This window comes from Rhodopseudomonas rhenobacensis (assembly GCF_014203125.1).
GTDB classification, from domain to species: Bacteria; Pseudomonadota; Alphaproteobacteria; order Rhizobiales; family Xanthobacteraceae; genus Rhodopseudomonas_A; species Rhodopseudomonas_A rhenobacensis.
This window is the reverse complement of record NZ_JACHIH010000005.1, coordinates 57,672-113,671: the sequence shown is the minus strand read 5'-3', so window position 1 is coordinate 113,671 and position 56,000 is coordinate 57,672. Positions and strand designations below refer to the sequence as shown.

Sequence of the window (56,000 nt, the reverse complement as noted above, 5' to 3'; positions counted from 1 at the left end):
TACTCGATGTTCGCGAGCGTCACGAGATCGACCGCGAGCAGATCGAGGGCGCGGTCGCGGTGCCGCTGTCGCGCTTCGCCGAGGCCAACCTCGAACCGTTCCGCGGCCGCAAGGTGATCTTCTTCTGCCATTCCGGCGGCCGAACCAGGCTGTATGCCGCAAAGCTCGCCGCCAGGCTGCAGGGCATCGGCGGCCCAAGGCCGACGACATCGCCAAATGGCTCACGGCATAATCGCTGCGGGACTAACGCTCGGGCGACAGCCGGCCGATCCGGTATTTCGGCAGCAGCGCGTCGGCTTCCTTGGAATGCGGCCGGTTCTTGGTCTTGGTGGTATAGGCCTCGGTGGCGTCTTTGCCGCACCATGGTTCGATGATCTGCGGCCGTGACGGATGGTCCGGCAGATAGGCGGCGAGATCGTAGACGTCGCCGCGGATCGCCATCCAGCAGGTTTCGGGCGTGGCGTGCTTGGCCAGTTCGGCGGCGGCGATCGCGCGGTCAGGCGCTGCGGCGAGCGGCGGCTCGGCGTCGGGCGACCACAGGCTGCCGCCCCAGAATGCGAACACCATGGCCCAGAACGTCGCAGTCGTTGCGATGAACAGTTTGCGCATCATCTGAACTCGAAGTTTTCGTAATGGATATGGCGGGCGGTGACGCCCTTGGCGCGCAGCAACGGCTCCAGCGCCGCGATCAGTCCCGGCGGCCCGCAGAAATAGCAATCGCAGCCGGATAACTGCGAGGCATCGGGGAGCATCGGCGTCAGGTCCGGCAACGTGTCGCCGGTCGCTACCGCCTGCAGCGACAGCCGCGGGTCGGATGCCGCGATCGTGCGCAATTCCGACAGAAACACCGCGTCGGCTTCGCTGCGATACAGGTACAGCAGCGTCGTTGCGTCGCTGAGATGACCGGCCCGCAGCAGAGCGACGAACGGCGCCACGCCAATGCCACCCGCCACCCAAAATTGCGGAGCGGCTTTACGGTCAGCGAGAAAATTGCCGAACCCGCCCATCACCCGCGCCGCCACGCCCTGCTCAATCGACAGCATCCGCCGGGTGCAGTCGCCGAGGGCCTTCACGCCGACATGTAGCACCCGGTCAGGATCGATCGAACTGACCGTGAAGGGATGAAATTCGCCACAACCGCGGTAGGTCGGGCCGGCAAAAAACGCCACCAATACGAACTGTCCCGCGGCGATGGCGAGCGGATCGCCGAGCGGGCGTAAGCCGATCTCAACGGCGCCTGCTGCAATCGGCCGCACCGCGCTCACGATGTAGGGATGCGCCGCCAACCCGAGATCGCCGCGCAGCGCGCGCCAAGCCAGGATCAGCGCCACCACGGCGATGATCGGCAGCACTGGTTCGTCGATGCCGAGCAGCACAAGATGAGCCAGTCCGAGCAATACCCCGAGGGCAAGCGCAGCGTGCAGCCAGCGCCAGGTGCCGTATGACAGCCGTCTGTTCAACGTCGGACTGAACGTGACGATCAATCCCAGCATCAGCACCAGCAGCCCAAGCCAGCCAGACCAGACCGCCCATCCCTCGTCGAACGCCGATAACGTCTCCCAGGCGAATGCCGGCGACGTCGAGAGTCCATTCGCCGCCAGCGCCAGCGGATGCAGCAGCAGCGCCACATAGGCCAGGATGCCGGTGACGTGGTGCCAACGATACATGCGCTCCAACCCGCCGAGCCAGCGCGCCAGCCGGGGTTCGCGCAGCATCAACAGCAGGCTGACCAGCAGCAACCCGCAGCCGATCCAGCCGAAGACGATCCCGATCATCCGCGCCGGCGCCAGGTCCTCGGGAAAAGCCCACAGCACAAAGCCGAACGGCACGGCGACGGAGAGCAGCGGGATCGACAGCAACCGCAGCGTCGATGCCAAGCCGGTCATCGGCTCACTCCGAAGCCGGCGGCGAGGACGGCATCGACTTGAGACGGTCGCAGAAATCCCAGTGGGAGTCCGGCAACTCCAAGCCGCGTTGTTGGGCACGCTGCACCATCAGGTCGTGATGTCGGGTCCGGTAGGCCTGGCAGGTTTCATAATCGGTGAAACCACGCACTCGCGCCTGATGCTCGATGCGCTCTTGCGGGCTCATCAATTGCCAGCCCCGCGTATTGCCTTCACCGGCTCGCCACGGCCCCGCCGCTTCCGCGCCAACTACTCCGCCCAGCAAGGCGAGCGCGCCCAGCAGCCCGATCTGAGTTCTGCGCATCTTGCGTTTGACGACGATCATCATGGAGATCATCCAACTCGCGGGGCTGTTGCAGAGGCTATGCCAGGTGTGGCGCGGCAACAAGCTGGAGTTGCGGTAGCCGGTTTCCAGAAACCGGCTCTCATGCTGAAATTTGCGGTTCTCACACCAGGCGCAGACGGAGCGCGGGCCAGCCGCTAGCGATAGCCTGCGGCCTGCAGCTCGAACAGATCGGAATAACGGCCGCCCTGCGTCATCAGTTCGTCGTGCGTGCCGGCGGATTCCACCTTGCCATCGGCGAGAACGAGAATTCGATCGGCCATCCGGACGCTGGAAAAGCGGTGCGAGATCAGAATGCCGGTCTTGCCGGCGCTGAGCGCCTTGAAGCGCTGAAACACCTCGAATTCGGATCGCGCGTCCAGCGCCGCGGTCGGCTCGTCCAGGATCAGCACCGGCGCCTCGCGCATATAGGCCCGCGCGATCGCGATCTTCTGCCACTCCCCGCCGGACAATTCGACGCCGTTGCGAAACCGCTTGCCGATCATCTGCTCGTAGCGGTCCGGCAATCGCGCAATCACCTCGTCGGCCTGGCTGCTGCGGGCGGCCCGTTCGATGCGGTCGTGATCGTCGCGCGCGTCGATCTTGCCGACCGCGATATTGTCGGCGGCGGTGAGGTTGTAGCGGAAGAAGTCCTGAAAGATCACCCCCATATTGCCGCGCAACGAGTCGAGGTCATAGTCCCGCAGATCGTGGCCATCGAGCAGCACGCGGCCTTCGTCCGGGTCATAGAGCCGCGCCAGCAGTTTGACCAAGGTGGTCTTGCCGGCGCCGTTCTCGCCGACCAGGGCGAGCATCTCGCCGGCGCGTAGCGCGAAGCTGAGATGACGCACCGCCCAGCGTTCGGCGCCCGGATAGATGAACCCGACATCCTCGAACACAAAGCCCTCGCGGATCGGCTGCGGGAACGGCCGCGGATCGGACGGCGACAGGATCTCCGGCTCGACCTCGAAGAACGCAAACAGGTCGTTGAGATACAGCGCCTGGCTTGCGGTGCTCGAAAAGCTGGTCAAGAGCCCTTCGAGCAGCGTGCTGAGCCGGCGGAACGAGCCCGCCAGGAAGGTGAGATCGCCGACCGAAAATTCGCCGGCCAGCGTGCGCCAGACGATATAGCCATAGGCCAGATAATAGCCGGTGGTGCCGAGCGCGGTGAACAGGCTCCCCCAGCCGGCGCGGCGCAGCGCCAGGTTGCGATTGGCGGCGTAGAACTCGGTGGCGAGGCGCACATAGCGGTCGATCAGAAAGCCGCTGAGCCCGAAGATCTTTACTTCCTTGGCGGTCTCGACGCTGGCGGCGGTCTGCCGGACATAGTCCAACCCGCGCCGTTCCGGCGTGCGCACGAAATCCAGCGAATAGCTCTTGGCGCTGAAATGCGCCTCGCCGAGAAACGACGGCACCAGCGCCAGCAGCAACAGCGCGATCAGCCACGGCGCATAGAAGATCAGCCCGCCGGCGAAGCTGACCACGGTCACGATGTCCTGCGCCTGACCGAACAATTGCGCCATCAGCGTCATCCGGCCGCTGGTCTGCCGGCGCGCCCGCTCCAGCTGATCCTGAAAATCGGCGTCCTCGAAATCCTCCAGATCCAGCGTCGCGGCATGCTGCATCAGCCGCACGCTGGAGGCGTTGGTCACGCGCTCCGACAACAGGCTATCGACCAAAGCCACCACGCGCCCGAGCAGATCCGCCACGATCGCCAGCGCCAGCTCGGCGGCGAGCAACAGGCCAAGCCAATTCAACCGGCCGCTGTCCAGCCATTGCGCGAAGGTCGACGGCTTGTCCGGCAGCTGCACCAGCAGCACGACGTCGTCGATGATCAATTTGCCGACGAACAGCGTCGCCACCGGAAGCACGGCGCGCAACAGCCGCAGCAGCAGCGAGGTCAGGGTCAGCGACGGGCTGGTGCGCCAGACCATCGCGATAAACGGCTTCAGGTTCCGCAGCGCGCCGAGCCGTTCCCTGATCGATTGCTTGTCCGAGGTCTGCATCGATCCAGATAAACCTATCGCGCTGCGATTCACAGCACGGCAAAATCCTTCACCGTGCGGCTCGTGTAATCATACAGCTTGCCGCTTTCGGCAAAGTCGGCGGCACACAGCGGCACGATCTGCTCGGCAACCTGCTGCGGCGTCGGCAAGGTCTGCGGGTCTTCTCCGGGCATCACGCTGGCGCGCAGTTTGGTGCGGGTCGGGCCGGGGTCGAACAGGTTGATCTTGATCCTGGTGATCGCGGTCTCGTGCGCCCACACCCGCGCTTCCACCGGCATGACAACGCTCAACGCGGTCGGCACTTCGCTGCTGGCGGTGGGGACATTTGGACTGGCCACCGCACTCAATTATTCGCTGTCGGGCCTGATCGATTGGCGCATCGCCGGCGAATTTCTTGCCGGCGGCCTGGTCGGCGGGCTGGCCGGCACGTTGCTGGCAACCCGGCTCGGCGCCCGCAAGAACACGCTCAGCCGCATCTTCGCGATCGTCGTCTTCACCGTGGCCGGTTACGTGCTGTATCGTTCAGGCTATGCGATGTGGGGTCGGCCATCCCCAATCTAGCGGACGCCGTCACGCCTAGGATGATCGGCGTGCGACGATATAATGGCTGTGACGATTGCGCCCGAAGCTGCGCACCGTGTCGATTGCAAAGCCGGCGTCAACGATGGCTTGGCGAAGCTGCTGCAATGTCAGAACGGTGACCGGCGGCACCATGCCGAGGGTCTGAAGGGCGGGAAGCACGGCACGACGCATCACGATATTCATGTCACCGAAGCAGTACGTCTTGCTCAGCAAGAGACCGCCGGGTTTCAGCCGATCGCGTATCGCGGCCAGCGATGTGCGAAGATCCCTGACCAGATGCAGAATCAAAAAGGCGCAAATCGCGTCATAAGAATCGCCGTCAGCCGCCAACTCTGCGTCGGCCATGGCGAAGCTGAGATTGGCCGGCGCGGGTTTGCCGCGTGCAATCCGCAGCATCTCAGGTGACAGGTCGGTCGCCTTCCATTGCAGGACGCCGGGCGCGAGGCGAATCGCGGTGACGCCCGTGCCGCAGCCGATCTCCAACACCCGGTCCGCCTCCGAAAGCCGGGACGCGACATCCGCAAGCATGGCCTCGTAAGCCGCAACATCCTTGATCGGCCTTGCCGCATATTTGTCTGCGACCCGATCCCAGAATTGAACATCGCTGCGGTCAGTCATGTCTAAAATCTTTCAAAAGGTATTTCTGGAGACTCGCGGGCCCTCCCAACAACAGTCCTGCCTGCGGCAAAACGACCGATGCGCCGATTGGTTTGCTCTGTCTGTGACGATGTCACAGCCGGGTCGATTCGAATGCTCTAACTTTCTGGCGGGCAATCGAGCGCTGCCGTTGTCGATACTTCGACAGCAAATTCCGACTATCTTCCAGGAGTGACAGACGCGCGGTGTCGATGTTCGCCCGGTCGACTATCAACACGATTGAAAAATCGCTGGTCGATGTCTTACCAAACTGTAACCCGTCCACCGCTTGACGGAGATGGAGAGAGCTCGGGTATATGTCGCTTGCGCCGACTCCGACGCGTTTGACATCGCGAGCTGTCAAACTCCAACAGAATGAAATCAGAAAGTGAATCGATGAAGAAGAGACTCGGAATTGTCATCGCCCTTGCCGTGCTGGCAACCGGCGCCGCTATTGCGCAGAGCGATCCGATTGCCCAGCGCAAGGCGATCTTGAAGGACATTGGTGAGGCCACCAAGCCGATCGCGGCCATGGCCAAAGGCGAGGCTCGTTACGACAGCGCGGTGGTGCAGAAATCGCTCGCGACCATCGCCGACGGCTCGAAGAAGCTGCCGGATCTGTTCCCCGCCAACTCCAAGACCGGCGGCGACACCGCAGCGCTGCCGAAGATCTGGGACGAGAAGACAAAATTCGACGACCTTTTCGTCAAGCTTACCGCTGCCGCCTCGGCCGCGCAGGGCACCATCAAGGACGAAGCCACGCTGAAGGCCAACATCGGAGGCGTATTTGGCAATTGCAAATCGTGTCACGACGATTATCGCGCCAAGAAGAGCTGACGCATGAACGAAGCGAGCGTCATCGCCTGGGATGGACCAACGCGCGTCTTCAAGTGGGCGCTCGTCTTCGTCGTTCTCGATGGCTGGATCAGTAACAGATACGGCGGCAGCGTGCCGAACTGGCACAAATTCAACGGCTACGCGGCGCTGGTGCTGATCACTTTCCGTGTTCTGTGGGGCTTCGTCGGCGGCTCGACCGCGCGCTTTGCCAATTTCTTCGCCGCGCCCGGCAAGGTATTCGTCTATCTGCAGGCCAAGACGAAATTCCTCGGCCACAACCCGCTCGGCGGCTGGATGGTTGTCGCTTTGCTCGTGCTGGTCGCGGCGATGGCGACGACCGGCCTGTTCTCCGCCGACGAAGATCGCCTGATCATCGAAGGCCCGCTCGCCAAGACAATCTCGGACGCCATGGTCGATGTTGCCGCCCGATGGCATCGCTATATCTTCACGACGATCGAAGTCTTCGTCGCAGTGCACGTCGCGGCAAACGTCATTTATGCGGTCGCTCACCGCGAACCGCTGATCGAAGCCATGATCACCGGGCGCAAGCCTGCTGATCAGTACACCGACATGCCGGTCGCAACACCGGGCTCTTGGGGCCAGGCGGCGATCTGTCTCGGTGTTGCCGCTGCATTGGTGTTCGGCGCGATCTCAGCCGCCGGCGGACGGCCGTTCTGATCGGAGCGAGGCTGAAAGCCTGATCGCGAAAGCCGCATCGCGGTTTTCTGAAAGCTCGTGCGCAAGAGAAAAGCCAGAGCAAGTTGACATCCGAAGAGACGTCATCCTGCTCTGACTGCATCAGGCTGAAATGTCGCTCGGCGTCCGGTGTTATCCGATGCGCAGCTGGGTGTCGGACAGGAACTCGTAAGGCACCAGCGCGAGGTTCGCCGGCGCCGGTCCCTTCCGGACCCGACCGGAGGAGTCATATTGCGAGCCGTGGCAATGACACAGCCAACCGTCGTATTGGCCCTCGTGATAGTTCGGAATGCAGCCGAGATGGGTGCAGATGCCGTTCACGACCAGCCACTGCTCATGGCCGGCTTTGGTGCGGTCTTCGTCGGACTGCGGATCGGCCAAGGTCCTCCAATCGACGCTACGCGCCGACGCGATCTCTTCCGGCGAGCGATGATTGATGAAGATCGGAGCGCCGCGCCAAAACACCTTGATGGATTGTCCCTGCACAATCGGGGCGAGATCAACCTCGATCGGGGCGCCGCCGGCGACCGTGGAGGAGTCCGGATTGAGCTGGGAGATCAGCGGCCAGGTGGCGGCCGCGGCGCCGAAGGCGGCAACCGCTCCGGTGGCAACGAACAGAAAGTCGCGCCGCGTGGGCTCTGCGGGAAGCGTATTGTCCATGGCTGATGCCCTTCTCCGATCTGACCACAACGATGCGGTGCGATCCTTCAACTCATGCGCGTAACGAGACGGTTTGTCTGTGACTATGTCACTGAAGTCGCGGCGACAAGTTACGGTGGTTTTGTCATCGGAATGTCGGTGTTGACTTAAAGGCTCGGATTTACGATCGCAGTTTGGTGACAACTCCTCTGCACGAGGGGCCGCATTGACACGATTTGATCTGCATCCTCATCGCAGGTCGATCTGACTGGCCGTACGCGGGTACTCGCGCACGCAGTGTCACTTGGGTTCGTAGCCGCCTCCTCGCTCCGCTCGCCCCGCCAGAGCGCGCCGCCGCGAATGATCGACCGGACATTTGTGGAGCTGTCGCGTTGGCAATTCGCCGCGACGGCGCTCTGTCATTTCCTGTTCGTGCCGTTGACGCTCAGACTTTCCTGGCTCCTGATCATCATGGACACCGTCCATGTGATGTCGGGAAAGGAAATCGACAAGGGGCCGTGCGTCTTGATGTCGTGGAGCTTGGCCGCCTCGCAGAAGCCGGGCACGTCGGCATAGGCGCCGGCGTCCTCGGAGCGCGCCGCGCACGTCTATCGTGGCCCGCATCGCGCCCACCGCTTTTACCATGCCCGCAGGCATTAAGGCGACCGACCGGGTCAATGCGGCGCAGGAACGCGGCCCGCAGCGATGCGTCATTGGATGAAGGCAGAGGATGAAGGCAGAGAGCCCTGCGTCTGCCCCAAGAAACGCGGGCGATTTGCGCTGCCGCGGTCTCGGCCAGCCGTGGCGGAGCCTCAGTGCCTACGATATGAGTTCTGCCGCGCGCGCGCGGCGTTGATCCACCGCAAGGCGTCGAGACCAATTCAGGACAGAACTGCAGCGGGCTTTGAAGAGGATTCAGGCATGCTAGGCGCACGGAACGAACAATTCGCTGCGGCACGCGATCTGTTGGGGATGATCGACGAAATGATCGATGGGGCCCTCCTCATAGACCAGGACTCCCGCATCGTCTGGCTCAACGAGAAGCATGTCTGGTTCAGCCCAAAGCAGATGACCTTGCTGGGGCTCGGACCCGACGCCTGCGCCAAGGCGGTCGGCAAGCCTGTGGAGAGCCTCATCCCGCACAGCCGGATGCGCGAGGTTGTGGAAACCGGGCGCTCTATTCCACTCGACGTTATAAAGTACGGCGAGCACACGCTGTTGGTGAGCCGGCTGCCGTTACGGGATCAAACCGGGGCCGTCATCGGCGCGATCTCTTTTTCTCTCAAGAACAGCGTCACGCTGCTCCGGCCGATCGCGGATCGCTTCAACAAGCTGCATTCGCGTCTGGTGCATATGGAGAAAAAGCTCGCGGCCGTCCGCACATCGAAATACACGGTGGAGAACCTGGTGGGCTTCAGTCCCCCCATGCTGCGGCTGAAACGGCTGATCCGGAAAGGCGGCCAGATCAACTCGTCCGCGCTTCTATTGGGCGAAACCGGGAGCGGCAAGGAGCTGGTGGCCCATGCCATCCATGCGGCTTCGGATCGGGTGAACGGCCCCTTCGTCGGCCTCAATGTTGCTGCCATTCCCGAGAACCTGCTCGAGGCGGAATGCTTCGGCGTCGCGCCCGGAGCCTATACGGGTGCCAGCCATCAGCCGCGTCCCGGCAAATTCCAATTGGCCCATGGCGGCACGCTGTTCCTCGACGAGATCGGCGACATGCCGTTGTCCTTGCAGGTCAAGCTGCTGCGCGTGCTGCAGGAGCGCGAGGTCGAGCCGCTCGGGTCCAATCAGGTGGTGAAGGTCGACGTCCGTATTATCGCGGCGACAAGTCGGGCGCTCCCGGAAATGATCAAGGAAGGCAAATTCCGCGCCGATCTGTTCTACCGTCTCAACGTCTTCCCGGTTCAGCTGCCTCCGCTGCGCGACCGTAAGGAGGATCTGGAGATCCTCGCCTCGCTGTTTTCAGAACGGACCGCCGCCACTTTCGACCAGCCGATGCGCAATGTCACGCCGCAAGCGTTGGAGGTGCTGCACGCCCACGACTGGCCCGGAAACGTTCGCGAATTGGCCAATGTCATCGAGCAGGTCTATGCGCGCACCGATGGCGATCAGATTACGGCCGACGACTTCGCCGAGATCCTTCCGCAAATCGCGCCCCGTCTCACTGCGCCGAGCCGGAAACGCCCGCTGGCCGAGGCGGTCGATGAGTACGAGCGCTCGCTCATCCTGACCGCGCTCACCGAGGCGAAAGGCAACAAGCTGGAAACTGCGCGCAAGCTCGGACTGGCACGCACCAATCTGTATGCGAAGATGAGCAGGCACAACATCTCGCTCGATACGCAATATGGTGTTGCCGCGGAAGCTGAACAGCCGGAGCTGGGCGCCTGACTTCACCTGCTTAGTCAGAACTAGACGAGAGCATTTTCGGTTAGGATTGAATCATTCAACCAAGACGTCGTCGTCATTCCGGATTGCGAGTTCGCAAGAACGAGCAAGTCCGGAATCCATATCCCCTGCGGTGGTTATGGATTCCGGGCTCGCTCGCAGCTGACGCTGTTCGAGCCCCGGAATGACGGCCCGGGACCGGGACTCTTGAACCGCAGCAATCCTAACCGAAAACGCCCTGGTGCCGACCTCTCGCCGCGTCTTCAAGCCGGAAGCAGCGATAGGACGGCGGGCGATCCCGATCAGCTTCCCCATCGCAGGGTGAGACCCGCATCGCCGGGAAAGCCGTTGGGGAAGTCGAGGATCTGGGCGGTGAGCCCGAATCCCTGTGGCTTCAAGTCCTTCTGCCAGCGTTCGAACACGTCGGCCGCCTCCCCGATCAAGGTCTCGGGCCAGCTCGGATCCATCGCGTTGATGGCGCGCCCGCGGTCGCTGCACAGCTCGGACGGAAACCGGATCAGCAGGAATTCGCGCAGCCCGAGCTTGGCTGCACGCCGCGCGCCCTCGATCGCGGACTGCCAGGCTGCCTCGCTGAGCGTCTTCTGCTGCAGCGCCGAGACCAGCGCGCGCCGCGTTTCGCCCGCCTGTCGCTCGGCGGCGGCGCGTTGCGCGCGTTCGGTGTCCTCCGCGGCTGCGACCAGAAGCGCGAATTCGTGGGCACTGGCCCGCTCTGCAACTTCGGAGGCCGAAGGATTTGGCGCGGGCGGCAGCGCGGCGGCGCGGGCCGGCGGGGCGATCGAGGATGTCCGTTCGGACGGCACGCGCGGCGGCGGCGCGGACGGAACGGTCGCGGCGAAATACGCCCGCACCAGGTCGCTCCGCGACACCACGCCGACCAGGCGATCGTCACGGGTGACGAAGACCCGTTTGACGCGATGTTCGGTAATCAGGCGCGCGACTTCGGCGATGGGCGCCGCCTCCGGGACGGCGATCAGCGGCCGATGCATGATCTCGGCGGCGCTTCGGTTGACCGGATCGACCGATTGCAAGTACTCGGCCGCGAGAGGTTGTCCTTCCGCCAGTTGCGACAGCCATTGATCGCGTTTGGCGATGCGGTCGCCGGTGCGCTGGCCGACGAGATCCCATTCGCTGACGACGCCGATCGGGGCGCCGTCGCCGTCGACGACGGCCACGGCACTGACGCGCGACGCGAGCAGTACGCGCGCAACATCGGCTGAGGATGAACTTAGTCCCACGACGGAAACTCCGGTCGTCATAACATCGCGAGCAAGCATCTTCGTCACTCCATGCAGCGCCGCAACCGCGGGCGCGGATCACCTTTGGACGTGCAGCGCCATTTCGAGCGCTCGTCCATGTCGCTATCGGGCAAGTGCGGATCGCGCGCGCTGCGATGGAGCTTGGCATCTGCGTCCATCAACGAGCCGAGCTTGCCTTGACCTCGTCGCGTTTCAGCACCGCCGCGCATCGGCTCGCTCCTCACTCCGCCGCCGCGGCCAACTTGCCGCCGCCGGCATCCCCGGCCGCCGCCTGGATCGCGGTGAGCGCGATGGTGTAGACGATGTCGTCGACCAGGGCGCCGCGCGACAGGTCGTTGACGGGTTTGCGCAGCCCCTGCAGCATCGGGCCGACCGAGACCACGTTGGCCGAGCGCTGCACCGCCTTGTAGGTGGTGTTGCCGGTGTTGAGGTCGGGGAAGATGAAGACGTTGGCGCGGCCGTCGAGCGGGCCGCCCGGCGCCTTCTGCCGGCCGACGCTTTCCACGGTGGCGGCGTCGTATTGGATCGGGCCGTCGACGATCAGGTCGGGGCGCAACGCGCGCACCTTGTCGGTGGCGCGGCGCACCTTGTCGACGTCCTCGCCGGCGCCGGACGCGCCGGTCGAGTAGGAGATCATCGCCACCCGCGGCTCGATGCCGAAGGCAGCTGCGGAGTCGGCGGACTGGATCGCGATCTCGGCGAGTTCATCGGCGGTCGGATCCGGATTGATGGCGCAGTCGCCATAGACCAGCACCTGATCCGGCATCAGCATGAAGAACACGCTGGAGACGATGCTCGAGCCCGGCGCGGTCTTGATCAGCTGCAGCGCCGGACGCACCGTGGAGGCGGTGGTGTGAATGGCGCCGGACACCAACCCGTCGACCTCGTTCTGCGCCAACATCATGGTGCCGAGTACGACGGAGTCTTCCAGGGCAATTTCCGCCTGCAGCTTGGTGAGGCCCTTCGACTTGCGCAGCTCGACCAGCGGGTCGACGTAGCGGGCGCGTTGCTGCTCGGCATCGACGATCTCGACGTCGTCCGGCAGGTCGATGCCGTGGGCCGCGGCCACTTCGCGGATGCGGTCCGGCGCGCCAAGCAGGATGCAACGGGCGATGCGCTTCTCGGCGCAGATCGCAGCGGCGCGGATGGTGCGCGGCTCTTCGCCCTCGGGCAGCACGATGCGGCGGCTCGCCGCGCGCGCGCGCGCGACCAGGCGATGCCGGAACACCGGCGGCGGCATCAATCCGTCGACCGGCAGGTTGAGACGATGCACCAGCGGCGCAGTGTCCACCCGCTCGGCGATGAACGAGATCACCCGCTCCATGCGGTCGGCGTCGGCGCGGTTGACGTGCGCGGACAGGTTGGCGAGCTTCGAGGCGGTGACGAACGTATCGTCCTCGGTGCAGAGCAGCGCCAGGCGATCGAGCGGCGCCGCCGCCAGCGCCGCCGCGACCTCGGGCGCCGGACGCCCGCCGCAGGTGAAGACGAAGCCGGCCAGCGGCATGCCGCGTTGCGCCACCAGCGCGGTGGCGAGAATCGCGTCGCTGCGATCGGCCGGCGTCACCACCAGGGTTCCGGGCCGCAGATCGCCGAGCAGCTTCTCCGCCGAGCGCGCGGCGACCACCACGGTCTGCACCCGCGAGCTCTCGATGTCGCCGCGGTTGAGGATGCTCATGCCGAGATCATCGGCGATGTCGATCATCCGCGGCGCCAGCAGATGCGGCGCATTCGGCACCGCGGCGAGGATCGGCACCGGCGTCGCCGAGCCCTTCAGCGTCAGCGCGCCGAGCGCGGACAACGCCGACGCCGCCGCGGCATCGGCGCAGCGGTTGATCAAGAGGCCCGCGATCGGCCGGCGGCCGTCGTCGCCATATTGCTCCGCGGCCGCGGCAGCTTTCGCAGCTAACGTGGCCGGACTATGCGCGCCGCCGGCCAGCACCGGGATGAGGTCGGCGCCGAGCGAGCGGACGATCTCGATGTTGAGCCGTGTGGCGATCTGGAATTCGACGTTGGGGATCAGGCCCTCGACGATCACCACGTCGCAATCGGCCTGCACCGTGTCGACCATCGACACGACTTCTTCCATCAGCCCGCCGAGCTGACCGGAGCGCACCATCTCGGCGGCGTGATCGATCGAAATCGGATCGGGCGCGGAGGCCCCGCACAAGGTGCGGGCAAAATGCGCCGCAAGGTCCAGATCACCGGCGCGGACTTCGGGTTGCACGATCGGCTTGACGAAGCCGACCCGTAGGCCGGTGAGGTGCAGGGCCCTGACGAGACCGAGCGTCACGGAGGTGAGCCCCGCGTCGCGGGACACCGGAACGAGGTAGAAGGTGCGATGGCGGGGGAGCGTGTTCATGGCAGTCATCCGATCGATCGACGAGTCACAAGTAACTGGGCGCCTGAGCGATCAGGCGAAGTGAAGGTCGCGGGGCTGCGCCGGAACTCCGGTCGCGGGAAAAATCCCGACCACGGTCGCCGCGTCATTGGCGATCAGTCCCTCTTCATCGGTGGGGATGACGACCGCGGTCGGCCGCCGGCTGCGGCTGATCCGGCCGGAACGACCGCCGACCATCCGCTCATTGGCCTCGCGGTTCAGGGTGAAGCCGAACACCCGCAGGCTCTCGATGGTCTTGGCGCGGATCAGCGCCGAGTTCTCGCCGATGCCGCCGGTGAACACCAAGGCGTCGAAATTATCCAGCGAGGCGGCGAGCCCGCCGATGTGGCGCGCCAGCCGATGCACGAACACGTCGAGCGCCAGGATGGCGCCGGCGTGGCCGGATTTGGCGGCCTGCTCCAGCGTGCGGCAGTCGCTGGACAGTTCGGAAACGCCGAGCAGACCGCTCTCTTTGTTCAGCATGGCGTCGACCTCGTCGAGGTTCAGCCGCGCGGTGCGGGCGATATGCGCCACCGCGCCGAAGTCGATGTCGCCGGAGCGGGTGCCCATCACCAGACCCTCGATCGGCGTCATGCCCATCGTGGTGTCGACGCTCTCGCCGTTGCTGACCGCGGTGGCGGAGGCGCCGTTGCCGAGATGCGCGATGACGATGCCATGATCCTGCGGATCGAGCCGTAGTAGCTCGACCGTCTGGCGCGCGACGTAGCGATGCGAGGTGCCGTGGAAGCCGTAACGCCGCACGCCGTAATCGCGATAGAGGTGCTGCGGGATCGCGTAAGTATAGGCCGCGCACGGCATGGTCTGGTGGAACGCGGTGTCGAACACCACGACCTGGGGCACCGACGGCAGGCCTTGCGAGCAGGCCTGGATGCCGAGCAGATTGGCCGGGCCGTGCAGCGGCGCCAGCGCCGACACCGCCTCGATGTCGGCGAGAACTTCCGGCGTCACCAAGGCAGAGGCGGTGAAGCGCTCGCCGCCGTGCACGACGCGGTGCCCGACGACGACGATGCGATCGAGCAGGCTCTGCTCGTCGAGATAGCGCAGGATCGCCGCCATCGCCGCGTCATGGGCGCCGGCGTGCAGCGCATTCGTGGTCTTGGTCTCGCCGGACTTGATCACCAGCCTCGCCTCGGCAAGCCCGAGACATTCCGCCAGACCGCTCGCCAGCGGCGCGCCGCCGAGCGCGGGAATCACCGCGAATTTGATCGACGACGACCCGCAATTGATCACCAGGACGAGTTGCGATGTATAGGACATGTGGATTCCATGTTGCTGATAGCGACAAACGACGTCGGCCGACGGCCGAAACAAGGCGCGACAAAGCGATCGCGGACTCGTGGTCCGTTCCGCGTAACGACTCGATCCAGACTCCCGCGATTTGAGCGTCCGCAGGCGGCGACGCGGAGCCGGTCTGTTACCGGCCCGGGCGGAGCAACTCCTCGAGAGACCACGGCCTCCCGAGGAGTTGCGGCCGCGCTAGCGTTCGACGCAGAGCGCGACGCCCATGCCGCCGCCGATGCAAAGCGTGGCGAGACCCTTCTTGGCCTCGCGCTTCTGCATTTCGTGCAGCAGCGTGACGAGGATGCGCGCGCCGGATGCGCCGATCGGATGGCCGAGCGCGATCGCGCCGCCATTGACGTTGACCCGCTCCGGATCCCAGCCCATCTCCTTGTTCACCGCCAACGCCTGAGCGGCGAAGGCCTCGTTGGCTTCGATGAGATCGAGCGCATCGACGCTCCAGCCGGCTTTGCGCAGCGCGAGGCGGCTGGCCGGGATCGGGCCGGTGCCCATGATGGTGGGATCGACGCCGGCGGTGGCCCAGGACGCGATCCGCGCCAGCGGCACCAGACCGCGGCGGACCGCATCCTCTTCACGCATCAGCACCAGTGCGGCGGCGCCATCATTGAGACCGGAGGCGTTGCCGGCGGTCACCGTGCCGTCCTTGGCGAAAGCCGGGCGCAGTTTGGCCAGGGTCTCCGCCGTGGTACCAGGCTTCGGATGTTCGTCGCACTCGACCACCACGTCGCCCTTGCGGGTCTTGACGGTGATGGCAACGAGTTCATCGCGGAAACGACCGCTCTGCTGGGCGGCTGCCGCCTTCTGCTGCGACTTCAAGGCGAACGCGTCCTGCGCCTCGCGGGTGATGCCAAAGGCCCGCGCGACGTTCTCTGCGGTGGTTCCCATATGGTAGTTGTTGAAGGCTTCCCACAATCCGTCCTTGATCATGGTGTCCTGCAGTTCGGCATTGCCCATCTTGATGCCGCCGCGCAGGTGTACGAAGTGCGGCGACAGGCTCATGCTTTCCTGGCCGCCGACCACCATGATCTCGGCGTCGCCGGCCTGGATCGCCTGGGCGCCGAGCGCGACGCTGCGCAACCCGGAGCCGCAGACCTGGTTGATGCAGAACGCGCTGGATTCGGCGGGAATCCCGGCGGCGATCGCCGCCTGTCGCGCCGGGTTCTGACCCTGCCCCGCGGTGAGCACGTGGCCGAGGATGACCTCGCTCACGTCGGCCGGTTCGGTGTTGGCGCGAAGCAGCACCTCGCGGATCACGGCGGCGCCGAGATCATGAGCGGGAATGCTGGCGAGGCTGCCATTGAAGGATCCGACCGCGGTGCGAGCGGCAGCGGCGATGACGATGTTACTCATGATGTGGTCCTTGAGGGCGATTCAGAAGAAGCAGTGGCCGATGAAGACAACCGGCAACGTCGCGGCCGTGCCCGGCCGCCATTGCCACCCGCGCCGGCCGTCCGGTCGGCACCGGCAACAATGATATCAACGGTCAACGGACTTGCTCTGGCAGTGGGCTCGATGGCACGACGTCGGCAACCTTGCCGCCGGTCTCCACATCGATCGGCATCGTTGGGACATAGACCGGAATGATCAGCTCGGCCTCGGTGGCAACGATCACCTGTTCGACGGTGACGCCGGGGGCGACCTCGCGCAGCAGCAGGCCGTCGGCCGTCGGCTCGATGACGGCGAGGTCGGTGACGATCAGGTCGACCCGACGCACCGACGTGACCGGCAGCGTGCAGCGCTTCAGGATCTTCGACTGACCCTTGGCGGAATGCTGCATGGCGACGATCACCCGCTTGGCTCCCGACACCAGATCCATCGCGCCGCCCATGCCCGGCACCATCTTGCCCGGCACCATCCAGTTGGCGAGTTGGCCCTGCTGATCCACCTGCAGGCCGCCGAGGACGGTGACATCCAGATGCCCGCCGCGGACCAGCCCGAACGACATCGCGCTGTCGAAGGCCGCAGCCCCCGGCACCGCGCCGATCGGGCCGCCGCCGGCGTCGGTCAAGTCATCGTCCTCCAGTCCTTCCTCCGGCAATGCCTGGACGCCGATCAGGCCATTCTCCGACTGCAGGAACACCTCGATGCCGTCCGGCAGATAGCGCGTCACGAGCGTGGGCAGGCCGATCCCCAGATTAACGAGTTCGCCGTCGTGTAGTTCGAGCGCCACACGCTTGGCGATGATGGTTTTCTCATCCATGACGACGCTCCTTGGCTACCAGGTGATCCACGACGACGTTGGGCGTGACGACCGCGTCGGGCGGGATGACCCCGACCGGCACGATCTCATCGGCCTCGGCAATGACGGTCGTGGCCGCCATCGCCATCAGCGGGTTGAAGTTGCGCGCGGTGAAGGCGTATTCGAGGTTGCCGCCGTAGTCCGCGCGCTTGGCCGCCACCAGGGCGAAGTCGGCCCGCAGCGGCTTCTCCAGCAGGAAGGTCTGGCCGTCGACATCGACGGTCGCCTTGCCCTCCTCGACCAAGGTGCCGAGGCCGGTGAGGGTGAGGATGCCGCCGAGGCCGAAGCCCCCAGCGCGAATCCGTTCGGCCAGCGTTCCCTGCGGCACCAGCTCGACCTGGATCTCGCCGGCGATCATCTGCTTCTGAGTGTCGGCGTTGAGGCCGATGTGGCTGGTGATGACACGGTAGACCAATCGCTCGCTGATCAGCCTGCCGAGACCGACATTGGGGCGTCCGGTGTCGTTGGTGATGATGGTCAGCTCACTCTTGCGCTGTCGCACCAACTCGTCGATCAGCCGCAGTGGTGCGCCGATTCCGGTGAAGCCGCCGATCATCAGAACGGCGCCTTCCGGAATGAGCTCGACCGCGTCGGATAGCGCGATCACCTTTTTCATAGCTGCCCCCCTTTGCCGCCGGCGACCTTGCGCCCCGCGTTGGAGCGGGCCGCCCAGCCCACTTCCGCCTGCCCCTTCAGACCAAGGATCTGACGGGCTTCCGCGGGGCTGGCGATCTCGAAGTTCAATTCCTTGGCGATGCGGATGATCTTCTCGACCTGCTCGGCGCTGCTCTTCGCCAGTTGGCCGGGTCCGATGTAGAGATTGTCCTCCAGCCCGACACGGACGTTGCCGCCCAGGGTCATGGCCAAAGTGAGCAGCGGCATTTGAGTCCTGCCGGCGGCGCAGCACGACCAGACGAAGTTTTCCGCACCGATCAGCTTCTGCGCGGTATCGACCAGGAACAGCAGATTCGCAGGCGTCGCCGGCATGCCGCCCAGGATGCCCATCACGAACTGCAGATAGACCGGAGTCTTCAGCGCGCCGGTGTCGATCAGGTACTTAATGTTGTTGATCATGCCGACGTCATAGACTTCGAGCTCCGGTTTGGTGCCGACTGCCTGCATGCCGGCAGAGAACACCTTGAGGCTCTTGAACGTGTTCGGAAACACCAGGTCTTCCGTGGATTTCAGGTACGGAATCTCCCAGTCGAATTTCGGCTGCTTGACCTTGTCGGCGAGCGGGTGGATCGCGAAGTTCATCGAGCCCGCATTGAGCGAGGCCAATTCCGGTTTCAGGATATTGACCGGCTTGAGCCTTTCCTCGGACGTCATGCCGAGGCCGCCGCCGGTGGTGATGCAGATCGCAGCATCGCATTGCTGATCGATGGCGCTGACGATGTCCTCGAACACATTGACGTCGCTGCTGGGACGACTGTCCTTGGGATCGCGGGCGTGGATGTGGACGACCGCGGCTCCGGCGGCGGCGGCGCCGACCGCCTGCTCGACGACCATGTCCGGGGTGTGGGGGAAATAAGGCGACAGGCTGGGGACGTGGACGCCGCCCGTGATCGCTGCCGTGATGACCAGCTTACTCATAGTCTTTCTCCAATGGTTGATTTGCAGATGAAGGCTCAGACCCATCCGGTCAGGTAGTAGATCCCGATCACCGCGAAAGCGGCGAACGTCTTGCAGATGACGATTCCGAAAATGTAGGGGTAGGCTTCCCGGTGGTTGAGGCCGCAGACCGCCATGATGGTGATGACCGCGCCGTTGTGCGGAAGCGAGTCCATGCCGCCGCTCGCCATGGCGGCGACACGGTGCAACACCTCGAGCGGGATGCCGGCGGCGTTGGCGCTGGCCACGAAGCTGTCGGCCATCGCCGCGAGCGCAATGCTCATGCCGCCCGACGCCGAGCCGACGATTCCGGCCAGCGCATTGATGGTGATGGCCTCGTTCAGCAAGGGATTGGGGATCGATGTCAAAGCGTCGCGAATGACGAGGAAACCCGGCAGCGCGGCGATCACCGAACCGTAGCCGTACTCGGTCGCGGTGTTCATGGTCGCCAGCATGGCGCCACCCACAGCGGTTTGACTGGCCCCTGCAAACTTCGCCTTCAATGTCTTGAAGGAGGTGCAGACCACGAACAGACAGGCGATCGCCAGCGAGATCTCGACCGCCCAGATGCCCTGAAGTGCGGGCAGATTGACCGTGATCGGCTTGGTAATCGCGTTCATCTCCACCACGATCTTGGCCGGGTACCAAACCGGCAGCATCTTGGTGAAAAACAGGTTGAGCACGCCGACCATGACCAAGGGGCTGATCGCCACCCAGGGATTCGGCAGGCTTGCGTCAGCGAGGATTTCGGGTTCCGAGCGCAGTTCGCAGGTCGCCGCATAGCCGCCGCCCTTCGCCATCATGCGGCGGCGAGACCACTCGAGGTAAGCGTAGCCGCTGCAGAAGATCAAAGTCGCACCGATCATCCCAAGCACCGGCGCTGCGTAGATGCTGGTGTGGAAGAACGACGTCGGAATGATGTTGACGATCGCCGGCGTCCCCGGCAGGCAGTCCATCGTGAAGGTCGCGCCACCGAAAATGATGGTGGCGGGAATCAGATTCTTGGGAACGTCAGTGGATCGGCACATTTCCGCTGCGAACGGATAGACGGCGAACGCGACGACGAACAGCGATACTCCGCCGTAGGTCAGCACGGCCGATACGATGCAGATCGCCAGAAGGGTTTGATTGCGGCCGATCATGCGCAGCACCGTGGTCACGATCGACTGCGCAAAGCCCGACATCTCGATGAGCTTGCCGAACAAGGCGCCCAGCAAGAACAGCGGGAAGTAGTTCTCGATGAACGTCACCATCTTGCTCATGAACAGGCCGCTGTAGACCGGCAGAATGTTGCCGGGGTCGGTCAGCATGACGGCGCCGATGGCGGCGATCGGTGCGAATAGGATGACGCTGAAGCCCCGATAAGCCACGAACATCAGGAAGGCGAGTGAAAGGAGGCAGATTAGAAAGTCCATGACTTCCTCCATGAAAGGGGGGGACGGCAGATCCCTCGACCTGCCGTTGGCTGCGCGTCAGTGGGCGGTGTAGCCGCCGTCCACGGCGATGGCGGCGCCGGTGATGGAGCCGGCCTCCTCCGAGCACAGGAAGGCGATGGTGGCGGCGAGGTGTTCGGGCGGGATCATCTTCTTCGTCGGGATTTCGCGGAGGAAGACTTCCTTCATCACCTGATCCTCACGCAGCCCGGTGGCCACCGCCTGCTGCGCGATCTGCTTTTCGATGATCGCGGTCAGCACCGTGCCCGGACACACCGCGTTGCAGGTGACGCCGTGCTCGGCGACTTCGATCGCGATCGATTTGGTCAGGCCGATCAGGCCGTGCTTCGAGGCGACGTAGGCCGGCTTGTGCGGCGCGCCCACCATCCCGAGCACCGACGAGGTGTTGACGATCCGTCCCCAGCCGCGCTCCATCATGCCGGGCACCACGGCCTTGATGATGTGGAACGCAGCGCTCAGATTCACCGCGAGCAACAGATCCCATTTCTCGTCGGGAAAGTTCTGCACCGGCGAGACATGCTGCGTGCCGGCATTGTTCACCACGATGTCGAGCGGACCGAAAGCTTCGACCGCCTGCGCCAGCATGGCGGGGATCTGTTCCGGCCGACTGAGGTCGGCTCCGGAATGGATCACCTTGGTCCCGCTGCGCGCGGCGATCTCGGCGCACAGCCGATCGATCTCGGCGGCGTCACCGAAGCCGTTGAGCATGACGTGGCAGCCGCGATTGGCCAGTTCGCGAGCGGTCGCCAAACCGATTCCACTCGTGGAGCCGGTGACAAGTGCATTTCTGTTCTTCATGATTTGTCCTAGCAACGTCTTCCAGTGGTGAGCGCAACCGCGCCAAGACGCAGGGGATGCGTCGATGATGCCGGTGCTTGGCAAGCCGCGCCTTGTGCTGTCCGTCAGCCCGACCGACCTGTCTTCGACTGCTATCTCCGCGATAGTCCCGAAGGCCGACGTTGAGGTCCGCTCTGCATTCCGCACGTTTCTTGCTGCCAACTACTCAGCAAGCGTCATGCCAACGATGAATCGTCATGTAACTCGATCCGGCAGAGCGGATTTCTGCGCAAATTGCGGATTCCAACGATCCCGGCGGCATCGCCGTGCAGTAATTCTTGACGCGGCTTTGTCCTGAATTCTGACTCGGAACGAGCGGCGGCCTCGACTAACTAAAGCCGGCACCGGAGCCGCAACGACCGACGATCAGCATGCCGCCGGCGGCAACGCATCGCTGCGAGGCGGACCGACGGCTGTCGCGCCCGGTCAAGAAGTCAGTTCGGAGGAAGGCGGGCACGGCCGGCCCTGCTGCGTGAATGCAACTCGGGCCACGTAGCCGGCACCGGCCACAATTCGCCGGCCTGTGCGGCCAGAAACGCGCTGCGCTTCGTCGACGGGAGCCGGGCTCCCGCGCGAAAAACCAGCCACGGAAAAACCCGCTTGACCGGCCGCGGTTATCGCGGCCGATCAAACGGTGTTCAACTTCTAATGGTATGGTTTGGGCTGGAGTTATCGCGCCTTCCAACCCGCTCCTTGCTCGGTTCAGCCGACGGTGTTGTAGCCGCCATCAATGTAGTGAAGTTCGCCGGTGACCGAGCGCGCCTGCTCTGTCATGAGAAAGCCGGAATACGCGCCGACCTCCTCGATCGTGGTGAGCTGATGCGTCAGCGCGCGTTCCGTCGCTTTGGCGATCAACTCGTCGAAGTGACCGATGCCGCTGGCGGCGCGGGTCTTCAGCGGGCCCGGCGAGAGCGTGTTGACCCGAATGCCCTTCAGACCAAGTTCAGACGCCAAATATCGCGTCACGCTTTCCAGCGCGGCCTTCACCGGCCCCATGATGTTGTAGTGATCGACCACCTTGTCGGCGCCGAGATAACTCAGGGTTTGGATCGATCCTCCTTCGGGCATCAGCGGTTCGGCCAGCTTGCTCATGCGGATGAAGGAATGGCACGACACGTCCATTGCCGTCATGAAGCCTTCGCGGGAGCAATCGACGACGCGCCCGTGCAGATCCGCCATCGGCGCAAAGGCAATCGAATGCAGCAGGCCATCCAGCCGACCCCATTTGCTGTTGATCGTGTCGAAGACGGCCTCGAGTTCACCTTCCCGCGTCACGTCGGCCTTCACAATGATCGAGGCATCGAGCTGCTCGGCCAATGGACGGACGAACCGCTCGGATTTGTCGTTCAAATACGTGATCGCAAGGTCAGCACCCATGGCGCGGTAAGCCTTGGCACATCCCCATGCGATCGAGTTTTCGTTGGCGATGCCGACGACAAGGATTTTCTTGCCGGACAGGCTAAACAGCCCCTGGTCAGGGGACAGGGTGGAAAAAGAATTGTCGTCCATTGTGGTAGCTCCGGTTCTCAACTGAGGTCCATTAGGTGGAAGGATCGCGATCGCACCGATCAAAGGTTGTCGGGCGAGCGGTCGTTTTGGGTCTGACGCTGCGTAGCAACGCGACGGCAGTCAGGCCGGAACGGTGTGCGACTGCCGAGGCAGCGCCTGGTGTCTCTCTTGGTGGAGCACCTGCAGTTCCGGCAAATCGGGGCGCTGCCGCACAATCCGTTCGACCGGCGCGATCACAAGAGCGGTTCCGACAACCACATCCGTGCCGTCCTGGTTCAAGCAGCGGCAGTCCAGCGTAACCCGCTTCTTCTCGTCGTCCTTGGCGGTCACCGTCACCGTGACGGTGATCCGGTCGCCGGGCTTGACCGGGCAACAGAACCGCAGGCTCTGGCTCAAATAGATCGCGCCAGGCCCAGGCAGCATGGTTCCGAGGATCGTCGAGATGAACCCCGCGGTGATCATGCCGTGGGCTACGACGCCGTTGAACATCGAGGCGGCGGCGAATTCGTCGTCGAGATGCGCCGGGTTCACGTCACCGGAGAGCGCCGCGAAAATGGCGATGTCTTTTCGAGTCACCGTGCGGATGAAGCCCGCCGAACTACCAATTTGCAACTCGTCATACGTGACGTTCTCGATCAGCGTCGGCGTGATGGTGTCATTGAGGAGAGTGTCCATGATAGTCGTTCCTAAAGTGCAAGTATTTGAGCGGGAGCGCGACGGTGGCCAGATCAACGGCAAAGCGCGCTCCACTTCCGCAGGCAAAGTGCACTCGGGCAGATCCCTCGACCTGCCGTTGGCTGCGCGTCAGTGGGCGGTGTAGCCGCCGTCCACGGCGATGGCGGCGCCGGTGATGGAGCCGGCCTCCTCCGAGCACAGGAAGGCGATGGTGGCGGCGAGGTGTTCGGGCGGGATCATCTTTTTGGTGGGGATTTCCCGGAGGAAGACTTCCTTCATCACCTGATCCTCACGCAGCCCGGTGGCCACCGCCTGCTGAGCGATCTGCTTTTCGATGATCGCGGTCAGCACCGTGCCCGGACACACCGCGTTGCAGGTGACGCCATGCTCGGCGACTTCGATCGCGATCGATTTGGTCAGGCCGATCAGGCCGTGCTTCGAGGCGACGTAGGCCGGCTTGTGCGGCGCGCCCACCATCCCGAGCACCGACGAGGTGTTGACGATCCGTCCCCAGCCCCGCTCCATCATCCCGGGCACCACGGCCTTGATGATGTGGAACGCAGCGCTCAGATTCACCGCGAGCAACAGATCCCATTTCTCGTCGGGAAAGTTCTGCACCGGCGAGACATGCTGCGTGCCGGCGTTGTTCACCACGATGTCGAGCGGGCCGAAAGCTTCGACCGCCTGCGCCAGCATGGCGGGGATCTGTTCCGGCCGACTGAGGTCGGCTCCGGAATGGATCACCTTGGTCCCGCTGCGCGCGGCGATCTCGGCGCACAGCCGATCGATCTCGGCGGCGTCACCGAAGCCGTTGAGCATGACGTGGCAGCCGCGATTGGCCAGTTCGCGAGCGGTCGCCAAACCGATTCCACTCGTGGAGCCGGTGACAAGTGCATTTCTGTTCTTCATGATTTGTCCTAGCAACGTCTTCCAGTGGTGAGCGCAACCGCTCAGGGATTGCGCACAGCCGTTCCTGCGGACAGATCAGCAAGCGCCGTGCCAGACGAACTAATCGATGTATAACAATGGATTAGTCGGCCACGGCGACGCCGGAGCGGCATCGGTGTCCGCGATCCCGCACAGTGGTGTCGCCGCGCGGCGCCGATATCGCAGAATCTGCAGCCAACGCGGTGCGCCGATTGTTGACAGCCGCCTGTCTCGAATTCTGACGTTGGGCTGCTGCGGCGCTTCGGCATACCCGGACTGCAAACGTGACCAATGCAACCAGGGGTAAGAGAGGTGGTCCCGGAAATCTGCATCGACGATGAGTGGAATCTCCGCCTGACGGCGGCGATGACCGCCGCGACCAGGAGAGACCATGAGCAGACGACCGTGCCGGAACCACACGTCGGCTTTCAAAGGTTGCGTTGGCGGCCATCAAGGGCGACCGAACGCACGATCGCGCAGATTGGCGTCGTACGCTGCGCTACGCGCGAGCGACCCAATGCATAGCAAGTTGCGATATCACTCGCTGCGCACGCCGCAAACCAGATCGCTGCTGCATCTGGTATTGCGCAGCCGATCGAGCCCGCGCTCAAGAGCCGATTGTACTTCGCTTTTGCGATGTCCCGGTCCGATCCATCATCGGCGCGACGGAAGACCTATTGGCTCGATCGGTCGGCATCCTTCGAGGCGTTCATCTGGTGAGAGCTGCATCCGATCTGCAATCTGCGCGAGGCCGCCGGGTTTTCCGGCTTTTTGATGCGTCGGCGCCGCAGATCGCACGACGCGACCGCAGGCAACCGCGGTCATCCGGCCGCGGGCTCGACGGTGACGGGCTCGTCCTCGGCGGCGAGCGTCCCGCCGCTGCCGTGCTGGACCAGCGGCTTGGAGCCGCTGACGGTGCGCAGCAGCACATAGAACACCGGAGTCAGGAACAGCCCGAACAGCGTCACCCCGATCATCCCGGAGAACACCGCGACGCCCATGGCGCGGCGCATCTCCGCGCCGGCGCCGGTCGACAGCACCAGCGGCAGCACGCCCATGATGAACGCCATCGACGTCATCAGGATCGGCCGCAATCGCAACCGGCTGGCCTCGATCGCCGCCTTGATCGGCGAGCGGCCGGCGAACTCCAATTCGCGGGCGAATTCGACGATCAGGATGGCGTTCTTCGCCGACAGCCCGACCAGCACGATCAGCCCGATCTGGGTGAACACGTTGTTGTCGCCCTTCGACAGCCAGACGCCGAACATCGCGGCCAGAAGCCCCATCGGCACGATCATGATGATCGACAATGGCAGCGCCAGGCTCTCGTACAGCGCGGCCAGCACCAGGAACACCAACAGGATCGCCAGCGGAAACACCCACAGCCCGGAATTGCCGGCGATGAACTGCTGATAGGTGAGATCGGTCCATTCGAAGGCGAAGCCCGGCGGCAGCGTCTCCGCCGCGATCCGGGTCGCCGCGTCCTGCGCCTGGCCTGAGGAATAGCCCGGCGCCGCCGCGGCGTTGACGTCCGACGACAGAAACCCGTTGTAGCGGATCGCGCGCTCGGGGCCGGCGCTCTGGAGAATCTTCAACAGCGCGGCGAGCGGCACCATGTCGCCCGAGGCCGAGCGCACCTTGAGCTGGCGGATGTCGTCGGCCCGCGCCCGGAACGGCGCGTCGGCCTGCACATAGACCGAATAGGTGCGGCCGAATTTGTTGAAGTCGTTGACGTAGTACGAGCCGAGATAGATCTGCAGGGTGTTGAACACCTCGGTCACCGGCACGCCGAGCTGCAACGCCTTGGTGCGGTCGATGTCGGCGAACAATTGCGGCACGTTGACCTGGAAGCTGGAGAACGTCCCGGCGATCTCCGGCGCCTTCGCCATCGCCGCGAGGAACGCCTTGGTGGCCTCGTTCAGCGCGTCGTAGCCGAGCCCGGCGCGGTCCTCGATCTGCAGCTTGAAGCCGCCGATGGTGCCGAGCCCGTTGACCGGCGGCGGCGGAAACATCGCGATGAACGCCTCCTGGATGCCGGCATATTTCTTGTTCAGCTCCATGGCGACCGCGGCGCCGCTGAGCGAGGCGTCCTTGCGCTCCTCGAACGGCTTCAGCGTCGAGAACACGATGCCGGCGTTCGACGAGTTGGTGAATCCGCTGATCGACAGCCCGGGAAACGCCACCGAGCTTTCGACGCCGGGCTGGGTCGCCGCGACGTCGCTCATGGTGCGGATCACCTGCTCGGTGCGGTCGAGCGTGGCGCCGTCGGGTAGCCGCGCGAAGCCGACCAGATACTGCTTGTCCTGGCCCGGCACGAAGCCGCCCGGCACCAGGTTGAACAGCCAGACGGTGGCGCCGACCAGCACCACATAGACGCCCATCACCAGCGCCTTGTTGGAGATCACGCCGCCGACGCCGCGGCTGTAGCCCTGCGCCGAGCGCGCGAACACACGGTTGAAGCCGCGGAAGAACCAGCCCAGCGCGCGGTCGAGGATCCGGGTCAGCCGGTCCTTCGGATCGTTGTGCCCCTTCAGCAGCAGCGCCGCCAGCGCCGGCGACAGCGTCAGCGAATTGATCGCCGAGATCACCGTGGAGATCGCAATGGTCAGCGCGAACTGCTTGTAGAATTGCCCGGTCAGGCCGCTGATGAAGGCCAGCGGCACGAACACCGCGATCAGCACCAAGGCGATGGCGATGATCGGCCCCGACACTTCCTTCATCGCCTGGTAGGTGGCGTCGCGCGGCGAGCGGCCGCCCTCGATGTTGCGCTCGACGTTCTCCACCACCACGATGGCGTCGTCGACCACGATGCCGATTGCCAGCACCAAGCCGAACAGGCTGAGCGCGTTGATCGAAAATCCGAACAAGTGCATCACCGCAAAGGTGCCGACGATCGACACCGGCACCGCGAGCAACGGAATGATCGACGCCCGCCAGGTCTGCAGGAACAGGATCACCACCACCACCACTAGCGCGATGGCTTCCAGCAAAGTGTGGATCACGGCTTCGATGGAAAAGCGGACGAATTGCGTCGGGTCGTAGACGATCTGGTACGCCACGCCTTCCGGCATGGTCTTCTGGATCTCCGCCATGGTGGCGCGGACGCTGTCGGAGATCTGCAGCGCGTTCGAGCCGGGCGCCTGGAAGATCGGAATCGCCACCGCCTGCTTGTTGTCGAGCAGCGAGCGCAGGCCGTATTCCGAAGCGCCGAGCTCAACACGCGCGACGTCGCGCAGCCGCGTCACCTCGCCCTGCGCCCCGCTCTTGACCACGATGTCGCGGAATTGCTCTTCGGTGGAAAGCCGGCCCTCGGCATTGACGGAGAGCTGCAGGTCGAGCCCCTTGACGCTCGGCGAGGCGCCGACCACGCCGGCGGCGGCTTCGACGTTCTGCGCCTGGATCGCCTTGACGATGTCGCTGGCGGTCAGCCCGTGTTCCGCCGCCTTCTGCGGATCGACCCAGATCCGCATCGAATAGTCGCCGGCGCCGTACAGCTGCACGTCGCCGACGCCGTCGAGCCGCGCCAGCCGATCCTTGACGTTGAGCACCGCGTAGTTGCGCAAATACGTCATGTCGTAGCGGTTGTTCGGCGACAGCAGATGCACCACCATGGTGAGGTCGGGCGAACTCTTCTTGGTGATGATGCCGAGCTGGCGGACCACCGCGGGCAGCCGCGGCTCGGCCTGCGCCACGCGGTTCTGCACCAGTTGCTGCGCCTTGTCGGGGTCGGTGCCGAGCCGGAACGTCACCGTCAGCGTCATCGCACCGTCGGTGGTGGCCTGGCTCGCCATATAGAGCATGCCTTCGACGCCGTTGATCTGCTCCTCGATCGGGGTCGCCACCGTCTCGGCGATCACTTTCGGGTTGGCGCCCGGATAGGTGGCGCGCACCACCACCGACGGCGGCACCACGTCGGGATATTCCGAGATCGGCATCGACAACAGCGAGATCAGCCCGGCCAGGAAGATCAGCACCGACAAGACGCCGGCGAAGATCGGACGATCGATGAAGAATTTCGAAAGATTCATGGCCGCGCTCCGCTGCGAGGTTTGTGGTTAGCGCTGCGCAAGCTGGCGAGCGCCGCCGGCGTCGGCCAGTTCGGACTTCACCAGCGCGCCGGGGCGCACCCGCTGCAGGCCGTTGACCACGACGCGGTCGCCGGACTGCAGCCCGGAGGTCACGATGCGCAGCCCCTCGACATTGCCGCCGAGCGTGATCGCGCGGTACATCGCGCGGCTGTCGTTGCCGACCACCATGACGAACTTCTTGTCCTGGTCGGTGCCGATCGCGCGCTCTTCCAGCATCACCAGCGTCTGCTGCTGCGGCTGGCCCATCCGCAGCCGCGCGAACTGGCCGGGGATCAGCTTGCCGTCGGCGTTGTCGAACGCCGCGCGGACCCGGATGGTGCCGCTCTGGCCGTTGACCTGATTGTCGATCAGCTGGATGTGGCCCTTGGCCGCATCGCCGCCCGACGACGAGGTCGACATCTCGACCGGGATGCGGTCGAGCTTGCCGGAGGCGCCGCCGATCGAGCCGAGCGCGCGGATCACCACGTCCTCATCGGCATCGAAGCTCGCATAGATCGGGTTGACCGAAACCAACGAGGTCAGCACCGGCGACTGCGTCCCGGCCGCGACCAGATTGCCGACGGTGACTTCGATCTTGCCGACCCGGCCGGCAACCGGGGCACGGACCTTGGTGTAGTCGAGATTGAGCCTGGCCGATTGCAGCGTGGCTTCCGCCGCCGCCACATTGGCGATGGCTTCGCGATTTGCGTTCTCGCGCTGATCGAAGTCGCGCCGGGTGACCACGTTGTTGCTGACCAGCTGGCGGCCGCGCTCGAGTTCGCCGGCGGCGAACAGCGCGCGGGCTTTCGCCGCCTCGAGCTGCGCCTGCGCCTTGTCGACCTCCGCCGCATAAGGCGCGGGGTCGATCTCGAACAGCACGTCGCCGGCCTTGACCAGCGCGCCTTCGGTGAAGCGCGTGGTCTGGATCGCGCCGGCGACCCGCGGCCGCAGCTCGACGCGATTCACGGCTTCGAGCCGCCCGGAGAAATCGTCCCACAGCGTGGCCTGGCGAGGCTGCACCACCGCGACCGTCACGGGGACGGCTTGCTCGGGGGGCGGTGAGCTCGCGGTGGCCTGCTCAACATGGAAATAGCGGTCGGCAACAACCGATCCGCCGAGGAGGACGGCCCCGGCGACGGCCAGGCCGATGGTTCGACGAAAACGAGGGGACGGCGGGACAATGGCGGTCGACGTCATGTGGCGCTCCATAACTGTAGTGCTCACTACAGATGTAGAGGTAGACGCTCGCCGTCAAGAGGATTATGTATCGGACACTAAGAAAAGTCGAGGTACCTGAATATGGCGATGGGTCGTCCCCGCTGTTTCGACGCCGAAAAGGCGCTGGACGAAGCGATGGAAGTCTTCTGGCGGCACGGTTATGAGGGCGCAACGATTGCGCAACTCACTGAAGCCATGGGCATAAATCCGCCAAGCCTGTACGCGGCGTTCGGCAGCAAGGAAGGTCTGTTGCGGGCCGCGCTGGACCGTTACACCGCCAAGCGAGGGGCGTTTTTGACCGAAACGCTCTGCGCGCCGACTGCTCGTGTGGTGGCCGAGCGGCTACTGATGGGGATCGCGGAGGCGCAGACCGACCCGTCCCATCCGCCGGGCTGCCTGTTGGTGCAAGGCGGACTGGCCTGCGGTAGCGGCTCGGAAAATGTCCCGTTTGAGCTCGCCTCGCGCCGCGCCGAGACCGAGCATCGGTTACGGCAGCGGTTCGAACGCGCCAAGGCCGAGGGCGATCTGACCGCCACCGCGGATCCGGCGGCGCTGGCGCGCTATCTCTCTGCGGTGATCGTGGGGATGAGCGTGATGGCGTCGTCCGGCGCCGGCCGCGAGGAACTCCGCGAGGTCGCCCGCCTGTCGTTAAAAGCCTTCGAGCAGCAGGCCGAAACCGTCACCAAAGCCAGCGCGAGCACGCCGATCGTCGCGCTGATCCAGCCATAGCGCGGGTCGAGCAGCGCCGGCAGCAGCAGCATGACGACACCGAACACGGCGTCGAGGCCGAGGTGGACCGGAACGCTGATCAGCTTGACCACGCCCCACTGGTAATCGGTGAGCAGGCTGTAGGCGATGCCGAGGCAGCCCAACACGACTCAGCTCCACCGCGCTGCTCCTTGCCAGTCGACCAGGAACGGCAGCGCGATCACCAACGCCGACACGAGATAATCGATCGCTCCATGGAGTGAGGTCGGCACAATCCGCATGTATTCCTCCCGACGGCCGACCTTTGCGTCGCTCAGAGCTTGCGATAGGTGACGTGCGCCGTGCCGAACGGCACGCCGGCGCGGCCGGCGCTGCCGCGGACGATGCAGGCGCGGTCGTCGATCCGGTAGAACCAATCGTCGAAATTCAGCTTGGTGGTGCTGCCGTCCTTCTGAGGGGTCTCGCGCGTGTAGCGCCAATTGAAGGCGCAGCCCTCGGCCTCGCCCGTGGCCTCGCCGTCGAGCCGCGTTTCCGAGCCGTTGTATTTGCCGGGACCGAGCTTGCGGATGGTCCAGCGCAGCGTGTCTTCGTGGCCATCGTCGAAGTGATAGGTCTCGGTGAAATGCACCGCCTGCTCCGCCGCGCTCCATCGGCCTTCGGCGGCGATGGTGGCGCGCATCTGCAAGCCCCCGATCAGGCTTTCGATCACGCCCCAGCCCTCCAGCCGGCCGTCGAAGAATTCCTCCGGCAGGAAGACCGGAGTGGTGCCCTTGAAATCGTCGATCGCCATCGTTGCTCCAATGCAGTGTTCGTGTCAGCCACGAACCCGGAGGAGATCGACTTGTTCCCGGCGCAGGAGCAGCAGCTCAGCCGAACAGGCCGAAGAACCAGCCTGCGACGGCCAGGACCGGCACCACTGCGATTGCGATGAGCAGCAACGGCGCGGGCTCATTGCCGGTTCGTTTGCTGTCGATATCTTTTTCTGCCATGGCGGACGAACGCATTCACCTACGGCAGGTTCCGGCGAGCGCGCATCATGCCGGCGCGGAACGGCGTAGCAGGTAGATGTCCATGATCCAGCCGTGCCGCGCGCGCGCCTCGGCCCGCACCGTGGCGATCTGGTCCTTGACCTCCGCGAGCGGCCCAGCGATCAGAATCTCGTCGGGCGTGCCGAGATAAGCACCCCAGAATATCTCCAGATCCGGCTCGGTCAGTTGCGCAAAGGCTTGCGTGCCGTCGAGCATCACCACGACGCTGCCGGCCTCGCTGGGAAAGCCGTCCGCAAGCTTGCGCCCGGTGGTCAACGTGACCGGCTCGCCGATCTGGTTCAACGCGATGCGGTGCTTCGCCGCCAGCACCTGCACGCTGCTGATGCCGGGAATCACCTCGTAGTCGAGCGCGAGCCCCTTGGCGCGCAGCCGTTCGATGATCCGCAGCGTGCTGTCGTACAGTGCCGGATCGCCCCACACCAACAGCCCGCCGATCTGGCCGTCGGCGAGATGCTGTTGGAACTGACGGCCGTACCGATCGGCGAGCTCGGCGTGCCAGTGATCGACATTGTCCTGATAGCAGCCGGCGGCGGCGCGTTGCGGCACCTCGATGGCGACCATGTCGACGTCCTTGCGCGCGACGAAGCGCTGCAGAATCGTGGTGCGCAGCTGTTTCAACGCCGCCTTCTCGGTGCCCTTGTCGGGCACGAAGAACACGTCGACGCGGTTCAGCGCCTTGATCGCCTGCTGCGTCAGATAGTCCGGATCGCCGGCGCCGATGCCGATCACCAGAATTTTTCGCATCTTCCCCTCAACGCTCACCGATTGACATAGACCACGCGCCAGCCGCCCTGCAGCCGATCGATCCTGGTCAGCGACAGCGGATCGATGACGAAGCGCAGCGCCGGATCCGGCGCGATGTCGAGTGCGATCGCCAAGGCGGCGCGCACCGTGCCGGAATGCACCACCAGCACCACGTCGCCGGGCGGCAAACCATCGACCCCCTCGCGCACGCGAACAATCTGGTCGGCAAAGCTTTCGCCGCCGGGCGGGCGATTGACGGCGGGCGCCCGCCAGAACGCGGTGTAGGCGTCGCCGAGTTCTCGGGCGAGGTCCTCGTGACGGCGGCCGGTCCAAGCGCCGAAATGCTGCTCGCGAAATTTTGGCTCGGCTATCGGCTGCAACGCCAGCGCCGCCGCGGTCTGCAGCGTGCGGCGACTGGAACTGGCATAGCAGGCCGCGTCCGCCGGCAGCCGCGAACGCAACGCCGCGATGGCCTCGGCATTACTGGTGTCGGCCGAAGCGTCGCCGTCGTGAATGACGCCGCGGGGCCCCGCCACCGGCGCGTGCCGCACCAGCCACAGCCGCGTCTCTGTCATCACGCCCTCACCCGAACCGCGCCGCGAGCATCACCAGTACCGCGGTTTCCGCCACCTGCTCGGCGGCGCCGAACACGTCGCCGGTGACGCCGCCGATCTGCCGCCACGCCAGCAAGGCGACCGCGGCGGCGCCGGCCGCAGTGAGCAGCAGCGCCAGAATCGCAGCTTTCAGCGGCAGGCAGAGCAGCGCGATCACCACCGCAAGCCCGACCGCCACCAGCGCGCCGGCCGCGGCCGGTCGGCCCGCCATCTTGCCGAGGCCGTCGGCGCGGGCGAACGGCATGTTCGCCGCCAGCACCGGAATTGCCGCGCGGCCCAGCGCGTGCGCCGCGACCAGCGCCGGAACCACCATCGCCGCCGGCAGCGCCGCCAGTGCCGCGAGCCGCGTCGCGAAGCCGACCAGCAGCACCAGCGTGCCATAGGTGCCGAGCCGGCTGTCGCGCATGATCGAGAGCTTGGCGGCGCGGTCGCGGCCGCCGCCGAAGCCGTCGCCGACGTCGGCGAGTCCGTCTTCGTGCAACGCGCCGGTCAGCGCCGCACTGGCGCCGAGCGCGAGCGCGGCCGCGCCCAACGCCGGCACGCCCATGCCCAGCAAGGCGACGTCGACCATGCCGACGACGATGCCGATCAGCGCGCCGACGATCGGGAACAGCCGTTGCGCGCGCGCGATGTCGGGCGGCACCGCGCCTTCCGGATGCGGCATCGGCACCCGCGTCAAGAGCGCCGTCGCGATGCGCAGATCGTCGAGCCACTCGCCGAGTTGACCGGACTTCGGATCATCATTCGCCATGGTGCCGTCTCACAATTGCGTTGCGCCGCGGCCGATCGCGCCAACGCAAGCCGCCGCATCCGCAGAGTCGTGCGCCAGCCGATAGCACTTTCTCGACGGCTTGAGCAAAGCGGTCGTTGTGCGAGGTGGGAACGGTTGACAAGGCAAGCCCGGCGTTCCTATGAGTGCCCCATCATCCCCCCAAGTGCCACTGGACCGCGGTGCTGACATGATCGACGGACCACGATCATGACCGGCGCCTCGCCCATGCCAACGATCGACGTGCTGGTGGTCGGCGGCGGCAGCGCCGCGCTGTGTGCGGCGATCGCGGCGCGACGCCACGGCGCCACGGTGCGGCTGGTCGAGCAGGCGCCGGTGCATCTGCGCGGCGGCAACAGCCGCCACGCCCGCAACTTCCGCCTGCTGCATGACGAGGCGCATTGGTATGTGCCGGACAGCTACGGCGAAGACGCGTTTCTGCGCGACCTGCACCGCGTCACCGCGGGCGCCACCGACGAGGTTTTGGCACGGTTGCTGATTCGCGGCTCCGCCGACATCGCGCCGTGGCTGCAAGCCAACGGCGTGGCGCTGCAGGATCCGCGCTCAGGGGTGATGCCGCATTCCAAGCGCACCGCGTTCTTTCTCGGCGGCGGCAAGGCGATGATCAACGCGCTCTACGCCACCGCGGCGTCGATCGGCGTCGAAATCGGTTACGACAGCGAAGTGGTGGCGCTGCAACTCGACGATGCGCATTGCGGCGAGGTGGTGATCGCGCGCGGCGGGATCGCCGGACCAATCGTCGCGAAGGCCGTGGTGTTGGCTTGCGGCGGCCATCAGGCCGATCGCGCCTGGTTGCGCGAGAGCTTTGGCGACATCGCCGACGGGCTGGTGATTCGCGGCACGCCTTACGTCACCGGGAGGGTGCTGCGGATGCTGCTCGACGCCGGCGCCAAGCCGGTCGGCGATCCGGCGCAAGCCCACATCGTGGCGGTCGACGCCCGCGGACCGGAAGTCGACGGCGGCATCGTCACCCGGATCACCGCAATCCCCTATGGCATCGTGGTCGATCGCAACGCGAAGCGCTTCCACGACGAAGGCGAGGACGCCCGCAAGACGCATTATGCCCGCTGGGGCGCACGGATCGCGCAGTGTCCGGGCCAGATCGCCTATCTGATCATGGACGCCGCCGGCCGCGCGCGGGCGCTACCGACCGCGCTGCCGCCGATCGAGGCGGACAGCGTCGCAGCGCTTGCCGCTAAACTCGAACTCGATCCGCAGGCGCTATCCGCCACGGTGGCCGGTTTCAACGACGCGGTACGCGAAAGCGGCACCGAAGCATTGGTGCCGCCAAAATCGCACGGCGCGGCCGCGCTCACGACGCCGCCGTTCGCCGCCTACCCGATGCGGCCGGGACTGACCTTCACGCATTTCGGCGTCGCGGTCGATCCGCAGATGCGCGTGCTGACCACCGACGGCCACCTCGAAAATATCTTCGCCGGCGGCATGATCATGGCCGCCAACGTGCTCGGCCGCGGTTATCTCGCCGGCCTTGGCGTCACGCTGTCGGCGGTGTTCGGACGGCTTGCCGGCGAGGAGGCCGCGCGCCATGCCGCCAGATGACCTCACCGACGAGGCCGATCGCGTGCTGCGGATCTGCACCGCCTGCATGTATTGCGACGGGCTGTGCGCGGTGTTTCCGGCGATCGCCGGCAAGCACGATTTCACCCCGAACGATTTGGACTATCTCGCCAACCTCTGCCACAACTGCCGCGGCTGCTGGTACGCCTGCCAATATGCGCCGCCGCATCCCTTCGCGGTCAATTTGCCGAATGCGCTGGCCGAATTGCGCCAGCGCTCCTACGCGGACTACGCCTGGCCGCGTTGGCTCGGCGCCGGCTTTGCCGCCAATGCCGGTGTGGTCACGGCGATCGTCGGCGGCGTCACCACGCTGACGCTGCTGGCGACGGCGCTGCTGGTGCCGGCCGAGGTGCTGTTCGCGGCGCATCGCGGCGCAGGCGCGTTCTACCAGGTGGTGCCGTGGCCGATCATGGCCGGCGCCGCCGCCGCAGCGTTGCTCTGGGCCGTCATCTCGATCGGCGTCAGCGCGATCAGCTATTGGCGGTCGATCGCGCCGCGGGCCTCGCTCGGCGCGACGCTGCGCGCGCTCGTTCCGGCGTTGCGCGATATCGTCACGCTGCGCAATCTCGGCGGCGGCGGCCCGGGCTGCAATGACGCCAGCGAGAAGTTCTCGCAGCAACGCCGCTGGTGCCACCACATCATGGTGGCGGGCTTTCTCGCCAGCGTCGCTTCGACGCTGATCGCGGCGCTGTATCACCACGCCCTTGCGATCGAAGCGCCCTACCCGCTGACCAGCCTGCCGGTGCTGTCGGGCGGCATCGGCGGGGTGGCGATGCTGATCGGCATCGGCGGGCTGTTGCGGCTGGAGCGCCGCGCCGACCGCGCGCCGTCCGCGGCCGCCGAGGTCCGGCTCAACCTCGTGTTCCTGGTGCTGCTGGCGCTGGTGGCGGCAAGCGGCCTCGCGGTGCTGGCGCTGCGCGACACACCGGCGATGGGGCTGACGCTGAGCCTGCATCTCGGCCTGGTGATCGGCAGTTTCGTGGTGCTGCCGGTCAGCAAGGCGGTGCACGGGGTGTATCGATCGATGGCCCTGCTGCGCGCCGCGATCGACCGCGCGGTGCCGCGTCCACGCCGCGGCGGCGAGGAATGATTCGGGCTGGCCACGCTCTCGCCCACCCCACTCTCGCCCAGGTGGAGGATTGACTCCGCGGCGTTTCCGTCTGATTGAATCCACAGCCGACGGTGCCCTGTTCTCGGACAGGGCGAAGAGGGAATACCGGGCGCTGGGTTAAGGGACGTTCCCTTGGGCCAGTGAAGCCGGAGCTGCCCCCGCAACTGTGAGCGGACAGCCTGCACCGAAAACCACTGGGTTTCGACCTGGGAAGGTGGTGCCGGCCATGACCCGCGAGCCAGGAAACCTGCCGTCGCCTGCGCGTTTCGCCATTCCGGGCGGGGATTTCCGGAGTGAAGACGTTGGTCGATCGGAGTGCAGGTCCGCTCGCCGCATGTCTGGGCCCCGCGCGTAGCGCGCCGGCCCACAGCGACGGGCCTTGCGTATGGACGATTCCCTCCGAACCGCCCCCTCCCCGGGACCAAGCCGCGACTCCGTCGAACCGCCGGTGACGCTGCACGTCTGCGTCAGCTGCCTCGCCGGCGAGGACCGCGACGCCAGCCCGCGCGCCGGCGCAAGGCTCTATCAGGCGCTGATCGACACCCAGCAGCGGCAGGACCAGCCGCCCCACGTCCGCATCGCCGCCGCCGAATGCCTGTCGAACTGCAACCGCGGCTGCAGCGCAGCACTCTGCGGCGCCGGGCGCTGGAGCTATGTCTATGGCGATCTCACCGAGGCCGCGGTCGACGACCTCTTGGCCGGCGCCGGACGCTACGCCGCGACCGCCGACGGCCTGGTGCCGTGGCGCGAGCGGCCGACGATCTTCCGCAAGGGCGTGATCGCGCGAATTCCGCCCGCGCCGCAGCCCGCCTAGGAGCAGCCGATGTCGATCGAAAAGATTCCCGTCACCATCATCACCGGCTTTCTCGGCTCCGGAAAGACCACGCTGGTGCGGCACCTGATGCGGAACCCGCAAGGCCGCCGGCTCGCCATCCTGGTCAACGAATTCGGCGACCTTGGCGTCGACGGCGACATCCTGAAGGGCTGCGCCGACGCCAATTGCCCGGAAGACGCCATCGTCGAACTGACCAATGGCTGCCTGTGCTGCACCGTCGCCGACGATTTCGTGCCGACGATTTCCGCGCTGCTGGCGCGCAAAAATCCGCCCGATCACATCCTGATCGAAACCTCCGGTCTGGCGCTGCCGAAGCCGCTGCTGAAGGCGTTCGAATGGCCGGACCTGCGCGCACGCATCACCGTCGACGGCGTGATCGCGGTCACCGATGCGGAGGCCGTTGCCGACGGCCGCTTCGCGCCGGACCTCGCGGCGATCGCACGGCAGCGCGAGCAGGACAGCAGCGTCGGCCACGACACCCCGCTCGGCGAAGTGTTCGAGGATCAGGTCGCCTGCGCCGACATCGTGATCCTCAACAAGGCCGACCTGGTCGATCCGGCGCGGCTGGCCGCAGCCCGCGAAGCCGTACAGGCGGAATCGCCGCGCAACATCCCGATTGTTGAAGCCATCGAGGGCCGGGTCGATCCGCGCATCGTGCTCGGCATCAATGCGGCGGCCGAAGACGATCTTGCGGCGCGGCCGACTCACCACGACAGCCACGACGCCCACGACCACGACGATTTCGAAACCATCGTGGTGACGCTACCGGGCGGCGTCAGCGCCGAGACCATCATTTCCGGGGTCGAGATCATCGCCCGCAGCCACGGCGTGCTGCGCGCCAAGGGATACGTCGCGATCGCCGGCAAGCCGATGCGGCTGCTGGTGCAGGGTGTCGGCTCGCGGGTGCGCGCGCAGTTCGATCGGCCGTGGCGCGCCGACGAACCGCGCACCTCGCACCTGGTGGTGATCGGCGAGCGCGGTCTCGACCGTGATGCGATCACCGCCGTGCTGACCGGGTGATGCAATGCATATTCTGCTGCGCGAACGCCATGGCCTGGAGGAGACCGCGACCGCCGAAGATCTCGGCCAGCCGCCGGCCGACCTCGTGGTGCTGTCGTTCTCCGACAGCGATCTCGGCGGCTTCGCCGCGGCCTGGCGCGGCGCGCAGAGTACGTTGCCGAGCCTGCGGCTGGCCAATCTGCGCCGGCTGATCCATCCGCTGTCGGTCGATCTCTACATCGAAAAGACCTTGAGCGGCGCGCGCGGGATTTTGGTCCGGCTGCTCGGCGGCATCGCTTACTGGCGCTACGGCATCGAGCAGGTCTCGGCGCTCGCGGCCGCAAAAGGCATCGCGCTGGCAATCATTCCCGGCGACGGCCGGCCCGACCCGCGGCTCGACGCGGCGTCGAACCTGCCGCCCTCGACGCTGCGCCGGCTCGCCACGTTGTGCGACAAGGGCGGCCCGGATGCGGCACGCTCCGCGCTGGCGCAACTGGCGTTGGCCTCCGGCCTGCCCGCCCCGCCGCTGCTCGACGGCGCAGCATTGCCGAAGCACGGTTACTACGCGCCAGGCGTCGGCGTTGTCGCCGACGATGCGCTCGATCTCGCGCAAGATGGCACGCCGATCGCGCTTGTGGTGTTCTATCGCGCCTTCCTCGCCGCCGCCGACACTGATCCGGTCGATCGGCTGATCAACGAATTGTCGCGGCGCGGCGTCCGCGCCGTCGGACTGTTTGCAGCCAGTCTGAAGGATCCGGACAGCGATCCCTGGCTGCGCGCCTCGCTCGCGCAGTTCGCGCCTGACGTCATTATCAACGCCACCGCGTTCTCGGCGCGCGGCGAGCACGGCGCGCCGTTCGACGTGGTCGACGCGCCGGTGCTGCAAGTCGCACTCGCCGGCTCGACGCGCGCGGTGTGGGCGGAGTCCGATCGGGGGCTATCGCCGCCGGATCTGGCGATCCATGTCGTGCTGCCGGAAATCGACGGCCGGGTGTTCGCCGGCGTCGCCTCGTTCAAGGAAGCCGAGGCGCCCGATCCCGAACTCGGCTACGCCCGCATCGTGCATTGCGGCGACGACGAGCGGATCAAAGCCATCGTCGCGCGGGCCTGCGGCTGGATCAACCTGCGCCGCACCGCCGACGCCAACAAGCGCCTGGCGCTGGTGCTGTCGTCGTATCCCGGCCGCGACGATCAGGTCGCCCACGCCGTCGGCCTTGACGCTTTGGCGAGCGCGGTCGAAGTGCTGCGGCTGTTGCGCCGGCAGGGTTTTGCCATCGCGGACGAGCCAGAGGATTCCGCCAAGCTGATCGCGCGGCTGAAAACCGAGACGGTGCGCTGGCCGCTGCAGGCCTATCGCGATGCGCTGGCCGGATTTGAGCCGGCGCTAATTGCCGACCTCGCCGCGCAATGGGGCGACGCCGAATCCGATCCGGCCATCGTCGACGGCGATTTCGTGTTCAGGATCGCGCGCTGCGGCCATGCGGTGGTCGCGGTGCAGCCCGACCGCGGCCAGAAGCGCGATCGCGCCGCCGAGTATCACGATCCGCGCCGCGCGCCGCGGCATTCCTACGTCGCGTTCTATCTGTGGCTGCGCCACGCCGCGCGTTGCGACGCGCTGATCCATATGGGCGCGCATGGCACGCTGGAATGGCTGCCCGGCAAATCGGTGGCGCTGTCGCAGGCCTGCTGGTCGGATGCGCTGCTCGGCGCGACGCCGCTGATCTATCCGTTCATCGTCAACGATCCCGGCGAAGCCGCGGCTGCCAAGCGCCGGCTCGGCGCCGTCACCATCGGCCATATGACGCCGCCGATCAGCGCCGGCAAATTGCCACCGGGGCTGCACGCGATCGAGCGGCTGCTCGACGAATATTCGCTGGCCGAAGGCCTCGACCCGCGCCGTCGCGAGCGGCTGGCCTCGAGTATCATCGACAGCGCGCGCGAAACTGGGCTCGACCGCGACAGCGGCTTGACCAGCGAGATGACGCCGCGCGAGGCGGTGGTGCGGCTCGATTCCTTCGTCTGCGACGTCAAGACCACGCTGGTCGCCGACGGCCTGCACGTGTTCGGCCGCGCGCCCGAAGCCGGCGATGAGCTAACCATGCCGTTCGCGCATTGCGCCGCCGGCGAACGCGCCGCACTCCTCGCCGCGCTGGACGGCCGCCGCGTGCCGCCGGGCCCCTCCGGTTCGCCGTGGCGCGGCCGACGCGACGTGCTGCCCACCGGGCGCAACCTGTTCACCGTCGATCCGCGCGCGGTGCCGAGCCGCAACGCCGCCGACCAGGGCACACTTCTCGCCGAAGCGCTGCTGACGCGGCATCTGCAGGACCACGGCGACTACCCGCGCAACGTCATGCTCGACCTCTGGGGCTCGGCGACGATGCGCACCGCCGGCGAGGAATTCGCCATGGCGCTGCGGCTGATCGGCGTGGCGCCGGAATGGGACCAAACCTCGACCCGCGTCACCGGCTTCGACATCATCCCGCTGCCGATGCTGGGGCGACCGCGCATCGACGTCACGCTACGCATCTCGGGGCTGTTCCGCGACGTGTTCCAGAACCTGCCGCTGTTGTTCGAGCAAGCGGTGGCGGCATTGGCGCTGCGCGACGAGCCCGACGAGGAAAACCCTTATCGCCGCAACGAAGGCCCGCGGGTGTTCGGTCCGGCGCCGGGCGCTTACGGCGCCGGCGTGGTCGAGACAGTGACCGAGCTGACACCGCAGACGATCATTGATGCCGGAGAGGCCTGGCTGGCGGCGAGCGGCTTCGCCTATGGCGGGGCGCAGGACGGCGCCGTGGCGCGCGCGGCGCTGGAGCATCGCACGCGCGCCGCCGACGCCTTCGTCCACACCCAGGACCTGCCGGAGACCGATCTGCTCGCCGCACCCGACTACGCCGCGCACGAGGCCGGCTTCGCCGCCGCGGCGCGCAAGCTCGGCGGCGCTGCGCCGACGATGTATCACGCCGACTCCGCAAGGCTGGATGCGCCGAAGATGCGCACGCTGAACGAGGAGATCGCCCGCGTGGTGCGCGGCCGGGCCGCCAATCCGCGCTGGATCGAAGGCCAGATGCGCCACGGTTTTCGTGGCGCGGCGGAGATCGCCTCGACGCTGGACCAGATGGCGCTGTTCGCACATCTCGCCGGCGCGGTGCCAAGCGCGCATTTCGACCTCTACTACGACGCCACGCTCGGCTGCGACGCGGTGCGCGATTTCATCGAGCAGGCCAATCCGGAAGCCGCGGCGGCGATGCGGCAGCGCTTCCAGCAAGTGCTCGACGCCGGCTACTGGACGACGCGGCGCAACTCGGCGATCGAGACCATCGCGACACCCTCTCAGACCGAGGCTGCCTCATGAACTACGCCTACGAGAAGAATGGTGCGGCGATCTATGCGCGATCCTTCGCGATCATCCGCGCCGAAGCCAGGCTCGCGCGCTTCGACCCCGCCGACGAAAAGGTCGCGGTGCGGATCATCCACGCCAGCGGCATGGTCGAGGTGGCCGACGATATCGTGTTCACGGAAGGCTTCAGCGATGCGGGGCGTGCGGCGTTACGCGTGGGCGCGCCGATCTTCTGCGACGCCCAGATGGTCGCCAACGGCATCACCCGGGCGCGGCTGCCGGCCGACAACGAGGTGATCTGCACGCTGGCCGATCCGCGGGTGTCGGCGCTGGCTGCGCAGCTCGGCACGACCCGCAGCGCCGCAGCGATGGAGTTGTGGCGAGAACGGCTCGCGGGCTCGCTGGTGGTGATCGGCAACGCGCCGACCGCGCTGTTTCGCCTGCTGGAGATGTTGCAGGAGCCGGGCCTAGCACCGCCCGCCGCGATTATCGGCATTCCGGTCGGCTTCGTCGGCGCCGCGGAATCCAAGGAAGCGCTGATGGAGAGCAACGTCGCACCGAGCCTGATCGTGCGTGGCCGGCGCGGCGGCAGCGCGATGGCGGCGGCCGCAGTCAACGCGCTGGCGAGTGAGGTCGAATGAACAGCGCAGTCACCATCTATGGCGTGGGACTTGGCCCCGGCGATCCGGATCTCATGAGCGTCAAGGCGGCGCGGCTGATCGGCAATGCGCGGGTGATCGCGCATTTCCGCAAGCCCGGCCGTGCCGGCAACGCGCGCACGCTGGTCGAGGGACTTTTGGCGCCCGGCGTGATCGAAGTCGCGATGGAATATCCGGTGACGACCGAGATCGCGCTCGACGATCCCGCCTATAACGACAGCCTGCGCGAGTTCTACGACGACTGCGTGCAGCGACTGTTAGTTCATGCCGCGCAAGGCCGCGATGTTGCCGTGCTGTGCGAGGGCGACCCGTTCCTCTACGGTTCGTTCATGCATCTGCACAGCCGGCTGGCCGGCAAAGCCAACGTCGTGGTGGTGCCGGGAATTTCCGGGATGTCCGGCTGTTGGACCGCCAGCGACCGACCGATCACCTTCGGCGACGACGTTTTGTCGGTGGTGCCGGCGACACTGGACGAGCCTTCCTTGCGCGAGCGATTTCGCGATATCGACGCGCTGGTGGTGATGAAGCTCGGCCGCAATCTGCCCAAGGTGCGCCGCGCGCTTAAGGCCGCCGGGCTGATCGAGCGCGCGGTCTATGTCGAGCGCGGCACCATGGCGGCGCAGAAGGTGATGCGGCTCGCTGACAAGACCGACGACGAGGCGCCCTACTTCTCGGTGATCCTGGTGCACGGCCAAGGACGACGGCCATGAGCGGTTCGCTGATCATCGCCGGCCTCGGCCCGGGTGCTGCGGAACTGATCACCCCGGAAGTCACCGCGGCGCTGAACGAGGCCACCGATCTGATCGGCTACGCGCCTTATGTCGCGCGGGTGACTGAACGAGAAGGTCTCACCCGCCACGGCTCCGACAATCGCGAAGAGCTCGACCGCGCCGGCCACGCACTGCGGCTCGCCGCAGCGGGCAAGCGCGTCGTGGTGGTGTCGTCGGGCGATCCCGGGGTGTTCGCGATGGCGGCGGCGGTGTTCGAGGCGGTCGATGCCGGCGATTCGTCGTGGCGCGAGCTTGATATCAAAGTGCTGCCCGGCATCAGCGCGATGTTTGCCGCTGCTGCACGGATCGGCGCGCCGCTCGGACATGATTTCTGCGCGATCAATCTGTCGGACAATCTCAAACCCTGGGAGCTGGTCGAGCGCCGGCTGCGGCTCGCCGCGCAGGCCGGTTTCGTCATCGCGCTGTACAACCCGCTATCGAAGGCGCGGCCCTGGCAACTCGGCCGCGCGCTCGACCTGCTGCGCGAAGAACTGCCGGGCCATGTGCCGGTGATCTTCGCCAGCGCCATCAGCGATGCGCGCGAAGCGATCGACACCGTACCGCTCGCAGAGGCTGTGGCCGAGCGCGCCGATATGCGCACGCTGGTGATGATCGGCTCGACGCAGACCAGGCTGATCGAACGCGTCAACGCCAAGCCGTTCGTCTATACGCCGCGGTCGGTCGGAGTATCCTCGTGACCGAGCCAGCGCATCACTTCAGCAACGGATTCGACGCAGGCCCGCGCCGGCACCAACGGCCGCCGCACCATCAGCACCGGCAGCGCCAGATCGCGCGCCGCCTCGATCTTGGCCGAGGCGGCGTCGCCGCCAGCGTTCTTCGCCACCACGATGTCGGCGCGAAACGCCGTCAGCATGGCGCGGTCGGCGGCGCGATCGAACGGTCCGCGCGCCACGATCACTTGCGCTTTCGGCAAAGGCAGTGGTTGGCGCGGCGGATCGACCAGCCGCACCAGATATGCGTGCTGCGGATAGGCGGCGAATATATTGAGATGCATGCGGCCGATGCCGAGAAACACGCGGCGCGGCGCGTTGCCCAAGGCAACGGCGGCGGCACCGAGATCATCGACTTCGATCCAGTGATCGCCGCTTTGCCGCTGCCACGGCGCGCGCTCAAGCGCGAGCAGCGGCACGGCCGCCCGCTCGCAGGCCGCGACCGCGTGCACGCTCATTTGCGCAGCGAACGGATGCGTGGCATCGACCACGCGGTCGATGGCCTCACTGCGCAAATAATCCACCAATCCGTCGACGCCGCCGAAGCCGCCGACGCGCCAGGGAATCGGCGGCGGCGTCGGATTGTCGGTGCGGCCCGCATAGGACAGCACCGCGTCGATCTCGGCAGCATTGGCCAGCGCCCGCGCCAGACGGTTGGCGTCGACGGTGCCGCCGAGAATCAGCACGCGCGATTTGGTCGTGGAGGCGTTCATGACCGCAAGCGATGACACGGCGACGCCCTGGCTGTCCATTGTCGGAATTGGCGAGGACGGGCTCGACGGGCTCTCGACAGCGGCGCGCGCGCTGCTGGTGAATGCCGAGCTGATCGTCGGCGGGCCGCGGCATCTGGCACTGGTGGCATCGCTCGGCAAGCCGACGCAGGCGTGGGAAATTCCATTTGCTGGCTCGATGCCGAAACTGCTCGCGCATCGCGGCCAGCGCGTGGTCGCGCTGTGTTCCGGCGATCCGTACTGGTACGGCGCGGGCTCGGTGATCGCCGACGCCGTGCCGGCCGCGGAGACTTATGCGGTGCCGGCGCCGTCGACTTTCGGCTTCGCCGCAGCGCGGCTGCGCTGGCGGCTCGAAGAAACAACAACGCTCGGGCTGCATGCCCGGCCGCTCGACTGGCTGCGCCCGCATTTGCGGGGCGGCGCGCGCGTGATCGTGCTGGCGCGCGACGGCGCCGCGCCGGCAAAGATCGCGGCGTATCTAACCGGCTTGGGATTTGGGCCGTCGCGGCTGACCGTGCTGGAAGCGCTCGGCGGCCCCCGCGAGCGGATCCGCGAGACCATCGCCGACGACTTTGCGCTCGATGATATTCAGTCACCCGTCGCCGTTGCGATCGAAGCGATTGCCACGCCCAGCGCGCTGATCCTGCCGCGCACAGCCGGGCTGCCCGATGACTTATTCCAGCACGACGGCCAACTCACCAAACGCGAGATCCGCGCGATAACGCTGTCGACGTTGGCGCCGCGCGGCGGCGAATTGTTGTGGGATATCGGCGCGGGCTCCGGCTCGATCGGCATCGAATGGCTGCTGGCCCACCCAACCAATTGGGCGATCGGCATCGAGCCGCGCGAGGACCGCCTCGCCAACGCCCGCTTCAACGCCGCTTCGCTCGGCGTGCCGCATCTTGATCTGCGGCTGGGATCGGCGCCCGAGGCGTTGCAGGATCTGCCGACGCCCGATGCAATCTTCATCGGCGGCGGCGCCAGCCGCGACGGCGTGCTCGACGCGGTGTGGCAGGCATTGCCGGCGGGTGGACGCTTAGTGGTGAATGCGGTGACACTGGAGACCGAGGCCGAGCTGATCGCCCGGCAGGCGCGGCACGGCGGCAGCTTGCTGCGACTTTCGGTGGAGCGCGCAGGCCCCGTCGGCGGCATGACCGGCTGGCGCGCGGCGATGCCGGTGGTGCAATGGAGCGTGGTGAAATGAGCCGGCTGGTGATCGGGCTGGGATTTCGCGACGCCGCCCCCGCGGCGTCGATCGGCGAGGTAGTCGCAGCCGCGCGGGCGCAGGGCGGCGACGCCTGCGCCATCGCCGTGCCGGACGACAAGGCGAGCCATGCGGCGCTGCGGGCGGCAGCGGACGCGGCGCGCTTGCCGATCGAAACTATCAGCGCCGAGGCTATGCGTTGCGCCGATGCGAACATCGCAACGCGCTCCGCAACCATCGCAAAACATCGCGGCGTCGGCAGCGTCTGCGAGGCTGCGGCATTGGCCGCCGCAGGCCCCGGCGCCCGCCTCGTGGTCAGCCGCATCGTCTCGGCCGATCGCAGCGCCACCGCCGCCGCGGCACTCAGCAAGGAGTCCACATGACCGTGCATTTCATCGGCGCCGGCCCCGGCGCGCCGGACCTGATCACGGTGCGCGGACAGAATCTGGTCGCGCGCTGTCCGGTGTGTCTGTTCGCGGGCTCCCTGGTGCCGCGCGAGATCGTGGCACTCTGCCCGCCGGACGCGCGGGTGATCGACACCGCGCCGCTCGACCTCGACGCCATCGTCGCCGAATTCGTCGCCGCGCACGACGCCAGCCTCGACGTGGCGCGACTGCACTCCGGCGATCTGTCGGTGTGGAGCGCGATGGGCGAGCAGATCCGGCGGCTCGACGCGCTCGGCATTCCCTACAGCGTGACGCCCGGCGTGCCGTCGTTTGCCGCCGCCGCCGCCGTGCTCGGCCGCGAACTGACGCTGCCCGGCGTGGCGCAGACCGTGGTGCTGACGCGAACCTCAGGCCGCGCCTCGGCGATGCCGTCGCGTGAAAACCTCGCCGCCTATGCGGCAACTGGTGCTACGCTCGCGATCCATCTGTCGATCCATGTCCTTGATGAAGTCGTAGCAACGCTGCTGCCACATTACGGCGCGGACGGCGCGATCGCCGTGGTGGTGCGCGCCAGCTGGCCGGAACAGATCGTGCTGCGCGGGACGCTGTCGACCATCGCCGATAAAGTGCGCGATGCAGCGATCGAGCGCACCGCGCTGATCCTGGTCGGGCCGGCGCTTGCGGCGGAGGATTTTTCCGACAGCGCTTTGTATTCGACGGATTACGATCGCAGGTTTCGTCCCAATTCGCAGACCGGGCTGATCCGTGAGTAATCCCCCTGGCCTGCTGATTGCCGCGCCGGCGACGCGCAGCGGCAAGACCACGCTGACGCTGGCGCTGCTCGCCGCATTGCGTAGGCGCGGCCGCGTGGTGCAACCCTACAAATGCGGTCCGGACTATATCGATCCGGCGTTTCACGCCGCGGCCGCCGGGCGCGCATCGTATAATTTGGATTCCTGGGCGCTCGGCCGCGGCCGCTTCGACGAACTGCTCGATCAAGCCGCCGACGCCGATCTGTGCCTCGCCGAAGGCGTGATGGGATTGTTCGACGGCGTCGCCACGCATGGCGCCTGGGGCAACGGCTCCAGCGCCGATATCGCGGCTGCCACCGGCTGGCCGGTGGTGCTGGTGCTCGACGTCTCGGGCCAAGCGCAATCCGCCGCCGCCGTGGCGCTCGGCTTTGCGCGCTATCGCCACGACGTCACCATCGCCGGCGTGATCCTCAACAAGGTGGCGAGCGAACGGCACGCTGCGCTGGTACGCGACGGCTTCGCCAAGCACGACATCACGGTGTTCGGCGCGGTCGCGCGCGATGCCTCGCTGACCATGCCGGAGCGGCATCTCGGCCTGGTGCAGGCGCAAGAAGATGTCGCGCTCGCCGCACGGCTCACCGCGCTGGCCGATCTGGTCGAGCGTGACGTCGATCTCGACTCGCTGGAAGCGGCGGCGCGCCCAACGCTGCGCTTGCCACAGCCCGCATCGCCCACCGCCCCACCCGGTCAACGCATCGCGCTGGCGCGCGACGACGCGTTCTCCTTCGTCTATCCGCATCTGTTGGCCGGCTGGCGCGCGGCGGGCGCCGAGGTCGTGCCGTTCTCGCCGCTCGCAGATGACGCGCCCGATCCGTCCTGCGACGTCGCCTGGCTGCCGGGCGGCTATCCGGAACTACACGCCGGCAAACTCGCCGCGGCGACGCGCTTCGCCGAGGGTCTTCGCGACTTCGCGCAGACCAAGCCGGTGCATGGCGAGTGCGGCGGCTACATGACGCTGGGAGCCGGACTGATCGACGCCGCAGGCCACCGACACGCCATGCTCGGGCTGCTCGGTCTCGAAACCGATTTCGCACAGCGCAGGCTGCATCTCGGCTATCGCTCGGCGACGCTGCTGGCGCCGATCCCCGGGCACGCCGCGGGCAGCACGCTGCGCGGCCACGAATTCCACTATGCGCGGGTGATCGCGCAACCCGACCCGCCGCTCGCTGCGATCTGCGATGCCTCCGGTGTGGCGACGGCCGAGACCGGCAGCCGCCGCGGCCACGTCACCGGCAGCTTTTTCCACATCGTCGATGTGGCCGAGGACACACCATGAACTCCGCTCCCTCTTCCGATGGCACAGGCCACATCGCGCTGGTCGGCGCCGGCCCCGGCGACGTCGATCTGTTGACGCTGCGCGCGGTGGAGCGGCTGCGCGCCGCCGACGTGATCCTGTACGACGACCTCGCCGGCGACGCGCTGCTGTCGTATGCGCGGGAGGACGCCGAACTGATCGCGGTCGGCAAACGCGCCGGGCATCCGTCGCCGAAGCAGGACGAAGTCAATCGGCTGATGATCAGCTATGCCAAGCTCGGCAAGCGCGTCGTGCGGGTCAAGGCCGGCGATCCGGCGATCTTCGCCCGCGCCGATGAAGAGATTTGCGCGGCGCGCGCCGCCGGCGTGCCGATCGAGATCGTGCCCGGCATCACCACCGCGACCGCCGCAGCGGCGTTTCTCGGCACCTCGCTGACCAAGCGCCTGGTGGCGCGCCGGGTGCAGATGGTCACCGGCCACGATGTCGACGGCGCGTTGCCGTCGGACCTCGATCTTGCGGCGCTGGCCGATCCCGGCGCCACCACCTGCGTATTCATGGGCAAGGCCACCTTCCCGGCGCTGGCGCAGAAGCTGATCGCGAAGGGGCTATCGGCGGAGACACCGACCGTGGTGGTGGAAAGCCTCGGCACGCCGGCGACGCAAGTGATCGCCGGCTCACTGAGCGAGATCGCCGCGCGGCTCGCGGCGGCAAAACCGCAGGGGCCGTGCATGATCCTCTACGGCGCGGCGCTGGCGGGCGTCGGACGCGAAATTGCGTGAGCCTGTGAGGCTGACTCCAAAAACAACTACTGAAATCGGGCGTTCAACCCGTCATTGCGAAGACAGCCGGCCTTCAGCCGCCGGTCACATTGATGAAACGGCTGACCGCGCCGGGACGCGCGATCGAGAAATCGTGGCCCTTCGGTTTGTGGCGGATCGCTTCGCGGATCACGTCGATCAGTTGCCCGTCGTCGCTGCTGCGGCGCAACGGCGCGCGCAGGTCGACGGCGTCGTCCTGGCCGAGACACATACAGAGTTGGCCGGTGCAAGTGAGCCGAACCCGGTTGCAGCTTTCGCAGAAGCTGTGGGTCAGCGGCGTGATGAAGCCGAGGCGCTGCCCAGTTTCCTTCACGGTCATGTAACGCGCCGGTCCTCCGGAACGATGCGAGCTGGGCTGCAGCGTCCAGCGTGCTTCCAGTGCGGCGCGCACCTCGCTCATCGGGATGTATTGGTCGCTGCGCTCGATGCCGCCGAGCGGCATGATCTCGATGAAGGTGAGATCATAGCCGCGCTCGCCGCACCAGCTCACCAGGCGGTGAAACTCACCGTCATTGATGCCCTTCATCGCCACGGCGTTGATCTTGATCTCAAGCCCAGCGTCGGCGGCGGCCTGAATGCCGTCAAGCACCTTCCCCAGTTGGCCGAACCGCGTCACCGCACGGAATTTGTCCGGGTCGAGCGTGTCGAGCGAGACGTTGACGCGGCGCACACCGGCGGCGACCAGCTCCTTGGCGTATCGCACCAGCAGCGTGCCGTTGGTGGTCAGCGTCAGTTCATCGAGCGCGCCGCTCTTCAGGTGCCGGCCGAGCGCGCGGACCAGATCCATCACGCCGGAGCGCACCAACGGCTCGCCGCCGGTGAGCCGCAGCTTGCGGGTGCCGAGCGCGACGAAGCTCGCGCACAGCCGGTCGATCTCTTCCAGCGTCAACACTTCCGCCTTCGGCAGGAAGGTCATGTCCTCCGCCATGCAGTAATGGCAGCGCAGATTGCAGCGGTCGGTCAGCGACACGCGCAGATAGGACACCGCGCGGCCGAACGGATCGACCAGCGGTTCGACCACCCGCGCCGCGGCCCGCTCAAGCAACAGCGGCCGCGGCGCCTGGCCGATCTGGTCCAGGAAGGGTGATGAGCAGGTCATTGGGTCGAAATGTCGCCGAGCCGATCAACGCCGACCCGCAGGTTGATCCCGGAGCGCTCGGCCTTGCCGCGCCAGATGCCGCTGTCGTCCAGCACGAGATCGCTGGCATTGGAGAGGCCGGCGCGCATCAGCCGCCGTAGTACCTGTTTTTCGGTGAGAGTATTGGTTCCGGTGACCAACGGACCGCCGTTGATTTTCGGGGGACCGCTGAGATCTACCGTGGCGGCAGCGGGGTCCACGGTCTGAGCGGAGGTCGGGCCGGCCAGCGCGAAGCTGAGCAGCACGGCCGTGATGGCAATACGAAGCATGGTTCGGCTCCTTAAGATTGCGTCACATCAGGAAGGGGCGCCGCCGGGAGTTTGCTCCCGGCGGCGGTCGTCATGTGGTCACCGCGATCAGGCGTTGGCCGGGGCGTCGAACACCGTCACCTTCGGCAGCGGGCCGGTGTACTTCTCGACGTCGACCAGACAGGTGTGCGCCGAGGTCGCCTGCGCCAGCCGCGAGCTGCCGATGTCCGGCGTCAGCACGTTGACGTCGCCATGCTTGCAGAGCGTGTTGGCATCTTTGATGTCGACCGGATCGTACCAGGCGCCTTCCTGCAGCTGCACCACGCTCGGGCGGATGTCGTCGGAGACCACCGCGCCGGCCAGACATTGGCCGCGGCCGTTGAACACCCGCACCACGTCACCATTCTTGATGCCGCGGGCTGCGGCGTCCTTGGTGTTGATCATGCAAGGTTCGCGATCGGCGACCTCGTAGATCTTGCGGACGCGGGTGCCGTTGAGCTGCGAATGCATGCGGTGCAGCGGATGGTTGGAGTTCATGTGCAGCGGATAGGCCTTGTCCTTCTGACCCAGCCACTCCAACGGTTCCAGCCACGAGGCATGCGGCGGGCAGTCGTCGTAACCCATCTTCTCGATCGGTTTCGAATACAGTTCGATCTTGCCGGTGCCGGTCGGCAGCATGTTCTCGATCGGATCCTCGCGGAAATCCGCGTACTTCACCCAGCGCTGGTTCTTGGCAGGCGTCTCGAACTCGATGATGCCCTTTTCCCAGAACTCCTCGAAGGCGGGCAGCGTCACCGTCTTCTTGGCGTCGGCGGTCTTCTTCGCCGCCGCATAGACGTCACGAACCATGTCGAGTTCGCTCTTGCCCTCGGTGAACTCCTGGCCGAGGCCGAGCCGCTCCGCGAGCGCGGTGAAGATCGCGTAGTCGGACTTGGATTCGAACAGCGGTTCGACCACCTTCTTCATCGCGATGTAGGCGCGCTTGGAATTGGCGCCGACCATCTCGATGTCGTCGCGCTCCGTCGTCGTGGTGGCGGGCAGCACGATGTCGGCGAAGCGGGCCGATGCGGTCCACTGGAAGTCCTGCACGATCACCGTTTCGAACTTCCGCCAGGCCTTGCGCATCCGGTTGCGGTCCTGGTGGTGGTGGAACGGATTGCCGCCGACCCAGTACGTCAGCTTGACGTCGGGATAGATCTTCTTCTCGCCGTTGTGCTCATAGGTCTGGCCGGGCTTCTCCAGCATATCGACGACGCGGGCGACCGGGATCGACTGCGCGCCCTTCTCCTTCGGCCAGGGCTTGTTCGCCTTGCGGGTGCCGCCCGACATGCCGGGCGCCAGCGCTGGCGCCATCGTCGCCGGCGATCCCAGGCTGTAGAGATGATAGTTCTGGCAGAAGCCACCGCCGGGAAGCCCGACCTGACCGATCATCGAGGCCAAGGTGACGAACGCCCACGGCCACTGCTCGCCGTGATGCTGCCGCTGGCAGCTCCAGCCGCTGACCAGCATGGTGCGGTTTTCGACGAACTGATGCGCCAGCCGGCGGATCACGTCGGCCGGGATCTCGGTGAGCGCCGCGGCCCATTCCGGGGTCTTCTCGACCTTGTCCCAACCCTTGCCGAGCAAGTAATCGGAGAACTTGTCGAAGCCGAAGGTGCAGTTGGCGATGAACTCCTTGTCGTAAAGCTTCTCGGTCAACAGCACGTGGCAGATCGCGATCGCCAGCGCGACGTCGGAATGCGGGCGGATCGCCAGCCATTCGGCGTTGAGGTATTTGCTCGCCTCGACATTGATCGGGTTGATGAAGATCGCCTTGATGCCGGCCTTCTTCATGTCCTCGAACCACTTGTACTCCTCGTGGTCGGGCAGCGCGAAGGCGATCTGATTGGTCTTGAACGGGTCGGCGCCCCAGAACACGATGGTCTTGGTATTCTCGATCACCGATTGATAGGTGGTCTGCGGGCCAGCCGCGTCAATCGAACCGACGACGTAGGGCATGATGCCTTCGAGCGCCGCCTTCGAATAGTTGCTCGACGAGTAGACCGCGCCGCCGTTGAGGTTCATCAGCCGGGTCAGCATGATCTGCGGGTTGCCGATTTCACCCGAGCTGCGCCAGCCGTAGCTGCCGGCATACACCGCCCACGGCCCCTCCTGCTCCTCCAGCCGCTTCAATTCGCCGGCGACCAGGTCGAGCGCCTTGTCCCAGCTGACGCGAACGAAGTCGCCATCGCCGCGGCTGTCGCGGTCGGCCTTGATGCCCTTCTCGAGATAGGCGCGCCGCACCATCGGATAGCGGATCCGGCTCGACGAATAGACGACGTCCTGCACGCCATCGAGCGCTGCGTTCGGATGGAAGTCCTTCTCCCAGGGACGCAGGCTGGTGAAGCGGCCGTTGTCGACCTTGGCGTAGAACGCGCCCCAGTGCGAACCGGTGAGAATCTCCTTCGGAGCCTCCGCCGCGAACGCACGCCCGACCACGCCCGGCAACATCATGTCCGCCGCGGCGAGCGCGGTGAGCGACGACGTCGCGCTGAGAAAGCGCCGCCTCGACAACGAATGGGTTTCCGACATCTTCTTCTCCTTCAGGTTCTGGAGCATGGCGGGCTCAAGCGAGCGTCCATCTCCACATCGTTCGAATGCGTTGAGCCGCGCGGTCAGGCCGCGCGCGCCATTGCGGGGATCGGCAGCTTCAGCAGCAGCTCGAGCACGCCGGCGATCGCCGCGTAGAAGCCGCTGGTGTCGTGGGTCTGGCAGGCGGCGACGAATTCCGGCACCCAGCCGCGCAGCCGCGCCAGCAACACGTCGACCGTCTCGATGTCGTCGGCGTTGCCGGAGGCTGCGGCGAATTCCAGCGCCTCGGACAGCAAAGCGAGCTCGATCACCAGATGATCGGGGGCTTCGGGAAAGTCGTCGGCCGCAGTTCGTCCGCGCCGGCGCAGCAGCAACGCCATTTCGCCGGCGGGCTCCTGATAGAGCCGGCCGCTGCCCTGATAGGCGGATTCATAAGGCGGCGCCGACATCGGCCCGCCGGCGCCCATGAACAGCCGGCAGAACGCGACGTTGAACAGCGTTTCGGTGTGCGCCGCATCGCGTTCGCTGGCGACCGCGACGGCGGTCTCGATCCCTGGCCGCAACCCCGCGATCTGCGCCAACGGTGCGAGCGGGCCGAGTGCAACCGGCAGCCGGATCTCGGCGAGGACCGGTTGCTCCAGCGGCGCGCCGAACAGCGCGGCGACGGTGTTGATCGCTTCGGCGAAAGCCGTGACGGGCAACGATTCAGTGGTGAGTACAGTCATGATGATCGAGCCTCATTGGGTCCAGACGACTGGGGATCAGTGTCCGGCGTTCGGCATGTCCTTGGCGTGGAGCTGGAAGTAGGACTGCAGCAGGCGGACGTCTTCGGTGCCGAGCGCGGTGCCGTCCTTCATTTCCTTGATCACGCCGATCCACTGATTGGCCGGCAGATGACCGGGCTGCGGCTGGCTGTGGCAGGCGCCGCAGGCGGCGCTGGCCATCTCGGCGCCGTAGTGACCGAGGCCGGCCTGGTCGGCGGTGAACGCCGCGGTCTTCGCCCAGCCGGTGATGCTGGCGGTCTGCCACGACAGCGTGGTGTCGGGATCGACCTCGGCCTCGCCGAGCGTCATGGTGTTGGCCACCGCGTCGGTCATGCTGAGTTCGAAGATGCGCCGCGCCTTGGCGGCCACCATCAGGCGCTTGACGCCTTCCTGCACCCAGCCGCTGATCTCGACCTTGACGAAGTCGCCCTTGCGCTCCAGCACCTTGACCTTGGTCATCGGATAGACGTTGCCGTCACCCTTGCCGGCGTCGCCGTCGGGGCGTTCGGCGTAGAACGGCGTCGATTCCAGCGAGTACAGCGTGTCGGCGCTGCCGCTCTTGGCGGCCGCCTGGGATTTCAGGTCTTCGAACAGCGATTTGTAGCCGCTCGACATGTCGGGCATCTTGTGGGCGATGCCCTTGTGGCAGCCGATGCAGGTTTCACCCTTCTGGAGGCCCTTCTGCATCAGGGTCTGCGCTTTCGGACGCTGCTTGTGGATGTCCATCGCGTCCTGCGAGTGGCAGCTGCGACATTCGCGCGAGTCGGTGGCTTCCATCTTGGCCCACACCCGCTTGGCCATATCCAAGCGATGGGCCTCGAATTTTTCCGGGGTGTCGATGGTGCCGAGCACGGTGTGCCAGACATCCTTCGCCGCCATCACCTTGGCCATCAGCTTGTGGCCGAGCGCCTTTGGCACGTGGCAGTCGGAACACACCGCGCGGACGCCGGAGGCATTTTTAAAATGCGGCGACTTCTGATATTCTTCGTAATTGCCTTTCATCGAATGGCAGGAGACGCAGAACTCGAGTGAATTGGTCTTGTCGAGCAGAACCGAAAAAGCGCCCCAGCCCGCCAGCGAGCCGCCGGCGGCGATCACGGCTACCAGAGCCACGGTGCCCATTCCAACCGGCCGCTTCAGCCAGTTTTTTAGCCGCGTAAAACGTAAACCCATTGTCATTCTCCTGCGCCGCCCTCACGAGGAGGAAGGCTGCGCAGGGGATACGGCGGCGATGTAAATGCGCTTTCGTTAACTTGCGAATGAGATATTAACAGGGCCTCCGCTCGGTCCCCTAAGTAAAGTTACGTATGGTCAGTCAAACACATCTCGTCGTCGTCGATGATGAGCCGGTCGCTCGTGAATCGCTCGCCGCCTATCTGGAGCGCGAGGGCTTTCGCGTCACCATGGCGGAAGATATCCGCGGCTTGCGCGCGGTGCTCGAGCACGAGAAAGTCGACCTGTTGCTGCTCGACATCCGGCTGCCCGGCCAGGACGGCTTGAGCTTTCTGCGCGAATTGCGGTCGCGCTCCAATCTGCCGGTGATCTTCGTCACCGGGCGGGTCGACGAAATCGATCGCGTCCTCGGGTTAGAACTAGGCGCCGACGATTACGTCACCAAGCCGTTCGCGCATCGCGAATTGCTGGCGCGGGTGCGCACCCTGCTCCGCCGCACCTCGGACAGCTATCGACTGGAATACAACAACCTGGCGCGGCACTTCGCCGGCTGGACGCTGGATCTGTCGCGGCGCTGCCTGACCGACGCGCAAGGCGAGGAAGTGCGGCTCACCCGCGGCGAATTCGAGATTCTCTCGGCGCTGGTGCGGCGGCCCGGCCAGGTGTTGTCACGCGACGCGCTGCTGGACGAAAGCAGCCATCGCGACGGCGCGCCGAACGATCGCACCGTCGACGTGCTGATCGCGCGGTTGCGCCGGAAGATCGAGGCCGACCCGGCCGACCCGCGGCTGATTATCACCGAGCACGGCTTTGGCTATCGCTTCGTAGGCCCCGTGCACTGAGCACGCTGGCCCAAGAGCGCTGCAGCGCTTCGATCTTGCCCGGCGCCTTTGCGGTCATCGCCTGCGCGCAGCGCCGCATCGCGCCGTGATCGTTCGCCGCGGCGGCGCGCTCGGCGAGTTGCGCAAGTCGCGCCAGATGGTTGAGCCCGACATTGCCCGCCGCGCTTTTCAGCCGGTGCGCGGCGTCGCCGAATGCCTTGGCATCGCCCGACTGCAGCGCGTGGTTGGCTTCGGCGATCAGCGACGGCGCGGTGGAGACGAACAGGTCGATGATGTAGTTGGTCTTCTCCTCGCCGAGATCGTCGCAGCGCTGCTCCAGCAGCGATCCGGTGCGGGTGGCGTGCGGCAGCCCCTCGTCCTCCAGCGCCCCGACGGCGTCGGCCAGCGCATGACGCAAGGTTTCCTGGCGGAACGGCTTCTCGATGTAGCCGGTCATGCCGGCGGCGAAGCACTGCTCGATACGGCCGGCGGCGACGTTGGCGGTCAGCGCGATGATCGGCACCTCGCGGCGGGTGGCGTGGGGCAGCGCGCGGATCACCTTCGCCAAGCCGATGCCGTCGAGCCCGGGCATCGCCAGATCGGTCAGCACCACGTCGTAGTCGTGCTCGCCGG

At 66.2% G+C, this 56,000-nt stretch carries 51 protein-coding genes, 4 pseudogenes and 1 riboswitch (2 of these 56 cut by a window edge); of the genes and pseudogenes, 21 read left to right on the top strand and 34 right to left on the bottom strand.

Annotation, left to right across the window (positions count from 1 at the left end):
• Window positions 1-110: pseudogene (locus HNR60_RS06845) on the top strand (rhodanese-like domain-containing protein) (its annotated part extends 61 nt beyond the left edge of the window); the annotation flags it as partial.
• A gap of 133 nt (window positions 111-243) precedes the next feature.
• Here HNR60_RS06845 and HNR60_RS06840 read toward each other — a convergent pair.
• The 5 genes and pseudogenes from HNR60_RS06840 to HNR60_RS06820 form a co-directional block, all read right to left on the bottom strand.
• A complete protein-coding gene (locus tag HNR60_RS06840; protein WP_184255733.1) occupies window positions 244-612 on the bottom strand; it encodes a cytochrome b5 domain-containing protein in 369 nt (122 codons plus the stop codon).
• Complete coding sequence (locus HNR60_RS06835) at window positions 609-1,886, bottom strand: ferric reductase-like transmembrane domain-containing protein (RefSeq protein ID WP_184255731.1); 1,278 nt, start codon at window positions 1,884-1,886, stop codon at window positions 609-611. Before HNR60_RS06835 ends, HNR60_RS06840 begins: the two co-directional genes overlap by 4 nt.
• A gap of 4 nt (window positions 1,887-1,890) precedes the next feature.
• Complete coding sequence (locus HNR60_RS06830) at window positions 1,891-2,232, bottom strand: hypothetical protein (RefSeq protein WP_246432843.1); 342 nt, start codon at window positions 2,230-2,232, stop codon at window positions 1,891-1,893.
• Window positions 2,233-2,384: 152 nt separating this feature from the next.
• Complete coding sequence (locus HNR60_RS06825) at window positions 2,385-4,232, bottom strand: ABC transporter ATP-binding protein (RefSeq protein ID WP_184255722.1); 1,848 nt, start codon at window positions 4,230-4,232, stop codon at window positions 2,385-2,387.
• A 29-nt stretch (window positions 4,233-4,261) separates the two neighbouring features.
• Window positions 4,262-4,498 (bottom strand): annotated as a pseudogene (locus tag HNR60_RS06820) (SDR family NAD(P)-dependent oxidoreductase); the annotation flags it as partial.
• Between the two features lies 1 nt (window position 4,499).
• Between HNR60_RS06820 and HNR60_RS06815 the strand changes: the two are divergent.
• A pseudogene (locus HNR60_RS06815) lies at window positions 4,500-4,793 on the top strand (TSUP family transporter); the annotation flags it as partial.
• Between the two features lie 15 nt (window positions 4,794-4,808).
• Here the strand turns inward: HNR60_RS06815 and HNR60_RS06810 are convergent.
• Window positions 4,809-5,432: a class I SAM-dependent methyltransferase gene (locus HNR60_RS06810; RefSeq protein WP_184255720.1), complete on the bottom strand. Its 624-nt coding sequence runs from the start codon at window positions 5,430-5,432 to the stop codon at window positions 4,809-4,811.
• A 414-nt stretch (window positions 5,433-5,846) separates the two neighbouring features.
• Between HNR60_RS06810 and HNR60_RS06805 the strand changes: the two genes are divergently transcribed.
• Together HNR60_RS06805 and HNR60_RS06800 are read left to right on the top strand one after the other, a co-directional pair.
• Entirely contained in the window at window positions 5,847-6,287 is a 441-nt protein-coding gene (locus HNR60_RS06805; protein ID WP_184255718.1) for a c-type cytochrome, read from the top strand.
• A 3-nt stretch (window positions 6,288-6,290) separates the two neighbouring features.
• Complete coding sequence (locus HNR60_RS06800; RefSeq protein ID WP_184255716.1) at window positions 6,291-6,965, top strand: cytochrome b/b6 domain-containing protein; 675 nt, start codon at window positions 6,291-6,293, stop codon at window positions 6,963-6,965.
• A gap of 150 nt (window positions 6,966-7,115) precedes the next feature.
• On the opposite strand, the gene petA is transcribed toward HNR60_RS06800, so the two are convergent.
• Window positions 7,116-7,643 (bottom strand): ubiquinol-cytochrome c reductase iron-sulfur subunit, encoded by a 528-nt coding sequence (petA, locus tag HNR60_RS06795; protein WP_184255714.1) that lies wholly within the window; start codon window positions 7,641-7,643, stop codon window positions 7,116-7,118.
• A gap of 339 nt (window positions 7,644-7,982) precedes the next feature.
• On the opposite strand from petA, the pseudogene HNR60_RS06790 reads away from it, so the two are divergent.
• Both HNR60_RS06790 and HNR60_RS06785 read left to right on the top strand, forming a co-directional pair.
• Window positions 7,983-8,129: pseudogene (locus tag HNR60_RS06790) on the top strand (cytochrome ubiquinol oxidase subunit I); the annotation flags it as partial.
• Between the two features lie 414 nt (window positions 8,130-8,543).
• Window positions 8,544-10,013 (top strand): sigma-54 interaction domain-containing protein, encoded by a 1,470-nt coding sequence (locus tag HNR60_RS06785; RefSeq protein WP_246432842.1) that lies wholly within the window; start codon window positions 8,544-8,546, stop codon window positions 10,011-10,013.
• A 299-nt stretch (window positions 10,014-10,312) separates the two neighbouring features.
• On the opposite strand, the gene HNR60_RS06780 is transcribed toward HNR60_RS06785, so the two are convergent.
• The 15 genes from HNR60_RS06780 to HNR60_RS06710 form a co-directional block, all read right to left on the bottom strand.
• Window positions 10,313-11,305, bottom strand: a complete 993-nt coding sequence (locus HNR60_RS06780) for a CBS domain-containing protein (RefSeq protein WP_184255712.1) — start codon at window positions 11,303-11,305, stop codon at window positions 10,313-10,315.
• Window positions 11,306-11,310: 5 nt separating this feature from the next.
• Window positions 11,311-11,496, bottom strand: coding sequence for a hypothetical protein (locus HNR60_RS06775; RefSeq protein WP_184255710.1), 186 nt, complete (start codon window positions 11,494-11,496; stop codon window positions 11,311-11,313).
• Window positions 11,497-11,507: 11 nt separating this feature from the next.
• A complete protein-coding gene (pta, locus tag HNR60_RS06770; protein WP_246432841.1) occupies window positions 11,508-13,646 on the bottom strand; it encodes a phosphate acetyltransferase in 2,139 nt (712 codons plus the stop codon).
• Between the two features lie 51 nt (window positions 13,647-13,697).
• On the bottom strand, window positions 13,698-14,942 hold the full coding sequence (locus HNR60_RS06765; RefSeq protein ID WP_184255706.1) for an acetate/propionate family kinase: 1,245 nt from the start codon (window positions 14,940-14,942) through the stop codon (window positions 13,698-13,700).
• A gap of 219 nt (window positions 14,943-15,161) precedes the next feature.
• Window positions 15,162-16,334: an acetyl-CoA C-acetyltransferase gene (locus HNR60_RS06760; RefSeq protein WP_184255704.1), complete on the bottom strand. Its 1,173-nt coding sequence runs from the start codon at window positions 16,332-16,334 to the stop codon at window positions 15,162-15,164.
• Window positions 16,335-16,467: 133 nt separating this feature from the next.
• Window positions 16,468-17,184, bottom strand: coding sequence for a 3-oxoacid CoA-transferase subunit B (locus tag HNR60_RS06755; RefSeq protein WP_184255702.1), 717 nt, complete (start codon window positions 17,182-17,184; stop codon window positions 16,468-16,470).
• Complete coding sequence (locus HNR60_RS06750) at window positions 17,177-17,839, bottom strand: CoA transferase subunit A (protein ID WP_184255700.1); 663 nt, start codon at window positions 17,837-17,839, stop codon at window positions 17,177-17,179. The genes HNR60_RS06755 and HNR60_RS06750 overlap by 8 nt, the downstream gene beginning before the upstream one ends.
• Window positions 17,836-18,816 carry a beta-keto acid cleavage family enzyme gene (locus HNR60_RS06745; protein WP_184255698.1) on the bottom strand — a complete coding sequence of 327 codons (981 nt, stop codon included), beginning with the start codon at window positions 18,814-18,816 and terminating at the stop codon, window positions 17,836-17,838. The genes HNR60_RS06750 and HNR60_RS06745 overlap by 4 nt, the downstream gene beginning before the upstream one ends.
• 35 nt (window positions 18,817-18,851) lie before the next feature.
• Window positions 18,852-20,249, bottom strand: a complete 1,398-nt coding sequence (locus HNR60_RS06740; protein WP_184255799.1) for a GntP family permease — start codon at window positions 20,247-20,249, stop codon at window positions 18,852-18,854.
• Between the two features lie 57 nt (window positions 20,250-20,306).
• On the bottom strand, window positions 20,307-21,086 hold the full coding sequence (locus HNR60_RS06735; protein WP_184255692.1) for a 3-hydroxybutyrate dehydrogenase: 780 nt from the start codon (window positions 21,084-21,086) through the stop codon (window positions 20,307-20,309).
• A 741-nt stretch (window positions 21,087-21,827) separates the two neighbouring features.
• Entirely contained in the window at window positions 21,828-22,634 is an 807-nt protein-coding gene (gene fabI / locus HNR60_RS06730; RefSeq protein WP_184255696.1) for an enoyl-ACP reductase FabI, read from the bottom strand.
• Between the two features lie 120 nt (window positions 22,635-22,754).
• Entirely contained in the window at window positions 22,755-23,309 is a 555-nt protein-coding gene (locus HNR60_RS06725; RefSeq protein ID WP_184255694.1) for a MaoC/PaaZ C-terminal domain-containing protein, read from the bottom strand.
• A gap of 129 nt (window positions 23,310-23,438) precedes the next feature.
• The gene (locus tag HNR60_RS06720; protein ID WP_184255692.1) at window positions 23,439-24,218 is read right to left on the bottom strand and encodes a 3-hydroxybutyrate dehydrogenase; all 780 of its coding nucleotides are present in this window, start codon (window positions 24,216-24,218) and stop codon (window positions 23,439-23,441) included.
• An 839-nt stretch (window positions 24,219-25,057) separates the two neighbouring features.
• A complete protein-coding gene (locus tag HNR60_RS06715; RefSeq protein ID WP_184255690.1) occupies window positions 25,058-28,264 on the bottom strand; it encodes an efflux RND transporter permease subunit in 3,207 nt (1,068 codons plus the stop codon).
• A 27-nt stretch (window positions 28,265-28,291) separates the two neighbouring features.
• Window positions 28,292-29,500: an efflux RND transporter periplasmic adaptor subunit gene (locus HNR60_RS06710; RefSeq protein WP_184255688.1), complete on the bottom strand. Its 1,209-nt coding sequence runs from the start codon at window positions 29,498-29,500 to the stop codon at window positions 28,292-28,294.
• Between the two features lie 102 nt (window positions 29,501-29,602).
• Between HNR60_RS06710 and HNR60_RS06705 the strand changes: the two genes are divergently transcribed.
• The gene (locus HNR60_RS06705) at window positions 29,603-30,250 is read left to right on the top strand and encodes a TetR/AcrR family transcriptional regulator (protein WP_184255686.1); all 648 of its coding nucleotides are present in this window, start codon (window positions 29,603-29,605) and stop codon (window positions 30,248-30,250) included.
• 292 nt (window positions 30,251-30,542) lie between these two features.
• On the opposite strand, the gene HNR60_RS06700 is transcribed toward HNR60_RS06705, so the two are convergent.
• The 5 genes from HNR60_RS06700 to cobS all read right to left on the bottom strand — a co-directional run bounded on the left by HNR60_RS06700 (window position 30,543) and on the right by cobS (window position 33,387).
• Window positions 30,543-31,019 (bottom strand): DUF3833 family protein, encoded by a 477-nt coding sequence (locus HNR60_RS06700; protein WP_184255684.1) that lies wholly within the window; start codon window positions 31,017-31,019, stop codon window positions 30,543-30,545.
• 76 nt (window positions 31,020-31,095) lie between these two features.
• Window positions 31,096-31,218: a hypothetical protein gene (locus tag HNR60_RS24305; protein WP_283810620.1), complete on the bottom strand. Its 123-nt coding sequence runs from the start codon at window positions 31,216-31,218 to the stop codon at window positions 31,096-31,098.
• A 45-nt stretch (window positions 31,219-31,263) separates the two neighbouring features.
• Window positions 31,264-32,022 (bottom strand): precorrin-6A synthase (deacetylating), encoded by a 759-nt coding sequence (gene cobF, locus HNR60_RS06695; protein ID WP_184255682.1) that lies wholly within the window; start codon window positions 32,020-32,022, stop codon window positions 31,264-31,266.
• A gap of 14 nt (window positions 32,023-32,036) precedes the next feature.
• Window positions 32,037-32,597, bottom strand: a complete 561-nt coding sequence (locus tag HNR60_RS06690; protein ID WP_184255680.1) for a histidine phosphatase family protein — start codon at window positions 32,595-32,597, stop codon at window positions 32,037-32,039.
• Window positions 32,598-32,604: 7 nt separating this feature from the next.
• Window positions 32,605-33,387: an adenosylcobinamide-GDP ribazoletransferase gene (gene cobS / locus HNR60_RS06685; protein ID WP_184255677.1), complete on the bottom strand. Its 783-nt coding sequence runs from the start codon at window positions 33,385-33,387 to the stop codon at window positions 32,605-32,607.
• 246 nt (window positions 33,388-33,633) lie between these two features.
• Between cobS and tcuA the strand changes: the two genes are divergently transcribed.
• The 8 genes from tcuA (at window position 33,634) to cobJ (ending at window position 43,413) form a co-directional block, all read left to right on the top strand.
• Complete coding sequence (tcuA, locus tag HNR60_RS06680) at window positions 33,634-34,986, top strand: FAD-dependent tricarballylate dehydrogenase TcuA (protein WP_246432840.1); 1,353 nt, start codon at window positions 33,634-33,636, stop codon at window positions 34,984-34,986.
• Window positions 34,973-36,094 (top strand): tricarballylate utilization 4Fe-4S protein TcuB, encoded by a 1,122-nt coding sequence (tcuB, locus tag HNR60_RS06675; protein ID WP_184255673.1) that lies wholly within the window; start codon window positions 34,973-34,975, stop codon window positions 36,092-36,094. The genes tcuA and tcuB overlap by 14 nt, the downstream gene beginning before the upstream one ends.
• 73 nt (window positions 36,095-36,167) lie before the next feature.
• A riboswitch (cobalamin riboswitch) is annotated at window positions 36,168-36,384 on the top strand.
• A 179-nt stretch (window positions 36,385-36,563) separates the two neighbouring features.
• A complete protein-coding gene (locus HNR60_RS06670; RefSeq protein WP_347339314.1) occupies window positions 36,564-36,929 on the top strand; it encodes a DUF1636 domain-containing protein in 366 nt (121 codons plus the stop codon).
• A gap of 9 nt (window positions 36,930-36,938) precedes the next feature.
• Window positions 36,939-37,970 (top strand): cobalamin biosynthesis protein CobW, encoded by a 1,032-nt coding sequence (cobW, locus tag HNR60_RS06665; protein WP_184255663.1) that lies wholly within the window; start codon window positions 36,939-36,941, stop codon window positions 37,968-37,970.
• Window positions 37,971-37,974: 4 nt separating this feature from the next.
• Window positions 37,975-41,301: a cobaltochelatase subunit CobN gene (gene cobN / locus HNR60_RS06660; protein WP_184255661.1), complete on the top strand. Its 3,327-nt coding sequence runs from the start codon at window positions 37,975-37,977 to the stop codon at window positions 41,299-41,301.
• Window positions 41,298-41,927: a precorrin-8X methylmutase gene (locus HNR60_RS06655; RefSeq protein ID WP_184255659.1), complete on the top strand. Its 630-nt coding sequence runs from the start codon at window positions 41,298-41,300 to the stop codon at window positions 41,925-41,927. The genes cobN and HNR60_RS06655 overlap by 4 nt, the downstream gene beginning before the upstream one ends.
• A complete protein-coding gene (locus tag HNR60_RS06650) occupies window positions 41,924-42,655 on the top strand; it encodes a precorrin-2 C(20)-methyltransferase (protein ID WP_184255657.1) in 732 nt (243 codons plus the stop codon). The genes HNR60_RS06655 and HNR60_RS06650 overlap by 4 nt, the downstream gene beginning before the upstream one ends.
• Window positions 42,652-43,413 (top strand): precorrin-3B C(17)-methyltransferase, encoded by a 762-nt coding sequence (gene cobJ, locus HNR60_RS06645; RefSeq protein WP_184255654.1) that lies wholly within the window; start codon window positions 42,652-42,654, stop codon window positions 43,411-43,413. The genes HNR60_RS06650 and cobJ overlap by 4 nt, the downstream gene beginning before the upstream one ends.
• Here cobJ and HNR60_RS06640 read toward each other — a convergent pair.
• Window positions 43,380-44,159, bottom strand: a complete 780-nt coding sequence (locus HNR60_RS06640) for a cobalt-precorrin-6A reductase (RefSeq protein WP_184255652.1) — start codon at window positions 44,157-44,159, stop codon at window positions 43,380-43,382. The genes cobJ and HNR60_RS06640 overlap by 34 nt on opposite strands.
• On the opposite strand from HNR60_RS06640, the gene cbiE reads away from it, so the two are divergent.
• From cbiE to cobA, 5 genes are read left to right on the top strand one after another with little or no spacing between them, the layout of a single operon-like run.
• Window positions 44,158-45,381 carry a precorrin-6y C5,15-methyltransferase (decarboxylating) subunit CbiE gene (gene cbiE / locus HNR60_RS06635; RefSeq protein ID WP_184255650.1) on the top strand — a complete coding sequence of 408 codons (1,224 nt, stop codon included), beginning with the start codon at window positions 44,158-44,160 and terminating at the stop codon, window positions 45,379-45,381. The two genes, HNR60_RS06640 and cbiE, sit on opposite strands and share 2 nt — an antisense overlap.
• Complete coding sequence (locus tag HNR60_RS06630) at window positions 45,378-45,764, top strand: cobalamin biosynthesis protein (RefSeq protein WP_184255648.1); 387 nt, start codon at window positions 45,378-45,380, stop codon at window positions 45,762-45,764. Before cbiE ends, HNR60_RS06630 begins: the two co-directional genes overlap by 4 nt.
• Entirely contained in the window at window positions 45,761-46,540 is a 780-nt protein-coding gene (gene cobM, locus HNR60_RS06625; protein WP_184255645.1) for a precorrin-4 C(11)-methyltransferase, read from the top strand. Before HNR60_RS06630 ends, cobM begins: the two co-directional genes overlap by 4 nt.
• The gene (locus tag HNR60_RS06620; protein WP_184255643.1) at window positions 46,533-47,855 is read left to right on the top strand and encodes a cobyrinic acid a,c-diamide synthase CobB; all 1,323 of its coding nucleotides are present in this window, start codon (window positions 46,533-46,535) and stop codon (window positions 47,853-47,855) included. Before cobM ends, HNR60_RS06620 begins: the two co-directional genes overlap by 8 nt.
• Window positions 47,852-48,613, top strand: a complete 762-nt coding sequence (gene cobA, locus HNR60_RS06615) for a uroporphyrinogen-III C-methyltransferase (RefSeq protein WP_184255641.1) — start codon at window positions 47,852-47,854, stop codon at window positions 48,611-48,613. Before HNR60_RS06620 ends, cobA begins: the two co-directional genes overlap by 4 nt.
• Window positions 48,614-48,686: 73 nt before the next feature.
• Here the strand turns inward: cobA and moaA are convergent, their stop codons facing one another.
• The 5 genes from moaA to HNR60_RS06590 all read right to left on the bottom strand — a co-directional run bounded on the left by moaA (window position 48,687) and on the right by HNR60_RS06590 (window position 54,495).
• Complete coding sequence (gene moaA, locus HNR60_RS06610; protein WP_246432839.1) at window positions 48,687-49,751, bottom strand: GTP 3',8-cyclase MoaA; 1,065 nt, start codon at window positions 49,749-49,751, stop codon at window positions 48,687-48,689.
• Complete coding sequence (locus HNR60_RS06605; RefSeq protein ID WP_184255639.1) at window positions 49,748-50,059, bottom strand: hypothetical protein; 312 nt, start codon at window positions 50,057-50,059, stop codon at window positions 49,748-49,750. The genes moaA and HNR60_RS06605 overlap by 4 nt, the downstream gene beginning before the upstream one ends.
• A gap of 87 nt (window positions 50,060-50,146) precedes the next feature.
• Window positions 50,147-52,636, bottom strand: a complete 2,490-nt coding sequence (gene torA / locus HNR60_RS06600) for a trimethylamine-N-oxide reductase TorA (protein ID WP_246432838.1) — start codon at window positions 52,634-52,636, stop codon at window positions 50,147-50,149.
• 56 nt (window positions 52,637-52,692) lie between these two features.
• Entirely contained in the window at window positions 52,693-53,334 is a 642-nt protein-coding gene (locus tag HNR60_RS06595) for a molecular chaperone TorD family protein (protein ID WP_184255637.1), read from the bottom strand.
• A 36-nt stretch (window positions 53,335-53,370) separates the two neighbouring features.
• Window positions 53,371-54,495 carry a NapC/NirT family cytochrome c gene (locus tag HNR60_RS06590; RefSeq protein WP_246432846.1) on the bottom strand — a complete coding sequence of 375 codons (1,125 nt, stop codon included), beginning with the start codon at window positions 54,493-54,495 and terminating at the stop codon, window positions 53,371-53,373.
• A 185-nt stretch (window positions 54,496-54,680) separates the two neighbouring features.
• Between HNR60_RS06590 and HNR60_RS06585 the strand changes: the two genes are divergently transcribed.
• Entirely contained in the window at window positions 54,681-55,388 is a 708-nt protein-coding gene (locus HNR60_RS06585; protein ID WP_184255633.1) for a response regulator, read from the top strand.
• Here the strand turns inward: HNR60_RS06585 and HNR60_RS24380 are convergent.
• Window positions 55,342-56,000, bottom strand: the 3' portion of a protein-coding gene (locus HNR60_RS24380; protein WP_184255632.1) for an ATP-binding protein. 2,110 nt of this gene lie beyond the right edge of the window; only the last 659 of its 2,769 coding nucleotides appear in the window; its start codon lies beyond the right edge, outside the window; its stop codon occupies window positions 55,342-55,344. The genes HNR60_RS06585 and HNR60_RS24380 overlap by 47 nt on opposite strands.

Coding starts and splice junctions, on each gene's coding strand:
- HNR60_RS06705 (WP_184255686.1), top strand. CDS start 29,603: ATGGCGATGGGTCGTCCCCGCTGTTTCGACGCCGAAAAGGCGCTGGAC.
- HNR60_RS06780 (WP_184255712.1), bottom strand. CDS start 11,305: ATGCTTGCTCGCGATGTTATGACGACCGGAGTTTCCGTCGTGGGACTA.
- HNR60_RS06835 (WP_184255731.1), bottom strand. CDS start 1,886: ATGACCGGCTTGGCATCGACGCTGCGGTTGCTGTCGATCCCGCTGCTC.
- HNR60_RS06640 (WP_184255652.1), bottom strand. CDS start 44,159: ATGAACGCCTCCACGACCAAATCGCGCGTGCTGATTCTCGGCGGCACC.
- cobM (WP_184255645.1), top strand. CDS start 45,761: ATGACCGTGCATTTCATCGGCGCCGGCCCCGGCGCGCCGGACCTGATC.
- HNR60_RS06760 (WP_184255704.1), bottom strand. CDS start 16,334: ATGAGTAACATCGTCATCGCCGCTGCCGCTCGCACCGCGGTCGGATCC.
- HNR60_RS06590 (WP_246432846.1), bottom strand. CDS start 54,495: ATGGGCACCGTGGCTCTGGTAGCCGTGATCGCCGCCGGCGGCTCGCTG.
- petA (WP_184255714.1), bottom strand. CDS start 7,643: ATGGACAATACGCTTCCCGCAGAGCCCACGCGGCGCGACTTTCTGTTC.
- HNR60_RS06690 (WP_184255680.1), bottom strand. CDS start 32,597: ATGACAGAGACGCGGCTGTGGCTGGTGCGGCACGCGCCGGTGGCGGGG.
- HNR60_RS06585 (WP_184255633.1), top strand. CDS start 54,681: ATGGTCAGTCAAACACATCTCGTCGTCGTCGATGATGAGCCGGTCGCT.
- tcuA (WP_246432840.1), top strand. CDS start 33,634: ATGCCAACGATCGACGTGCTGGTGGTCGGCGGCGGCAGCGCCGCGCTG.
- HNR60_RS06605 (WP_184255639.1), bottom strand. CDS start 50,059: ATGCTTCGTATTGCCATCACGGCCGTGCTGCTCAGCTTCGCGCTGGCC.
- cobF (WP_184255682.1), bottom strand. CDS start 32,022: ATGCGAAAAATTCTGGTGATCGGCATCGGCGCCGGCGATCCGGACTAT.
- HNR60_RS06650 (WP_184255657.1), top strand. CDS start 41,924: ATGAACAGCGCAGTCACCATCTATGGCGTGGGACTTGGCCCCGGCGAT.
- cobJ (WP_184255654.1), top strand. CDS start 42,652: ATGAGCGGTTCGCTGATCATCGCCGGCCTCGGCCCGGGTGCTGCGGAA.
- cbiE (WP_184255650.1), top strand. CDS start 44,158: ATGACCGCAAGCGATGACACGGCGACGCCCTGGCTGTCCATTGTCGGA.
- moaA (WP_246432839.1), bottom strand. CDS start 49,751: ATGACCTGCTCATCACCCTTCCTGGACCAGATCGGCCAGGCGCCGCGG.
- HNR60_RS06630 (WP_184255648.1), top strand. CDS start 45,378: ATGAGCCGGCTGGTGATCGGGCTGGGATTTCGCGACGCCGCCCCCGCG.
- HNR60_RS06775 (WP_184255710.1), bottom strand. CDS start 11,496: ATGCGCGGCGGTGCTGAAACGCGACGAGGTCAAGGCAAGCTCGGCTCG.
- HNR60_RS06595 (WP_184255637.1), bottom strand. CDS start 53,334: ATGACTGTACTCACCACTGAATCGTTGCCCGTCACGGCTTTCGCCGAA.
- HNR60_RS06735 (WP_184255692.1), bottom strand. CDS start 21,086: ATGAAGAACAGAAATGCACTTGTCACCGGCTCCACGAGTGGAATCGGT.
- HNR60_RS06655 (WP_184255659.1), top strand. CDS start 41,298: ATGAACTACGCCTACGAGAAGAATGGTGCGGCGATCTATGCGCGATCC.
- cobW (WP_184255663.1), top strand. CDS start 36,939: ATGTCGATCGAAAAGATTCCCGTCACCATCATCACCGGCTTTCTCGGC.
- pta (WP_246432841.1), bottom strand. CDS start 13,646: ATGAACACGCTCCCCCGCCATCGCACCTTCTACCTCGTTCCGGTGTCC.
- HNR60_RS06750 (WP_184255700.1), bottom strand. CDS start 17,839: ATGAAAAAGGTGATCGCGCTATCCGACGCGGTCGAGCTCATTCCGGAA.
- HNR60_RS06715 (WP_184255690.1), bottom strand. CDS start 28,264: ATGAATCTTTCGAAATTCTTCATCGATCGTCCGATCTTCGCCGGCGTC.
- HNR60_RS06805 (WP_184255718.1), top strand. CDS start 5,847: ATGAAGAAGAGACTCGGAATTGTCATCGCCCTTGCCGTGCTGGCAACC.
- tcuB (WP_184255673.1), top strand. CDS start 34,973: ATGCCGCCAGATGACCTCACCGACGAGGCCGATCGCGTGCTGCGGATC.
- HNR60_RS06800 (WP_184255716.1), top strand. CDS start 6,291: ATGAACGAAGCGAGCGTCATCGCCTGGGATGGACCAACGCGCGTCTTC.
- fabI (WP_184255696.1), bottom strand. CDS start 22,634: ATGGACGACAATTCTTTTTCCACCCTGTCCCCTGACCAGGGGCTGTTT.
- HNR60_RS06765 (WP_184255706.1), bottom strand. CDS start 14,942: ATGTCCTATACATCGCAACTCGTCCTGGTGATCAATTGCGGGTCGTCG.
- HNR60_RS06725 (WP_184255694.1), bottom strand. CDS start 23,309: ATGGACACTCTCCTCAATGACACCATCACGCCGACGCTGATCGAGAAC.
- HNR60_RS06740 (WP_184255799.1), bottom strand. CDS start 20,249: ATGGACTTTCTAATCTGCCTCCTTTCACTCGCCTTCCTGATGTTCGTG.
- cobN (WP_184255661.1), top strand. CDS start 37,975: ATGCATATTCTGCTGCGCGAACGCCATGGCCTGGAGGAGACCGCGACC.
- HNR60_RS06700 (WP_184255684.1), bottom strand. CDS start 31,019: ATGGCGATCGACGATTTCAAGGGCACCACTCCGGTCTTCCTGCCGGAG.
- HNR60_RS06785 (WP_246432842.1), top strand. CDS start 8,544: ATGCTAGGCGCACGGAACGAACAATTCGCTGCGGCACGCGATCTGTTG.
- HNR60_RS06755 (WP_184255702.1), bottom strand. CDS start 17,184: ATGGATGAGAAAACCATCATCGCCAAGCGTGTGGCGCTCGAACTACAC.
- HNR60_RS06810 (WP_184255720.1), bottom strand. CDS start 5,432: ATGACTGACCGCAGCGATGTTCAATTCTGGGATCGGGTCGCAGACAAA.
- HNR60_RS06720 (WP_184255692.1), bottom strand. CDS start 24,218: ATGAAGAACAGAAATGCACTTGTCACCGGCTCCACGAGTGGAATCGGT.
- HNR60_RS06710 (WP_184255688.1), bottom strand. CDS start 29,500: ATGACGTCGACCGCCATTGTCCCGCCGTCCCCTCGTTTTCGTCGAACC.
- HNR60_RS06825 (WP_184255722.1), bottom strand. CDS start 4,232: ATGCAGACCTCGGACAAGCAATCGATCAGGGAACGGCTCGGCGCGCTG.
- HNR60_RS06840 (WP_184255733.1), bottom strand. CDS start 612: ATGATGCGCAAACTGTTCATCGCAACGACTGCGACGTTCTGGGCCATG.
- HNR60_RS06830 (WP_246432843.1), bottom strand. CDS start 2,232: ATGATGATCGTCGTCAAACGCAAGATGCGCAGAACTCAGATCGGGCTG.
- HNR60_RS24305 (WP_283810620.1), bottom strand. CDS start 31,218: ATGGCAGAAAAAGATATCGACAGCAAACGAACCGGCAATGAGCCCGCG.
- cobS (WP_184255677.1), bottom strand. CDS start 33,387: ATGGCGAATGATGATCCGAAGTCCGGTCAACTCGGCGAGTGGCTCGAC.
- cobA (WP_184255641.1), top strand. CDS start 47,852: ATGAACTCCGCTCCCTCTTCCGATGGCACAGGCCACATCGCGCTGGTC.
- HNR60_RS06745 (WP_184255698.1), bottom strand. CDS start 18,816: ATGAGTAAGCTGGTCATCACGGCAGCGATCACGGGCGGCGTCCACGTC.
- torA (WP_246432838.1), bottom strand. CDS start 52,636: ATGCTCCAGAACCTGAAGGAGAAGAAGATGTCGGAAACCCATTCGTTG.